Genomic DNA, 57,671 nt, shown 5'->3' on the forward strand with positions numbered 1-57,671 from the left:
GGGATGCGTATTCAAGATCACATTATATCACCTACGCCATCGGCAGCCTTGTTGGACTTAAAGGTGCTGGCTCAGCTGCGAAAGTAACAAGCAAAATTGCGAAAACTGGTGCTGTCAAAGTGGATAAGGTCTTGGAAGCCGGAGAAAAAGCCGCTGCAAAACATGTAAAAACCGGTATCCAGAAAACAAAAGACTTCACCAGTTCTTTATCAAAAGGAAATCAACCAGCTTTTGCAGGAATTGCCCAGAATATTGAGAATACGCATAATGTGAAGAATACGCCGCTTTTGAAGAAAGAGATTGAAGTACAGAAGTCGAAAGCTTTACAAAAAACTGAGATAATAAAAACACAGAATGTAAAGAAACCTAGAAAAACAATAGTTCCTACAGTAAAAAGTGGTGAATTTAATAATTGGTTCAACTCATTAACAACAAAACAACTTGATGAACTTTGGGCAGATAAAAAAGTTAGAAGAGCAATTGAAAGACAACTAAGAGCACCTGGCGGCATGCACGAATGGCATTTAGTTTCCCGAGCTCCTACTTTTAAACATTGGGATGTTACAGCGGAACAAATAAGAGATTTAAGAACTGCCATAAACGAAGTTGAGTTCGTAAATCCTGCTGGTAAACACGGAGGATTGGGCTCTACAGCTGCCCATAATGAATTGCTAGGAATTATTGATTCATCTTTAAACTATAATATATTTGTCCGCAGATTGAATAATTGGGCAAACTATAGACTTAAAGGTGGAGTGGAAGCCCTGCCAAAAGAATTGAGGATTAAATAATAGGAGGTTTATATGGAACGTCAAAATTACGTATCATTGTGGATCGGAAGTATAAAGGATAATGAATCATTAAGTAAATATGTTGAATTAGCTTACAATGAAGATGAAGGTGATTTTCTTCCTTCCCAATTTTTAATTGACTTTGATATAGATATCGATGATTTAGATGAAGATTTTATAGAAAAAGTGGCACATAAAAAAGAATGTAATGATTTAAAAACATTAATCGAAGGCTGTTCATACGATAGTGTCATTTTACCTCGATTCGAGAAGATATCAGGTACCACAATCCCCAATCATATTAATGCTGCTATTATTTTATATAATTTTGAATATGATGGCAGAAAGAAAGAAATAAATACAAACAATTATATTTTTAAATTTATTGGTGCAGTGTCCTATGTTTGAATTAAAAAGTAATTCATAAAACATTTAAAAAAGGATATAAACAAATCGTATTTAATTACACCGGTAAATTATTTTTATTTTTCAAAAAATTAATCATCCATTGAAATATCAATCGTCAATGGCGAAAAATATTATAAAATTGATCGTAAAGATCCCCATGATCAAAACAGGCAGCATCCAATTTACGGATGCTGCCTTTTACTTTCTATAAAATTTTATGTATAGAATCTAAAAGCTGTTATTTATTTTGCTTTTTAAATATAAAAATAGATATGATGGTAAATAGAATGGCTGTGATGACAATTACCCACAAACTTGAAGCCGTACTGATAAAATGGCCGTTTAACTTGTAGACAATGCCATAATGTTTTTCATATTCCTGTATTTGGTCTGCAGAGGCATTTTTAAACACCTTATCAATCGAGTCTGTCATAAACGCTTTTCTGAACAGAACAGCGGTATGACTGATAGGGAAGTACATGATAATCTTTTGTACAAACGTCGGTACGCCTCCGATTGGCACATATACTCCGCATAAGAAGCCGATGGCTGTTCCGACAATCGTACTTAGTGTTGAAAAGGCATTTTGTGTGTGAATAAAAAGAGTTAAGAATAAATTAATTGAACTCGAAAGAGCAACCGAAAGAATAATGATGCCTAATACTTCAAGCATGCCCGCACCGCTCAAAAGCTTGCTGCCTGTTGAAACGAGAAAAATTTCACACCCCAAAAAGGCAATGAAAGAAAAGATCAAGCCGATGACAAACGAATGAATGACGTAGCTTAACTGAATTGTCGCTCTCGATAAAGGAGCTGTTAAAAAATCATAAGTTCTCTTACTTTCTTTATCTTTCACCATGATCCCAAAGGCACCTAGTGTCGTTGTCACAGCTGTAATAGATAATAATCCGGCCACCATCCATTCGTTCACCATTGCTTTGGAATCATCTGTCGAACCGACCAATACTTTTATGGCATCTAACTGTGTTTGCTGTAAAAATACAGCATATAACAGAATGACGATAAAGACTGACAATAGAGAAAGAAGTAAAAGAGTTCGGTCACGGAAGTAGATTTTAATATTTCTGCTGATTAAACTGGATAAAGACTTCATTTACGCGATACTCCCCTTCTGATCTGACAAAGTGCTCCCTTTTTCTTCGATAATATTGATAAAGACATCATCCATATTCCCTTTTATGACCTCAAAGGATTCTACTTGTCCTTCCAGACTTTTTAAAATCTTAAATGCATCGAGAGTGGACTCTAAACGAAGGGAATAAATCGAGTTTTTTACTGTGTAGGCCAATTGTTTATTTTTAAACCATGCTCTCGGATCAAAGTCCGGTTTAAAAATGATATGCAGACTGTCAAACGCATATTGATCCTTCAGCTGACTCGGTGTGCCTTCTGCGATCAAGCGGCCTTCTTTAATGACCACAACCTGATCAGCTACAGCTGCTTCCTCCATGTAATGCGTGGTTAAAAAGATAGTCATGTTTGTTTCTTCCTGCAGCCTTTTAATCGCACTCCAAACAAATACCCTTGTTTGAGGATCAAGACCTGTGGTAGGCTCATCTAAAAATAAAATGGCCGGTTTATGGATAATAGCGCGGGCAATATCAGCTCGTCTTCTTTGTCCGCCTGATAAATCGCTGTATTTTTTATCCTTAATATCATCTAATTTTAAATAATCTGAAACAAACTGATAGTTTTCCTGAACTTGCGTTTTACTTAAATGATAATATTGTCCGCGATTCATAATATTTTCGTATACAGTTAATCGCTCGTCTAATATGCTTTCTTGAAAGACAACCCCGATTTTCTTGCGAATTTGATTATTCTCTTTTCCCTCACCAAGCGTAAAACCGTCAATCACAACATTCCCGGAAGTTTTTTTGATTAGCGTACAGAGGATATCAATCGTTGTTGATTTCCCTGCACCGTTCGTTCCCAGGAAAGCAAACAGCTCACCTCTTTTTACAGAAAAGGATATCCCTTTAACCGCTTCAAATGATCCATATTTTTTTCGCAGATCTGTTACTGTAATGATTTCTTGTTCTTCTCCCATTCTGTTCACCTCAAAAGTAAGATTACTAAATTATGCTAGATTGATAAGCCTCCGTCAACTGTAATCATTTGTCCAGTAATGTATTTGGATCCATTTTCCGAAAGAAAAAGAGCTAATTCACTTACATCATCTGGGCTGCCTAAATGCTGCATGGGAATCATGTTCACCAATCTGTTTTCATCTAAATTACTAGTCATATCTGATTCTATAAAACCTGGGCATATGGCATTGACTCTTACATTATACTTAGCCATCTCTTTCGCCAGAGTTTTTGTTAGTCCATTAATTCCGGCTTTTGCTGCACTATAATTGGCCTGCCCTTCAATACCTTTCATACCTGATACAGAAGACATATTAATAATTGAGCCATTACCTTGATTAATCATATATTTTGAGACAAATTTACAACAGTTAAAGGTTCCATTCAAGTTGGTATTAATTACATCTTGCCAAGATCTTTGATTCATAAATGTAATTGTTTTATCTTTATTAATTCCTGCATTATTAATCAAACAGTCTATTCGGCCATGGGTATCATAAATTTGTTCAATAAATTCTTTTACTTGATTATAATCTCTAACATCGACGTTCACAGCTGTTGTTGTAGGAAATTTTTCTTCAATCATTCTAGCCTTTTCAACATTTCCTAAATATGTGAAGTAAACCATATAATCATTGTGGTGAAATTTCTCAATAATGGATCGTCCTAAATCTCCCGTACCACCCGTTATAATGACTAATTTTTTCATAATTTAACCCTCAATTATTCTAGAATTTATTTTTATTATACTATCATTTCCAACTTCATTCGTTTCAATTATTAATGTTTCACCTTTTAACTCTAAAGAGACCATTAATTTTAAGAAACCCGATAACGCATTTGAAGTCCCAATACTTCTAGAAATATTTAAATTATTTAAGTCATTAGAGAGCTCTTTTCTTTTTAAATAATCAAAAATGATTTTGTCATTACGATTATTTGACCCATAAATAAGATTTTTTGTTTGTCCCACTTTTAATTCTTTTTCTAAATTGAAAATGATTTTGTCTCTATTATCTTCAGTATGTTGGAAACTGTTAATTTTATGAATATTAGAATAAGAATCTTCACTTTTTTCTATAATAAACGAAATAGCACCTGTAACTGCGTTAACCTGTTCTTGAAGATTACCTAGATGGTAGATAGAGCCTTCTTCATTTCCCTCAACTGCTGTCACAATGGCAACATCAATAACATTATTATTTATATAAAAAGCTGCCATTTTTAATGCGTCTATTCCAGATAAGTTTCCTGAAATCACAGTAGAATTCAAGCCGGTTATACCATAAACAATCGAAGCCCATCCAGAGATATTATTTAACACAGAACTAGAAAATTTCACCGGACTCACAAAATCAGGAGAAGCTTCATAGACATCTGTCATAAAGTGATACGCAGCATCCATAGGATTTAGGGTACTTCCCACAAAAACACCTATTCTTTCTGAGGAATGCTCACTGTACATACTCCCTGCATCAGCTATTGCCTCACTTATTGAGGCAATAGCTAGATTAGTTGCTTTTGTTAACGAACGAAGACCTTTATATTTAACGTATTTTTTTATATCAAAATTCTCCGGCTCCAGAATGCCGTTAATTTCCATTTTATTTTTTATGCTTTCAACGCTTATTTTTTCAGAAAGGACTTTACCTCTTCCAATAATATTCATTTTAATACTCATCTCCATTTTTAACAATCGTCTCTGAATTTCTTAAAAATGATGCTGGAATTGGCGCCGCCAAAAGCATAGGAATTGTTCATTGCATATTCAATAGGAAATGATCTTTTTTTATTTGGTATGCAATCAACATCACAATTTTCATCCTTCAATTCAAAGTTTATGGTCGGAGGTGCAATATTTTCTTTTACGGCATTGCAACATACAATAGCTTCAAGTAAACTTGCAGCTCCCATAGAATGACCGATCATAGACTTAATTGAACTCATCGGAACTTTTTTATTAAATAATTGATTAACTGCATACGATTCAGCCTTATCATTTGCTTGAGTACCTGTACCATGCGCACTAATGTAATTCACATCATCCGTTGTAATATTAGCTTTTTCTATGGCTTTTTCCATGGCATGTATAATTCCTGTTGAATTAGGGTGAGGTGCAGTAATATGATAGGCATCACATGAAACGCCATACCCTTTAATTTCTGCCAAAATATTAGCTCCTCTATTTTTGGCATGCTCTAATTCTTCTAACACTAAACATCCTGATCCTTCGGCAACAAGCATACCATCTCTGTGAGCATCAAATGGTTTACATTCTTTTGAGGCAATAGCCTTCAATCGATTAAACCCATAATAAGCTATGGTTGAGAAAGGATCTTCTCCTGCTGTAAAACAAATGGATTGTTCCCCGCTCCTTATTTTTTCATAACCTTGAATAATTGCATAATTACCGGCAGAACAAGCATTTGCAATAAGCATTGTTTCTCCCTGTAAACTAAATTCTCTACAAGCGTTTGCTAATAATGTATGTAAAAAATCCTGATCTAAAAGATTTTGTGGGCTTGGTTCTTCCAAATACCGTTTGTAGTCTGTTGTTTCAATAGCAATCTCACCCATCGTGGTCCCTACGTATAAATCTGCCTTTTTGTATGTATCAGGATTCAAGTTAGCATTGCTGATAGCATCATACATACTTGCTATTAGTAAATGAGAACCTCTGCCTATAGAATTATAATCATTCACTTTGACATATTTAGAGGGGTCAAAATCATGGATTTGTCCTCCATATTTCGGCTCTAATAACTGTAATCCTTCTTTTTGAATGAGGGTGACACCTGACTCGCCATTCAAGCAAGATTGCCAAAAGTCTCTGGAATTAAGCCCTATTGAAGTAATTGCTCCAGTACCTGTTACTACAACTCTTTTCAAATTATTCATCTCCCGCAATCGTAAAGGTCAATTCTCCGAATGCACATTTCACATCATCAACTTTCACTTCAGCTTTAACAATAGCAGCCTTACTTATTTTCTTTATTATATTTAAAGTAATAATCATCTGATCTCCAGGTACGATAGGCTTCTTAAATTTCACATTGGTGTGATAAAGAAGGGGAAGAGTTTCATCTGCTTCGGCTGAATGATTATTATGTGAAAACAAAAGAATAGCAGTTTGTGCAATAGCTTCTGTTATATATACACCGGGGAAAATCTTTTTATTAGGAAAATGCCCTTGAAAACATGGCTCATTTCCAGTAACATTTTTGATACATGCTATGTTAGAATCACTAATCTCTAGTACTCTATCTACCATCACAAAAGGATATCTTTGCGGTAATATCTCTAAAACCTCATCATGCGACAAAAAAGTCATTTTATTTTCCCTTCATTCTTTCTTCAATAATTGAAATAATATTATTTACAGTTGTAAACCTCTGTAATTCTTCTTCAGGTATCTTTACTTGAAACTCCTTTTCAACGCTAGCTAAAATCTCCAAAGCCATCATAGAATCAGCGTCTAGTTCTTCTACTAGATCAGTATTATCTTTTATTTCATCTGGTTCAACCTCAAGAATGTCAGCAATCATTTCAATTAATTTTTCTTTTTTCTCAATGCTAATTACTGTTTCTAGACTCATGAGAATTCATCCCTTTCATTATATATACTCTGAAACATTTACTACTTTTTGACTTACTTTCATGACATCAAGTTTCATAGGACATTGATAGGATTTACCCTTATATAGTTTGAAATCGCCAATTTGGGTAAAACCTATTTTCTCGTACATTTTTTTTGATTTTTCCCTGCTCTGTAAAAGGAGATGAGTTATTTTTTCAGAGATAATGATATCTTTCACCTTATCAAACAAGAGGTTCATTACTTTGCCCTTCATAGAGATTGTACTAGTAAGGGGAGTTTCTAAAACGACTAATCTCATAACCTCTGCACAGTTTTCGCCATTTTTAGGGACTAAGTTGTGAGTTTGTTCAACCTCTAATAATTCATCCTCTTGCTTTACAATTAAAGTCATAAATCCTACTAATAAATGACCATCGTAACATCCAATTTGGTATGCATGCTCATCAGATTGATCCTTTAGTAAACCGTCTTTATAGTTTTCAGCAGGTACTGATTTTTCTTGGTCTACAAAAATTTTATATCTCACTGAGTACAGTTCATTTTTTTCTTCTTCTGTTTCTAAAATTTTAACTTCTAGCATGATTTCCCCTCCCTCTTATTTGTTAAATAAATAAAACTATTTCATAAGACATAAGGAATTAAAATGGAAAAGCTGAATAAATCCTAAGTTTTTAATTGACTGACATGCAGTTTTGGCTTTATCTCTATACACTAAAGCCTAAGAAAGCGATAATTTTCCCACCGACATTACTTCATTCAGCAGATTTACGATTCATATAATCTAATCAGCTTTTTAGGGACAGATGTAAACGATCTCAGAAAGTTATATAGTTCTACTGCACTGTTTATTTTTAATTGCAGTAATACGTACAGGACAATAGCCTCATCTTAACCCTTTGAATACAGATTACGGGAATGTGATATTCCTCTTCATGTTCACCTCTTCTGTAATTATTTGGCGACTTCTTACTACAAAAAGAAGGTCCTTTTCAGTCTTTTTCTGTGTTTTTTAATTCACGCTCTATTAGGACAAATTACCTTCATATAACCAATATTTTCTTCTCTATATAAAAATAACAAAATATAGGCTTAAGTAAATCCGTATATACCGCCAACAAAATGACGGAATCACGCCTAATATTAGCAGAAAATCATATAAATTTAATTTTCACACAAAAAAAATCATCAAGTACAGATACCATAGTCTCATTACAAGCAAGGAGCAAGTATAATTTAGATTAATATTTAAAGACAAAAAGAACAAATGGAAAAGAAAATTAAAAAAATGCTTGATTTAAAGAGTAGAAAAAATTGATGAGTGAATTTACCACTTTTTCTTCGAGGGTATCTAGATTCAAATCAAGAAAAACGATATAATATCCTAGTGAGTGTCAATAAAGGTATGATTTTCAATGTAATAGTCTCTATTTTGTATAGAAGGAGTTTTTATTGTTTTGCACCCTGAAAAGCACTATAGAGTACGATTTACAAAAAACTACAGGTGAATTAGCGTATAATGATTACTCTTCTTCCGCTTTTCATTAATGATCATTATAGCTAGCCCATATGATCTAGGATGATAAAGAACACTTCCAAGCAGTATTGAACATTCTGTCTCCCTTCTATGCTTAAACAGGATAATATTAGAACTCATCAATAAAAGTGGAAGATAGTGAAAAAAGAAAGATTCACTCTTACCGTATGCATTTCAATCAAGTCAATTACATGATAATCATTGAAATTAATATAAACACAATTGCTATCATTACTTTGCCCATGGAATGGAGTAAATCAATTGAAAATCAAAGTATTGCTGTTAGATGATCATATAATGGTATTACAGGGTATTACACAATTATTAGAGCAGGACAAAGATATTGAAGTAGTTGGTGCTTTATCAGATCCAGCTGATCTTCATAAAGAAATAATCTGTACCAGCCCAAATGTACTGATTATTGATATTAGAATGAAATCTTTTAACGGCATTTCCCTAACAAGAATAATTAAGGAAACTTTTCCGGAGCTTAAAGTAGTTGTTTTGTCTGGATATGATTATGATGAATATATAACAGCAGCCTATAAGGCAGGGGCAAATGCTTATGTAAGGAAGGAAAGTTCAATTAATGAGTTGGTCGCTGCTGTAAAACAATCTTATGCAGACAACCGAATATTCCCTAAACTCATTTTAAACCTTGCAGGCGAGAGTCTTACTCAGAAAGAGCGAGAAGTGTTGAAGCTAATAGCAGAGGATAAAACGAATATGGAGATCAGTGCTGAATTAACAATTAGTAAAAGAACCGTAGAACGTCACATCTCTTCCATTATTCAGAAGCTGGAAGCCAATTCAAGAGTCGGCGCAGTTGTAAACGGAATGAAACAGGGTCTGTTGAATGTCTGAAAGAGTTATTAATCATAACAGACAATTAAAAGACAATCTTTTAATAAATAGAAGCAGGTCATCCCTCATCGGGATCCTGCTTCTTCTTTTAAAATCAACTGCGCCACACACTCCACATGATTCGTATGCGGAAACATATCCACAGGCTGCACTTCGAGCGTAGCATACCCGCCATCCTCAAGCACCCGCAAATCCCTCGCAAGCGTGCCTGGATTACAGGACACATACACCACCCGCTTCGGCTTCATCTCTATAATCGTCCGCAGGAGGGCTTCGTCGCAGCCTTTTCTTGGCGGGTCGACGACTAGCGTGTCGGCCGTGATGCCTTCTTCATACCACTTTGGAATCACGGTTTCCGCTTCTCCGACTGCGAATTCCGCGTTTGTGATGCCGTTTAGCTCAGCATTTCGTTTGGCGTCTTCAATTGCTTCCGGCACAATCTCTACACCGTACACTTTTTTCGCCTGCTTCGCCAAGAATAGAGAAATCGTTCCGATGCCGCAGTAGGCGTCGATGACGGTTTCTTCTCCTTGCAGCTCCGCGTACTCAAGCGCTTTGTCGTAGAGCACTTTTGTCTGTTCCGGGTTGACCTGATAGAACGATCTGGCGGAGATGGCGAATTTGACGTCTCCGATGAGGTCGTAGATGTATTCTTCGCCCCAGATGACGTTTGTTTCGTTCCCAAAGATCACGTTTGTTTTGTTTGGGTTGATGTTTTGCACGATTGATTTGACGTGCGGGAATTTGACCGTGATGTCTTCAATGATCTTCGCTTTGTGCGGGAAGTCGTTTGTTCTTGTGATGAAGACGATCATCATTTCGCCTGTAACCACGCCGTATCTGACCATGATGTGGCGGAGCCAGCCTTTGTGGCGTTCTTCGTTGTAAGCTTTGACACCGTATGATGCGCAAATGTCTTTAACGGCTTGGACGGCTTCGTCGTTTTTGGATTGCTGGATGAGGCAGGCGCTCATGTCGATGATGTCATGGCTTCTTTGCTGATAGAATCCTGCGACGAGTCCGCCTTCCCTTTCTCCGACCGGGACTTGGGCTTTGTTTCTGTAGTTCCACGGGTCTTCCATGCCGAGGGTCGGGTGGACGGTGACATTTGAGAGGTCGAGTTTTCCGATTCTCTCGAGTACATCTTTTACTTGTTTTTGTTTAAACAGCAGCTGGCCTTCGTAAGTCATATGCTGAAGCTGGCAGCCGCCGCATTGCTTGTAGATCGGGCACGGGGCGTCCGTTCTGTGCGGGCTTTCTTCTTTCAGCTCCATGAGGCGTCCGAAAGCGAAGCCTTTTTTGACGCGTGTCACTTTGATTTGGGCCTTTTCTTCCGGGAGGGCGTTCGGGACGAAGATCGGGAATCCTTCGACTTTGGCGACGCCTGCTCCTTCGTGTGTCAAGTCTTCGAAGACGACATCATAGTATTCGTTTTTTTCCACTGGCGGTTTGATTTTCATGTTTGTTCACCTCTTCTGTTAAGCAAGAAAAACTTGGCCGTGCAGGGCCAAGTTTTTTTAATCATCCAGCTGTTCCGCTTTTTCCTTCGGCATGACGACGTGAATGTGGCGGTACAGATTCACGAATTCGCCCGGCAGCATGCCGCCGTACTCGCCGTCCAGGTTCAGCTGCATCTTTTCTGATACATTGACTTTCACGCGGTTCGCTTTTGTGTAAATAATGTGCTGATCGTTAATATGATCGCCTCTGAGCGCCATGCTCGCGACTCTGATAAATTCGGCGAGATTGGCTTTCTTCAAAATAATCAAATCAAACATGCCGTCATTCAGGCTGGAATCAGGGGCAAGCTTCTCAAATCCGCCGACCGAGTTGGTCAGCGTCACTAAAAACAGCATGATTTCGCCTTGGAACAGCTTGCCGTCATATTCAATCTCGACCTCTGTCGGACGGAGGGAAGGCAGCATTTCCATTCCTTTTAAATAATAAGCAAGCTGGCCGAGCATTGTCTTCAGTTTGCTTGGCACATCATATGTCAGCTCCGTTAAGCGGCCCCCGCCGGCAATATTAATAAAATATTGTCCGTTGACCTGGCCAATGTCAATCGGGCGGGCGACGCCGTTAATGACGGTGTCAGTTGCGTTCAATATGTTCTCTCTCGGGATGCCGAGCGCTCTTGCGAAGTCATTTGTCGTGCCGACCGGGATGATGCCGAGTGTCGGGCGGCTGTCTAAAGGCGCGAGTCCGTTGACGACTTCATTAATCGTTCCGTCTCCGCCGGCGGCGATAATCAGGTCAAAATCCCGCAATGCGGCTTCTTTTGCGGCATGAGTCGCGTCTCCGGCGCATGTGGTGGCATGGGTGGAGGTTTCATAACCCGCTTGTTCAAATTTTTGCAGGACCTGGGCAAGATTTTTCTTAAAAAGCTCCCGTCCAGAAGTTGGATTATATATTATGCGTGCACGTTTCATTATCTCATCATCCTACTTAAGAGTATCCGATCCATTATTAACACTAACAACCTTTAATTATACTATGAGTTGAGAAAATCGCAACAATATGTACAGGATTTGGCAGAAGAAAAAAAGGCCCCGGCTCCGTTTAAGGAGCCAAGGCCCGCTGTTTTACTCTTCTTCAGTTCCAGGTTTTTTCTTACGGAATTTCGCCAATACTTCATATACGATCGGCACAATCAGAAGGGTAAGCAAGGTCGAACTGATTAAACCGCCGATAACGGTGACACCGAGTCCTTTGGAGATGACCTGGCTTCCGCCTTCAAAGCCCAATGCCAATGGAAGCAGGGCGCCGATTGTCGCAATCGCCGTCATCAGAATCGGACGCAATCTCGTAGAGCCGGCTTCAAGGAGCGCTTCTCTCGTCGATAAGCCTTCCGCTTCTTTATGGATGACGCGGTCAATTAAGACAATCGCATTTGTGACGACGATTCCGATCAGCATGAGCATACCGATCATGGCGTTCAGACTGACCGTCTCTCCCGATACATACAGTCCGACTAATGCGCCGATGACCGTAAACGGAAGCGAGAACAGAATCGCAAACGGCGCTAATGCTCCGCCGAATGTAATCACAAGAACAAGATATACGATCGCAACTGCGGCAAGCATCGCTAAACCGAGCTTCGTAAAGGAATCCGCGATATCTGCGGATACACCGCCGGTATCGATCGATACATTATCCGGCAGATCCAATTTATCAACTTTCTTTTGTACGGCCGCTGACACTTTCGTTACATTGTCAGATGTGACTTCTGCTGTTATGTCAGCATATAACTTTCCATCGCGTCTGGACACTGTATCTGATGTCGAGCCGTTTTTCACTTTCGCCACGTCGCCGATTTTTACTTCTTGGCCTGCAGGCGATGTGATGGTTTTGTCCTCTAATTCTTTCACACTCTTATACTGGTCTTTTTCAGTCTGAATGTTGACGTCAAGCTCTTTGCCGTCTTTCTTCACCGTTGTTAAAGGCGACTGTGACGTTTGTGACATGAGAGCTTGGGAGATTTGCGAAGCCGTTAAGCCGAGCTTGCTGAGTTTCTCCTGGTCAGCGACGAATGTGTACTCATCATATGTGCTGGAAAGGCCTGAATTTACGCCTTTCAGATCCTTCTGCTTTTTCATGATGTCTTCGATGTCTTTGACCGTGCCTTTAATATCAGACTCTGAATCTCCGTAAACGTAATACGTCAATTCATTGTTGTTGCCAGACGAACTGAAATTTTGTGTTTTCCATTCGCCGCGGCTGGATGTTTTTTTGATTTCATTTAAGATATTGTCTTTTTCTTTGTCAAAATCAGGCGTGTCTTCCTCGTATTTCACGTAGAACAATGCGCCGTTTGAGCTGCCGCCGAGCGGGCTTTGCGAACCTAATGAATATTGAACCGTGTCGACATGTTTACGTTTCAGCAGCAAGTCTTCAGCTTTTTGCGCAGCTTTTTCCGCTTCGCTTTTCGTTTCGCCCGGTTCAGGCGTATATGTGAGCTGTATCGTTTTGTCTGCTCCTGACGGCAGATAGCTCGCGCCGATCAGCGGTACGAGGAACAAACTTCCGACAAGCATCAGAACCGCGACAATGGATGTAATCCATTTATGGCTTAAAGACCAATTCAGCACTTTTTTATAGAAATTGGCCAATCTGCCCGGCTTATGCTCTTTTGCTTTAACAGACGCGCCTGAGAGCGATTTTTTGAATAAGCTGTGCGCCAGCATCGGCACCAATGTGATCGAAATCAAAAGTGATGCGGCAAGCGCAAAGACGATGGTTAATGCAAACGGCATAAACAATTGCCCGATCTGTCCGCCGACCATGGCGAGCGGCAGGAATACGGCAATGGTTACGATCGTTGATGACATGATCGGTTTAAACATTTCCTTCGTCGCTTCACGAACCAATTGCTTCCCGCGTAAAGGTTCATCTTTCAGCCTCATGCGGCGGTAAATATTTTCAATGACGACAATGGAATCATCGACCACCCGTCCGATGGCGACCGTCATCGCACCGAGCGTCATAATGTTTAAGGTGACATCAAGCTGATTCAGCACGAGAAGCGCAATCAGCAGTGACAGCGGGATGGAAACGATAGAAATCATCGTTGATTTAATATCTCTTAAGAATAAGAGAATGATCACGACCGCAAAGATCGCGCCGAAAATCGCTTTGCTTAACATCGTATCCACTGACTCTGTAATCGGCTCTGCCATATCAAGAGTCGAGCTGTACTTGAACCCTTTATGGTCTTTTTTGTATTGCTTCAGTTCATCTTTAATCGCATCGGCCACTTCTACCGTGTTGGCATCATTTGCTTTTACGATGTTGATGCCGATGCTGTCTTTTCCGTTTGTCCGGGAAATGGATTCTGCTTTTTTCACGTCTTTAATATCCGCAATGTCAGAAAGCTTAACTGTCGGCACCTCTGTGCCCGCGCTTTGCTGCGGCTGCTGTGCTGCCTGCGCGCCTGCTGCTGACGATGCGCTTGCGCCTGATGCCGCACTGCTTGCTGAGCCGGCTGCTGACGTAACCGGAATTCTCATATCTTTTAAATCTTTAATTGACGTAATATTGCCGTTGACGACAACTGATTTTTCTTTGTTGCCGAACGTGTACAGCCCAAGCGGCGTGTTGACGTCAGAGCCTTGGATTACTTTCTTGACGGTATCTTCATCAAGTCCGTACTCTTTCATTTTTTTGTCTTTGAAAGAGAATTCCACTTGCTCTTCCTGCTGTCCTGAAACTTGTACAGAGGCAACGCCTTGGATTCCTTCGAGTTTAGGGACAAGAGTATTTTCCACGTTTTTGGTCAGATCTTCAAGCGAGCTCTTATCACTTGTCACACTGAGCGTCAAAATCGGGAAGGAATTCACGCTGAAGCGGGAAATATCAGGTTTCTTTGCGTCATCAGGAAGGCTGACATTATCCAATGCTTCAGAGACCTCGGTTTTTGCCTTGTCCATATCTTTCTCATAATCATATTCAATCATGACCGATGATACGTTTTCAGAGGAAGTGGACGATACTACGCTCACGCCTTCTAAATTTTGCACGGCCTGTTCAATCGGTTTCGTCACTTCATCCGCAACTTGACTCGGAGCGGCTCCGGGATAAGTCGTATTTACTGAGAGGTAGGGCATGTTTACGTCCGGTATGGATTCCTGCTTCATATTCAGACCGGCATACAGCCCAGCTATAGTAACGATAATCGTCATCAGCCAAACCGCGAATTTGTTCTTCAGTACAAAGTTAATAATGTGGTTCATCGTATCCTCCGTTATTTGTTATTGACTGACTGGTCATTCTATATAATACTAAACGGTATAACTCAACATCGTCAACCAAAAAGCCAGTAAATTTTTCTAAATTTTTGAAGGATTAAGGGGAAGCACGTCATGAACGAAAAAAAAGAGAAAATCATAAAAACCGGCATCCGTTTATTTGCCAAAAAAGGATTTTCTTCCACAACCATTCAGGAAATCGCTGTTGAATGCGGAATATCAAAAGGAGCTTTTTATCTCCATTTTAAATCGAAAGAAGACCTTCTTTTGTCAGCATGTGAATATTACATCGGCATGTCTATGGAAGAAGTAAAGAAAATTAAAGCAGAAAATCAGACTAAACCGCCTAAGGAGGTTTTCAAAAAACAGATTGCCTACCAATTCCAAGAATTCTTGGAGCATAAGGACTTTATCATTCTTTTACTGAGTGAGAAGATCATTCCTGAAAACCAAAAAGTAAAACAATCCTTTCATGAGGCAAACATTCAATTTAACAGGCTCTACCGGGAGGCTTTGCTGTCGTCTTACGGAGAAAGCATCACACCGTTTTTAGCGGACGCATCCGTTATGGCGCAAGGGATTGTGAGCTCCTATATTCATTTCTTGATTTTTAATGAGAACATGGCGTTTCAGACGGAACAGGTGGCGGAATTTCTGATCAAAAGGATTGATGATCTTGTGACGGGCCTGATTGAGGAGAATCCCGATCCGCTGCTGCCCGAGGACATTTTCACCCAGCCTCCGCCGCATATAGAAGAGCTGTTAAAGGAAATACGAAAGGTAAAAGGACAGCATGGATTGCCTGAGGATGTCATCGTGTCGCTTGAGGTGATTGAAGAAGAATGCGCTAAGGAGGAGCCCCGCAAACCGATTATTAAAGGAATGCTTTCCAATTTAGCCGGCAGCGGCAATGATCAAATTGAGACATTGCGTTCCTCTATTGAAGCGTATTTCAGCTAGAGGTCATATAAAAAGAGACCGGAACTTTTCCGGTCTCAATGTCAGCAGCGCCTTCGGACAGGCGGCTGCTTTTTTATCGTTTCTTGATTTCTTCAAGTAAAATCTTGTTCACCATCGGCGGGTTGGCTTGTCCTTTTGAGGCTTTCATAATCTGCCCGACAAGGAAGCCGATCGCGCGGTCTTTCCCATTTTTGAAGTCCTCGATGGACTGAGGATTGCCGTCAAGCGCTTCTGTGACCAGCTTGAGAAGCACGCTTTCGTCAGAAATCTGCACGAGGCCTTTTTCTTTGACGATTTTTTCAGCGTCGCCGCCTTTTTCAATTAATTCTTTGAAGACCTTCTTCGCGATTTTAGAAGAAATGGTTCCTTTTTCAATCAATTGAATCATGCCGGCAAGGCCTTCCGGCGTCAGCGCCACATCAGAAAGCTCCTTTTGCTCAGCGTTCAGATAAGCTGACACTTCACCCATGAGCCAGTTTGATGCCTGCTTTGCTTCGGCGCCTTTTTTGACTGTTTCTTCGAAGAAATCAGCCATTTCTTTTGTAAGCGTCAATACCATGGCATCATATGCAGGCAGTCCGAGCTCTTCGATATAACGCTTGCGGCGTTCATCCGGAAGCTCAGGAATGCTGGCCTTTACGCGCTCTTTCCATTCGTCATCGATGTAAAGCTCGACAAGATCCGGTTCTGGGAAGTAGCGGTAGTCGTCTGACCCTTCTTTAATACGCATAAGAATGGTTTTTTTCGTTGCTTCGTCATAGCGGCGTGTTTCCTGCTGGATGATTCCGCCGGAAAGAAGAACCTGCTCCTGGCGTTTTTCTTCGTGCTCAAGGCCTTTTTGAACGAACGCGAAGGAGTTCAGGTTTTTCAGCTCTGTTTTTGTGCCGAATTTCTCTTGGCCGATCGGGCGGAGGGAAATGTTGGCGTCACAGCGCAGCGATCCTTCTTCCATTTTACAGTCAGAAACGCCTGTGTACTGAATAATTGATTTCAGTTTTTCAAGGTATGCGTATGCTTCCTCCGGTGTGCGGATGTCCGGCTCAGACACGATTTCAACCAGCGGCGTGCCTTGGCGGTTGAAGTCAACGAGGGAATAGCCGTCGCCTGTATGCGTCAGTTTTCCCGCATCTTCCTCAAGGTGAAGACGGGTGATCCCGATTTTTTTCGTTTTTCCGCCGACTTCAATTTCAATCCAGCCGTTTTCGCCGATCGGCTTGTCGAATTGAGAAATTTGATACGCCTTCGGGTTATCCGGATAGAAATAGTTTTTACGGTCAAACTTCGTATCCGTCGCGATTTCGCAGTTTAGGGCCATAGCGGCTTTCATTGCGAATTCGACTGCCTCTTTGTTTAACACGGGCAATACGCCCGGGTAGCCGAGGTCGATAACGCTCGTTTGGGTATTTGCATCCGCACCGAATGGCGTCGGAGAGCTTGAGAAAATTTTAGATTTCGTTTTTAACTCCACATGGACTTCTAGTCCGATTACCGTTTCAAAGTTCACTTCATTTCACCCCTTACAGTTCAGGTTTTGCTTTATGATGGTCTGTTGCCTGTTCAAACGCATGAGCGACACGGTACACAGTGCCTTCATCGAAGTGTTTTCCGATGATTTGCAGCCCGAGCGGCAGTCCGTCCGTAAATCCGCACGGCACGCTGATTCCCGGTACGCCCGCAAGGTTGACAGGGATCGTTAAAATATCGTTGGCGTACATTGTCAGCGGATCGCTTGTTTTCTCGCCGATTTTAAATGCCGGTGTCGGCGTTGTCGGTCCGACGATGACGTCATATTTCTCAAATACGTCTTCAAAGTCTTTTTTAATGAGTGTGCGCACTTTTTGCGCTTTTTTGTAGTACGCGTCATAGTAGCCTGAGCTGAGAGCGAATGTGCCGAGCATAATACGGCGTTTCACTTCGTTGCCGAAGCCTTCTGAGCGTGTTTGTTTATACAGGTCGATCAGGTTGTCCGCATTGTCTGTGCGGTATCCGTAGCGGATGCCGTCAAAGCGTGCAAGGTTCGCAGACGCTTCTGAAGAGGACAGCAGGTAATACGTCGCAAGGGCGTATTTACTGTGCGGAAGAGATACTTCTTCCCATGTTGCGCCGAGACCCTCAAGCACCTTCAAAGCGGCAAGAACGGATTCCTTCGCTTCTTTGCCGACGCCTTCGCCGAGATATTCTTTCGGAACGGCAATTTTTAAGCCTTTAATATCGCCCGTTAATGAAGAAAGAAAGTCAGGCACATCCACATTGGCGCTAGTCGCATCCATTTTGTCAGCGCCTGCAATCGCTTGAAGCAAAAATGCGTTGTCTTCTACCGTTCTTGTGATCGGGCCGATTTGGTCTAATGAAGAGGCAAAGGCAACTAAACCGTAACGTGACACGCGTCCGTATGTAGGCTTTAATCCGACAACGCCGCAGAATGAAGCCGGCTGGCGGATGGAGCCGCCTGTGTCAGATCCGAGTGAAAACGGCACTTCTCCCGCTGCAACCGCAGCCGCAGAGCCGCCGCTTGAACCGCCGGGAACCGTATCCAGATTCCAAGGGTTTTTCGTGGCTTTGTACGCGGAGTTTTCGGTTGAAGACCCCATCGCGAATTCGTCCATGTTCAGCTTTCCGATTGTGACAGCTTCAGCAGCCTGAAGGCGCTCGACAACCGTCGCATCGTAAATAGGATCAAAGTTTTCAAGAATTTTGCTTGAACATGTCGTGCGAAGCCCTTTTGTCACGATGTTGTCTTTGACGCCGATCGGCATTCCGAACAGAAGTCCGTGTTCAGAACGGCCGTCCACCGCTTCATCGAGCTCTTTTGCGTAAGCGCGCGCTTTTTCTTCATCAAGCTGCAAAAACGCCTGCACCTTATCATCCACGGATGCGATCCGTTTGTAAGATTCATCAACAAGATCAGAAATTTTGATCTCTTTTTTATGTATCATTTGTTTCAGTTCTGTGATTTTGTGATCAAATAATGACATACTGTCTCCCTCCTTTAATCCAGAATTGATGGCACACGAACATAGCCGTCTTTATGATCGGGAGCATTTTTCATAACATCCTCGATCGGAAGGCCTTTACCCGCTTCATCTTCTCTCATTACGTTTTTCATTTTCAGCACGTGAGTCGTCGGCTCCACGTTATCCGTATCCACTTCATTCAGCTCCTCGGCAAACGAGATGATGCTGTCAAGCTGTTCTGTGAACATTTCAGCTTCTTCATCCGTAATGGCAAGTCTCGCCAAATGAGCGACATGCTTTACTTCTTCTATAGAAATTCGTGACATAAGATCCACCTCCGCATAATTCTCCGTTTCGTCATATAATACTGATCATATCAAAAACAAGCCCTCTAAAGCAACAAAACGCCGCCTTCTGAGCCATGATGAAACCTTCTCTATTTTATCCTAAAATGAGGAGAAAGAGAAACGAAATATATGTCAGAAAATTTTTACTTTTATAAATTATTGACAGCGCTTTCATCTTTAAGCTGTTCTAGGTTGACGGCGGATTTCTCCCTGAATAGGCAAGGTTTCAGCAGTTGATTGATCGGGGATACTTTGTTAGGTTTAGTAACCATAGCCTGCACGAAATCGTGCGAGCCGCATGTAATAATGGCAAAAGGCTTACCGCCGGCGCTTGTTCCGGCACTATCAAAATGCAGAGGTGATGTCAAAATTAACAGGAAAGAAGAGAGGGTCCAGAAACGTGAGTATTGAATTAATGATATCTTTAGGAATTTACTTTGCTGCCATGCTGTTAATCGGCTGGTACGCTTTTAGAAAAACAACGAATATCAATGACTATATGCTGGGCGGAAGAGGACTCGGGCCGTTCGTAACGGCGCTGTCCGCAGGGGCCGCTGATATGAGTGCATGGATGCTGATGGGGGTTCCCGGCGCAATGTTCGCAACGGGATTATCTACCTTATGGCTGGCGCTCGGATTGACAATCGGCGCATATTCAAACTATCTGCTGCTTGCTCCGAGGCTGCGCGCTTATACGGAAGTGGCGGACGATGCGATTACGATTCCTGACTTCTTTGATAAACGGTTCCGCCATTCGTCATCATTGCTGAAAATTGTTTCCGCCGTGATTATTATGATCTTTTTCACACTGTACACATCGTCCGGAATGGTATCCGGAGGCAGATTGTTTGAATCGGCATTTGGCGCCGACTACAAATTCGGTCTGTTCTTAACGGCCGGTGTTGTTGTGCTTTACACGCTGTTTGGCGGTTTTCTCGCTGTCAGTCTGACTGACTTTGTACAGGGAGCGATCATGTTTGCGGCATTAGTGCTTGTGCCGATCGTTGCTTTTACCCAGCTCGGGAGCGTGTCAACGACGATTGATTCGATCAACGCCGTAGACCCGAAGCTATTGGATATCTTTAAAGGCGCGAGCGTCATTAGCATTATTTCTTATTTGGCATGGGGACTCGGCTACTACGGCCAGCCTCATATCATCGTGCGATTTATGGCAATTAAAGAAGTGAAGGATTTAAAACCGGCCCGCAGAATCGGCATGAGCTGGATGGTTATTTCCGTTCTCGGTTCATTGCTGACGGGGATCATAGGTGTTGCGTATTCTCATCACTTCGGAATTGCCGTAAAAGATCCGGAAACGATTTTCATTATATTTTCTAAAATACTGTTCCATCCGCTGATTACGGGCTTCTTATTGTCCGCGATTTTAGCGGCGATTATGAGTTCCATCTCCTCGCAGCTTTTAGTAACGGCAAGCGCCATTACGGAAGATTTATACCGCGCCTTTTTCAGACGGGAAGCGAGCGATAAAGAATTGGTCATGACCGGCCGCATGTCGGTATTGATCGTGGCCATCATTGCTATCTTTCTTTCCCTGAATCCGAACAGCACGATTCTTGACCTGGTCGGATATGCATGGGCAGGCTTCGGTTCGGCCATCGGGCCCGCGCTTCTGCTCAGTCTGTACTGGAAACGGATGAATGAATGGGGAGCGCTTGCGGCGATGATTACCGGAGCCGCGGCCGTTTTAATCTGGATTACGACGGGCCTCGCCGTTTCAACCGGCGTATATGAAATCATCCCGGGGTTCTTCCTCAGTTTGATTGCAGGTATCACTGTCAGTCTTTTAACCAAAAAACCGGCCGATGCTTCTTATCAGCTGTTCAGCCGGATGGAAACACTTTTAAAAAGCAAAAAATAAGCAAAAGCCGTCAGAATTTATCCCTGACGGCTTTTTTCTTCAGCTCTTGTCCTGCTATAAATACTGTGAGAAAATCATATCAATTTACTATAAGTAAAATGTGGAGGTGCTGTGGAATTGAGCTGGCCTATCGATCCAGACATTTTATTAAAGCTGGGCATTGCCACGCTGATCGGCATGATTATCGGTCTTGAGCGCGAATTAAAGAATAAACCGCTCGGACTGAAAACATGCATCGTCATCGCCGTCAGCTCTTGTATGCTGACGATTGTCAGCATTAATGCGGCATATCATTTCCCAAAATATTATCGTATCATGATGGACCCGCTCCGCCTTCCCGCCCAAATCATTTCCGGTGTCGGTTTTATCGGCGCAGGCGTAATTCTGCGCAAAAGCAATGATGTCATTTCCGGGCTGACGACATCCGCCATAATCTGGGGCGCGGCCGGGCTTGGTCTGGCAACGGGAGCCGGCTTTTATAAAGAAGCATTCGTGAGCCTCTTGTTCATCCTGATCAGCGTTGAATTTCTTCCGTGGCTCATCAGAAAAATCGGCCCCGACCGCTTGCAGGAAAAAGATATCCGCGTGAGGATGTCTCTTTCTGACAAAGATAAAATGACCGAGATTTTAAAGGAAATGAAAAGCAAACAGATCCGTATCCACTCCGTCCGGATTGATGATCTGCATGAAAAGGAATTTCCGATTATGGAAGTGAAAATCAGAGTCCATAAAAACCGCTATACCACAGACGTCTATTATGATATAAAAGCAATCCAAGGTGTCGTCGGGGTGAAGTGCGATACGTTATAAACGTCTTCAGGATGTTATATCCTGGAGACGTTTGTTTTATCATGTAAAAATGTGTTGAAGCGGCTGTGATTTTGAAATAAAATTCATATATAGAATATAATAACAATTAAGGAGTGTTTAATCCATTGATTGCCCGAATCACTGTACCGTGCTTCTTACTCTTAACCATCTTTTTAACCTTTGTATTCGTAACGGATTACATGCCTCAATCTTCTTCCGCAGCAAAAACCGCCCGAAATACTGACAAAGGCAGCACACCCAAAAACATTATATTCATCGTGGGTGACGGCATGGGCATGCCTATTATGAACGGCTACCGCACATTAAAAAGCGAAAAACGAAACAGCTTTACAAAGACTTCCTGGGATCAGTACTTAACCGCCATGCAAATGACACACCCTAACGATAAGAGAGACAATATCACAGATTCATCAGCGGCCGCAACAGCCATGGCAACCGGAGTCAAAACGTACAATGATGCAATTGGCGTTGATCCGCACCAGCAGTCGGTAAAAAACGTCACCGAGCGGGCGAAGGAAAAAGGAATGTCCGTCGGCCTCGTCGTTACGTCTGATTTAACCGACGCCACTCCGGCCGCATTTAGTGTACATAACAGCTCCCGGAAAAACTATACCGAGATCGCCGACCAATTATATGATGAAAGAGTCCGCGGCTTACATAAAGCTGATGTTATGCTTGGAGGCGGATCGGCTTATTTTATCCGTAATGATCGTAATATCGCCAAAGAATTTCAGGATGACGGCTACCAGCTTGTCGCGACGAAAGAAGAGCTGGCACAAAACAACCATGACAAGCTTCTCGGACTGTTTCAGAAAGTGGAGATGGACTTAGCTATTGATAAAGACAGCAGCACCCCTTCTTTAAAAGAAATGACCAATGCCGCCATCCGGCAGTTAAATAAAAATGAAAACGGATTTTTCATGCTCTTGGAAGGCAGCAATATTGACAATGCCGCTCACGAAAATGATGTCGTCGGCGTCATGAGTGAAATGGAGGATTTCGAGAATGCCGTCACTTCCGCTCTTGAATTCGCCAAAAAGGATAAAGAGACACTGGTGATTATTACAGCCGATCACTCTACAGGCGGTTTTTCATACGGAGCGGACGGCATGACACGCGAGACCGGCTATAAATGGGATCCTAAACCGATTCTGGCTGCTAAAAAATCGCCGGGGTATATGGCGGCAGAAATCGCGGCAGGCAAGGATGCCGTTCAGGTTCTTGATGCCTATGTCGATATAAAGCTTACAGAAAAAGAAATTGAACAGGTTAATCAAGCCGCCGCAGCCAAAGACAAGGCCGCCATCAAAAAGAGCATCCAGGCGATCTTTGACAATCGGTCATTTACCGGGTGGACGACATTCGCCCATACGGGAGATGACGTTCCTGTTTATGCATACGGTCCGGGGAAAGAGATGTGGCACGGATTGATGGATAACACACAGCAGGCGAAAAACATATTCAGCATATTGGATAAAAAATAAGAAACTCTTAGACTTCGGCCCGGCCGGAGTCTTTTTTATTCAGGAAAAACGCCGGACTGGATTCAGCCGGCGTTTTTCCTCTTATACTAAGGCAGTAAAATTATATTCGGTAATTGGTATTTCGTTTTCGATATCACGCCTGAAGCCTTTCAGCATCTCAAGCTCTTCATCCCCAAGTGAGTCAAGGTCAAACGCCTGATGCAATAAACCGTAGATCAGCATATGGCGCAGACGGAGAAAATCCGGTATTTTTTCAAGCCACACGGGATCAAGATCGTTTTCTTCCCTGTAACCTTTCATAAAGTGTGTCATAAACTCCTCCGTAAATGCAGCCTTGTCTTCATACGGGATGACCGGATACCATAAAATGTTGTAAAGCAGAATACTGATATCATTCACAAACCAATTGTAGCCGATATCATCAAAATCGAATGTAGTGATTTTCCCATTGTCCCAGTTGAAATTGCCGTGGTGCAAATCGGCGTGCACAAGGCCGTAGTTCTCCGGGTTCTTCGGCAATTGGCGCAGTTCCTCCATTAAAGCATCCGCCCGCTCAAATACGAGATGCTGATCATCCGGCACATATTTTCTCAGCTTCAGCTGTTCTTCTTCATCCCACTCCTGCCTTTTATATTTCGGGTCGCTCAGACGGTAGCTTTTTGTCAGCCGGTGCATTTTCCCCGTATATTTCCCAAGCTCATAAAACAGAGTTCCGTTCCAGTCTGATTCCTCTACTTTATGGCCGGGCGCTTTTTCATAGACTCTTAATAAAAACGCCCCGCCTTTTCCATCCGGCACTTCTTCGACATCTCTGCCATTTAATGAAGGAATCGGTTTTGCTACTGAAAGCCCTCCCTTTTCCAGATGATGAAGCCATTCCATTTCTCCGAGAATATATTCCGGTGTTCTGCGGATTGTATGCGTAATTTTTAAGATATAAGATTCGTTATCTTTTACAACTTCGTATACGTAGTTTTCTGCGTCCGCGATAAATTGAGCCTTTGTAAAGCCATATATTTCGCCGGCCTTTGCCAGCACCTTATCCTCATCAAAAATCGCTTTGATATCTTTATGCATGCTGATTCACCCTCTTCATATATTTCGCCAGTTCCCTGATAGTGTGTTTTTTAGCAAAATTCAAATCATCAACATACCAGCCCTTCTTTTCGATCTCCACTTCCATTTTGACAGCAAGGAGCGAATTTCCTCCTAATTCAAAGAAATCACTGTCAATTCCTACTTTTTTCATATGGAGGATTTCTTTCCATATGTTTACGAGCACTTTTTCTTGTTCTGTCTCCGGAGCACATTCTTCTTCGTTCTCCTGCTGCTCTCTTAGTAATAGATCCCGCAGCTGTTCCGGCCTGTTCACATCAAGCGCTTTTAAATATGGCGTATGAAGAGACTCGGTATGGAGAACATCCCATCTGCAGCCTGAAGTGCTTGCCTGCTCAGGCTGTATCGTATGATTTTGCTTTTCGGTTTTCCCCTGTATGAGAGAGATTTCTGTAAGCAGATCGATATGTGCACTTCGATCTTTGATATCATCAGCTGATATTCGGTACAGCTGCTTTGTCTTGTACATCGTTTTCTCAGCACCGGCAGCAGTGAGAAAATCATAAAACGCTTGATTTCTTCCTGATGCTTCATAATCAAAATACAGCTGCCCGATCTGTTCAGATTTTGCAAAAGCCGCAATCCCTGCAAGCACTTTATGCTCTATGCCTTTTCCTAAAGCTCGGCAGCTGATCATAAAGGTATCGATAATGAAAGAATTTTCTTCTCTGACTCCGAATATGGCGCCGACGATGCCTTCATGACTGAATCTGTCGGCAGCTTCAACAATCCATCCCATCTGTCCGGTAGATCGAAGGCGCTTTTTCCATTCAAGCTCATGGCAGACGGCGGGCTTCATATTGAATTGATTTACTCTGGCGCTCATTTGAGCCGCACGGGATGCATGATCCTCAGTCATTTTATTCAAACTGACACGCAGCTTAAGCCCTTTCAGAAATTCTTCAAGAGATCCCGCTGTCTTTTGATCGCGTTTTCGATCATGGTCAGCCAAATAGCGCTCTGTCCGTTTACGATCTGCCTCTGTCACTCTGAATCTGTCAAAAGCCCATACATGCTCTAAAAACAATGGCACGGATTCCGTTTCTGCAGGGAGCAGGAGCGTCAGCACATCAGGCATACGGTCATTCATTTCAAGGCATTGGGCCGGGTCATCATCTAAAAATATAAACCGGTCCGGCGAAATATTCAGCTCCGCCGCCATCTCTTCGATGTTTTTCGCTTTTGGTTCCCAGTTAATACGGGACGAAACAAAATCCTCCCTTTTTAAAATCATATCCGGATGGTGGTCAAATGCCTGCCATACATCTTCTTCATTGTTTCTGCTGCATAATGTCAAAAGCAATCCCTCTTCTTTTTTCCGCTTTAAAAACCGCTGCAGCGCCTGATGGCCGGAAGTGACTCGAATGCCTTCCGCTCCGTCCTCGGAGACGATGCCGCTCCATAGCGTTCCGTCACAATCAATGGCCGCCGCTTTAAACGGAGGCTTGAGCCATGCAGCAAGTTCGCGGGCAATCCTTGTCCCCAGCGCAGCATAGAACTCTTCTGTGTACGGCATGTTCGCCGCCTGTTTGCCTGCCGAATCATATATATCTTTCAGCCGGTATGTCTCATGCAGCCTGCGGACATCAATGAGATGGATCTCCTTCTCGCAGGACAGCTGATTAAGCCAATGCTGCTGGACATCTGCCAATGCTTCCGTCAGCTTTTTACTTTGCCCGTATTCCAGAGGAAGAATTACGAGAAAGTACGGAGCATTCTTTTCTTTATGTTTCATGATTGCCAGCAGTTCGTCTGAATTAAATCGTAAATTTTCAATTTTTTCTTCATCTGAAAGCCCTGCATCTCCGGTTAAGTCTTCCAGACGGATCAGCAGCAGATTCGCTCCGCTTTTTTGCTTGGATAACAAACTGTCATCATTCAGCAGCTCTTGAAATACCTGTCCGTAAGGAGACATCTTTACATCAAGGTTCAGGTCAAATTGCCCGCCCCACCATGAAACGTATGGAACAATCGGATCGGCCGTAAAAGTTGAGCAGATGGTGATCGGCACAGCAGGCGCCGGTATCCTTTTGCGCTCACGTTTCATTTTGGCTTCTATTTGTTCCTGTTCGCTCAATATCTGATAATCTTTTAAGCGGAGATCCGGTTGATTTGCAGCTTTTTCTGCCAGTGAAATAAAGCGGGAGACAAAAGCCTGCATAGATTCCTGTGAGAAAAGTGAACGGTTGTATTGAAGCACGCATTTCAGCTCTCCGGTCACTTCTTTGACGACATCCATTTTCATATCAAGCTTGGAAATGCCTTTAGCAAATTCATAGGTTTCAAAAGTTAAGCCTTTGGCCTCAATTTTAATATTCGGATCATATTCATTATGATAAATCAGCATCGTGTCAAACAAAGGATTTCGATTTGGTCTTGCATGGTGAAGGAGCTCCTCCGCCATTTGGTCAAATGGGTAATCCTGATTGTCATATGCTTCAAGCAGCGTTTGCTTTGTGATTTGCAGGTTTTTAATGAAAGACTGCTCCGGGTTCACTTTCATTTTAATCGGCAGAAAGTTTGTGAACATGCCGATTGTATGTTCAATATCCGCATGACGGCGGCCTGCCACCAGGGAACCGATCATAAGCTCCTCTTGGTCGGCATAGCGGGACAGCAGCATAGCGTATAATTGAAAGAGCAGGGCATTGTTGGTCAGCTGATGGGCTTCCCCTATTTTCTCAAGCTTCTTAAGCGTCTTCGGAGAGATCGTAAATTTAATCGCCCTGCCTAAAAAGCTTTGCTCTTTCCGTTCAAAGTCCAGCGGCATTTCCAAAACCGGAACTTCATCTTTCAAATGATTCAGCCAATATTTTTTCTGGCGGAGATAGAACTCACTTTCAAAATAAACTCTCTGCCATTCCGCATAATCCTTGTACTGAATTCTCGCTTCCGGCAGCTCTTCCCCTTTATAAAGCTGAGTAAATTCTTTAATAAAAATATTCATGGAAGCGCCGTCCGCCACAATATTATGCATATCCACCAATAATGCATGTTTTTGTTCTTCAATTTTAACAAAGGTCACACGGATTAACGGGGATACCTTCAGATCAAAAGGACGGATAAAGGATTTGATCAGCCCGTCCAGCTCTTCCATCGCGGCTTCTTTATATTCGATTGAAAACGTAAAATCAGAATGCACTCTTTGGACCGGTACGCCGTCCTTTAATTCAAATGTCGTCCTCAGTGTTTCATGCCGTTCAATCAAACGCCGGAAGGCCGCTTCAAATTTTCGCGTGTCGATTTTTCCGTAACAGAGCAGCGCCATCGGCATATTATACGTGGTGACTTGCCCGATTCTTTGATGAATTAAAAACGTTCTTCTCTGTGCCGCTGATAAATTGTACACGTCTTTTTTCTCAGCTGGCGGAATGGACGAATAATCGTTTCGCTCCGTCCGCTCAATAAGAGCCGCAAGGGTGCGGATCGTCGGATTCTGAAACATATCGCTCAAAGTCAGTTCCGCACCGAATTCTTTGTGTATTCTAGAAATAAGGCCTGTCGCGTTCAGGGAATGACCGCCTGATTCAAAGAAATGATCATCTAAACTGACGCTGTTGATGCCGAGGATATCCCTCCACATATCGGCCAATGCCGCCTCTGTTTCATTGAAATGCGGCTCAGAATTTCCCCCGTCCGGTTTACGTTCCTGCCGCGGCTCAGGCGTAATGATGCAGAGGCCTTCCGTTTGCTCAGACTGCTGCTTTATCGGAGCAATCCAATACCGCTCCCCTTCGAATGGATACGATGGAAGAGGGACAATATACCGATCTTCATTACCGTAAAATGCTTTCCAATCAATCGGTACGCCTTGAAGCCACATCTCACCGAGTCTTTTCAGCAGGCAGCTGTAATCTGATGTTTGCTCTTTCGGATGCCTTAAGAGCTGAACTAAAGCGGCCTGTTCTTCTGTCTCACGATACAGCTTTCCGATAAATGAGGTCAGTGCGTTTCCAGGACCGACTTCTATGAATATCGGATTCCATTCCTCTTTCATTCGTTTGGCGCAATCCATAAACCTGACGGTGCCTCGCAGATGACTTGTCCAATAAGACGGATCGCCCGCTTCCTGATCTGTAATCAAGTTTCCCGTCACATTTGATACAAATGGAAAAGAAGGGCTGTTAAATTGATAGGATTCGAGTTTTGTTCTAAAGTCTTCCAGCACCGGATCCATCATATGAGAATGAAACGCATGTGAGGTATAAAGCCGCCTGCAGCCGATGCCTTCAGCGTTCAGCTTGTTCTCTAAGGCGTCAACTGCTTCTGTCTCCCCTGATACGACGGATACGTCAAAAGCGTTAACCGCCGCGATCGAAAGTGAGCCTGCTAAATAATTTTCCGTCTCAGCTTCACTCAGCGATACGCTGAGCATGGAGCCTTCCGGCAGGCTTTGGAGCACGGCGCCCCGATAGGCAACAATGGCAATCGCATCTTCAAGAGACATGACGCCTGATAAAGCTGCCGCCGTGTATTCTCCGATACTGTGGCCAGCTGCGGCCTGCGGTCTGATTCCCCATTTCATCAGCATTTTTGCCAGCGAGTATTCCAAACAGAACAGAAGCGGCTGTGTATATTCCGTTTGATGAATCAGGCCGTCTTTAAACCCAAGCTCAGCAGAAAATAATATTTGCTTCGGGTCTTCCTTCATATACCTCTTTAAGATCTCAAAACAAGCATCCATCTGAGATCTGAAGAAAGGCACATTGTCATATAAACCTTTTCCCATATCGGCATACTGCGAGCCCTGCCCTGGAAACAGAAATACAACAGGGCGAGCGGCTGTCTGTGAACTTCCCGATTTTATGTTTTCATTTTGATCATGTAACGTTTGAAGTATGTCGGAGATATCCTTGCCGACAATCATTTTTTTATATGGAAACGAATGGCGGCCGGTTTTCAAAGTGTATGAGACGTCAGCAAGATTGAGCTGCTGATGTTTCACTAGATAATCTGCAAAGCGGCTTGTCATTTTCTCTAATGCCTGCGGTGTTTTTGCAGACAGCAGAAGCAGTTCACTTTCATGTCCGGCTGTTGACGGCTTTCTGACCGGCGCTTCTTCTAAAATGACATGTGCGTTAGTGCCGCCGATCCCGAATGAGCTGACACCCGCCCGGCGCGGAAATTCAAATTCTTCCCATGGGGTCAAGGACGTATTTACAATAAACGGTGATTGTTCAAAGTCTATTTTTTTATTAGGTTTTTCGAAGTGGAGAGTCGGCGGTATCACTTTATGCTGCAGGCTCAGCACCGTTTTGATAAAACCGGCGACACCTGATGCATCATTCAGGTGTCCGATGTTTGATTTGACAGAACCGATTCGGCAGTACCCCCGCCGTTCGGTTTGAAAAGCTTGTTTCAGCGCTTCAATCTCAATCGGATCGCCAAGTGTTGTCCCCGTACCGTGAGCCTCCACATACGTAATTGTTTCCGGGTCAACTTCTGCAATATTCAATGCGGTCTTAATGGCTGTCACCTGCCCCTTTGTGCTTGGCGCCGTATACCCGACTTTTCGGCTGCCGTCATTATTGACGGCTGTCCCTTTAATGACCGCGTAGATATGATCTCCGTCTTCTTCCGCATCCTCAAGTGTTTTTAAAATCACTGCACCGGCTCCGTCTCCGAATACCGTACCTGCGGCTGCATCATCAAATACACGGCAGTGTCCGTCAGGCGAGTGAATCATCCCCTCCTGATAGATGTAGCCTGATTTTTGCGGAAGGCGGATGGATACGCCTCCCGCTACCGCCATATGACAATCTCCGTTTAACAGGGCCTGTACAGCAAGATGAATGGAAACCATGGAGGTGGAGCACGCCGTCTGCACCATCATGCTCGGGCCTTTTAAATTAAGTTTGTAAGAAATGAGAGTGGCCAAGTAATCGCGCATATTCAATACGGCCGTTTCCAGCGTTTTTGAATCTTCACCTGATTTCGCCCCTTGCAACGCTCTCATCATCCATTCGGCATTGACGCCCGCTCCAGTATACAGCCCGATCTGCCCTTTATACGTAAAAGGATCATAGCCGGCATCCTCAAGCGCCGTCCACACACACTCATGAAAAATCCGAAATTGAGGGTCCATCATGGCCGCTTCCTTAGGTGTATAGTCAAAAAATCCGGCATCAAATAAGTCTGCGTCCTCCACAATTCCTTTTGCCTTTACAAATCGGGGATCATGAAGCAGAGATTCCTCAATTCCTTCTTCTTTCAGCTCATCTTCGGTGAAAAAAGAAATGGATTCTTTTGCGTTTGTGATGTTTTGCCAAAATTCTTGAATATTTTTCGCTCCCGGAAATCTGCCTGCCATCCCTATGACAGCTATTTCAGCTCCATGATTCGGATATTGTGAGTTACTCATTTTATTCGCCGCCTCTCAATCTTTTGTCTCGCTGATTGCGAATCCGTGCTTTTCTTCGCCCGCCCGAAGCGAACGCCATCTCTTCCTCGTTTTCATCTTCACCGTTTCCGCTGTCAGGCTGAATATACTGAGCCAGCGCTGATACAGATGGGTAAGTGAACAATGTCACGACGGCCTCATTTGTTCCCAGCTCCTGATTCAGACGGTTTGTCACTTGGACGATATCTAAAGAGCTGGCCCCGAGGTCAAAGAAGTTATCATGAATCCCAACCTGCTCAAGCCCCATAAAGTCTTGCCAGACCCGGCAAATCACTTGTTCCGTCTGATTCCTTGGCGCCACATACGGATTTTTCAATTCCGGCCTTGTATGGATGGATGTTTTTTTCGTTTCTGCTTCTTTCGTTTCCATGGAAATCCACTGTCTGATCCGATGGTTTAAGCTTCCTGTTGACACCAATAAATGCCGGCAACTGTCAGCGGACAGCACATATTGAAATAATTCCGCGCCTTCATCCGGTATAATGGCCAGCTCGGCAATGGATTGGCCTATCGCGGAATCCAGATCTCCCCAGAAGTTCCAGGCATCCCAGTTGACGCATATCCAAGGCGCTTTGCTTTTCTGATTCATTCTCTGCGCAAAAGCATCCATATATATATTGGCTGCCGAATATGCTGAGAAGCCGAGGCCCCCGAGCGCAGCACTGATGGATGAAAATAAGAAGCAAAAATCGATTTCTTCCCCTTCCAACAGGGTTTCAAGCACTTTCAAACCCTTCACTTTCGACTGAAATTGCTCTTCTCCGTTTCGAGCTTCGTCAGGAATATCTTTTATCGCCCGGAATGAAGAACTTCCGGGAAGTCCGGCCGCGTGGAACACCCCGTTAAGCCTGCCGTATGCTGAATAAATGTCTTTCACGACTTTTTGCATATCCTGCAGGTTTCCTGCGTCTGCGCTTACCGCTGTTACTTCAGCGCCAAGCCGTTCTAATTCTTTCACCTTCATTATTTTTGAGACAATGGCTTCGTTTTCTCCGCTTCCGCTGCATAGCGCCGCCCATTGATCGCGCGGCGGGAGACCGCTTCTTCCGGTCAAAATCAGTTTGACCTGCCCTTCTTTTGCAAGAAGCTTTGACAATACGAATCCTATTCCGCCAAGCCCTCCGGTTATCAAGTACACGCCGCCCGAACGTATCATATGAGGCAGTCCCGGTTTCTTGTTCAGCGTAACCGGCTGATACATCTGCACCCATCTCTTACGGTGGCGGTAAGCAATGATTTGATCTTTTCCGGGAGTCTCAGTCTCACTTATGATTTGGTCAATCAGTTCTTCTTCTTTCCATGTGAGCGACTCCGGCACGGGCGGAATGTCAATATTCCAGCATTTGATATGGTTGTATTCCTGCGGTATGACTTTGATCGGCCCGAGAACAGCCGACTTCTCGGCATTGATGAATTCTCCGCCCGTTACTTCATGCAATCCGCTTGTTAAAATAAATAGTTCACAATTATTGATTTGCTTTTGTCTTGCTGCTGCCTGTGCTGTAAAAATCAAACTGTAATAGCCGCTTTCGCTGCTGATAGCGAAAGATTGCTCTTGTTCTTCCAGGCCTTCAGAAACATTCCATGTATGAATCACCCGCTGTGGCAGAAGCTGATCTTCTTGAAGCGAAGCAAACAGCTTTTCATAGTCGCTGCCGCTGGCCGGATGAATGGTATAAGACCCGGGGCCGTTTTTCTCAAAGCGGGCTCCTTTTTTGACGATGACCGTTTTCATCCCGTTTTGCTCAAGCTTTTGCACAAGAGAAAAGCTGAACTTCGTTTCCTCATGAAACACCAATGTCGTCCGCTTTTCATCAGCAAGTTTCTTTACGCCTTCGGGTTTGACCTGTCTTTTCCATGACGGGAGGTAGAACCACTTCTCCATCGGGAGCTTTTGGTTCGGTTCTGCTGAGCTCGTAAAAACCTCTTCCTGTTTTGCCGCATCCAGCCAATACCGTTTTTTCTCAAACGGATAATGAGGCAGCGGGATGAGATGTTTTTGCTCATCGCCATAGTAGCGGCGCCAATTTATTTCACAGCCGTTCAGCCAAAGTTCACCTAATTTTTTCAAGAAATACGCATGGTCATGGTCTGTTTCGTGAACGTGCCTGACCATATTGGCAATACCGTGGTCTTTCGTCCGCTTCGGATGCCGTTTACAAAGCGCGCTTAGCGTGTTTCCCGGTCCGGCTTCAATGCACAGAACATTTTCATCGGTTAACAGCTCTGACAGACCTTCGTGAAAGCGTACGGCTCCGCGCAAATGTTTGACCCAATAGGCCGGGTCCGCCGCCTGTTCAGGCTTAATCCATGTACCTGTCACATTTGAGAGAAAAGGAATGCGCGGACTGTTCAAATCAGACTGTTTGAGAACCTGCTCAAAATCAGCCAGAACCGGATCCATCATATAAGAATGGAACGCATGAGACGTGTTCAATTTGCGGAACAGGATTTCTTTCTCTTCTAAAAGATGTGAAAACCTGTCAATATCCACCTCTTCTCCGGATACGACGCAGGCATTTTCGGCGTTGACAGCCGCCAGCGACAAACATTCCGGAAGCATCCGCATAAGCTCTTCTTCTGGCAGCAGGACACTCATCATCGTCCCCGGCTTCAGCCCCTGCATTAATCTCCCTCGCTCGGCCACCAGCTGTATGGCCGTTTCCAGAGAAAATACGCCGGACAGACAAGCTGCCGTATATTCGCCGATACTGTGCCCGATCATATAATCCGGTGTGACGCCCGCACTTTCCAAAAGCTTTGCCAGCGCATATTCAAAAATGAATAGAAGCGGCTGAACCAATGCGGTTTCTGTTAACACAGCGCTCTCGGCATTTTCAGGAAAGACGGCCTGTCTCAATTGGAGGTGACGGGTTTGTTCCGCAATGTCAAAACACCGGTCTATTTCTCTCTTAAAAACGGGCTCCGCTTCATACAGTTCTTTCATCATATTGATATATTGAGAGCCTTGGCCTGAAAACATAAGGGCCACTGTCCGTCTGCCGCCGCTGTAACTGGCTGTAAGTTCGGATTCTTCCGTCCAGTCATCAGCGTTTGTTAAGACAACAGCTTTCCGGTGAACAAACTGTTTTCTTCCGACCTGTAATGTATACGCGGCATCTTCTAAAGCCGCGGCAGGCGTGTTTTTCAAAAACTTTTTCATGTTCGCCGTCATCTGATCCAGTGCGGTTTCTGTCTTAGCGGACAGAAGGAATAAATGATGGGCTCTCTCGGAAGCCTCTCTTCCGGTTTTTGTTTCCTCCTCAATGACAAGGTGGGCGTTCGTTCCGCCGATCCCAAAGGAGCTGACTCCCGCTCTTCTTGGTTCAGCGTTTTCTTTCCAGTACGCCGGTTCTGTATTGACATAAAAAGGCGTTTTGTCAAAGTTGATATTCGGATTCGGATTTTTGAAATGCAGGCTTGGCAGAATGGTTTTATGTTTCAGTGATAGAATCGCTTTAAAAAGCCCGGCAATCCCGGCAGCGCTGTTCAAATGCCCGACATTGCTTTTTACGGAGCCGATCGGAATAGAACGGGGAGCCGCATGTTGAAAGACTTGGCTTAACGCCTCTACTTCAATCGGATCGCCCATTTTCGTTCCCGTTCCGTGTGCTTCAATATAGCCGACGGACGCCGGCTGAATACCGGCAGCCTGGTACGCCTGCTTCAGCACCTCCGCCTGCCCTTCTACGCTTGGTGCCGTAAACCCGGCTTTTCTGCCGCCATCATTATTGATGCCGATGCCTTTTATGACGGCATGAATCGTATGGCCTTCTTTTACGGCATCCTCATACCGTTTCAGTACGACGATTCCCGCACCGTCGCCAAAAACTGTACCTCCCGCATCACGGTCAAACGGACGGCAATGGCCGTCTCTCGATTGAATCATTCCGTCTTGGTGCACATATCCCGTCTTGAGAGGCGTACTGACAGTCACTCCCCCGGCAATCGCAGTGCTGCACGCCCCGTTTTGCAGTGCCTGGCATGCGGCTCCGATATTCACTAATGAAGTGGAGCATGCCGTCTGCATCGTAATACTCGGTCCATGCAAGTTTAATTTGTACGCCAGCTGTGTACTGAAAAACTCTCTGTCATTTAACAGCATCGCACTGAACTGTTCAGCACCGCCAAGTTTTCCTGCAAATCGTGATATCCAATCCAAATTTGGGCTTGTCCCCGTATATACACCTATGCTTCCTTCTGTTCTATCCGGGTCGCACCCTGCGTCTTCCAGCGCTTCCCATGCACATTCATGCAAGAGCCGAAGCTGCGGATCCATCAGTTCAGCTTCTCTTGCAGAATATTGAAAGAAATCTGCGTCAAACTTGTCACAATTGTCAATGATTCCTTTTGCCTTTACGAAATCAGGGTGCTTCAGAAGCTGTTCGTCCGTGCCCGCCTTCTTTAATTCATCATCGGTGAAGTGACGAATGGTCTCCTCCCCGTTGATCAGCATGTTCCAAAACTCATCTAACGCGGCAGCGCCCGGAAAGCGTCCGGCCATTCCGATAATCGCAATATCTGACGGACGCCCCGCTTCGTGTCGGGCGGGTGCTTCGTCACTAAAGACATCAGCATTCGCGCCCTCCTGACGGTCAGCATTTTGATACTGCTCATGAAGATGGCTTGCAAGGCTGCGTATTGCGGCAAATTGATACAAGAGGACAGGTTCAATTTTCCAGTTCAAATGCTCTGTCAGCTTTGCCGCCAATTGGGACATATCGAGCGAAGTAGCCCCCAGCTCAAAAAACGGCACTTGCTCGTCCACACTTTCAAAACCGAAATGCTGTTTGACAACTTCACTGATTTTCTTTTCAATTTCTGTCACAGTCAGCATATGTAATGAAGGATTTACGGCGTCCCGATGATCGGATGCTGCTGTCTCTTTTCTCTTTCTGTCTTCTTCCGGTAAAGGAAAATGCCGTTTCGTAAATGGATACGTTGGTAAAGCTGTCCGCCGTATGCTTTTCGGGTGATGCAAAATACTGAAATCAATTTCCGCGCCCAATCTCCACAAGGCGCCATATATATGAAGCTTCAGCACACCGTCTTCAGTAATTTCTTCTGCTATTTCGGCCGTTTGATCTGGCGTAAAGACAGCCGCCCCAAATATTAGCCGCACATCCACACAGACTGCCGGTTCGCGTTTTACATAAGAAGCTATCTTTTCCGCAAACCTGATCGGCCGGCATAGCTGATCCGCCCAGTATTGAGGATCTTTTGATTCCTTACCTGTCATTACTTCCCCTGTATATGAAGAAATGATTGGCATATTCGGTGTTTTCAGCGGCAGCGTATGAAGAAAACTCTTAAATTCGCGGGCTGCTTCCTGATGCAGATAAGACTGAAACGCCGTATTTGTGGCAAACAGCTCAGAGGCAACTCCGCCTTTACGGAGATCTTCCTGTAATTGTCCTACGTCCCCGGACAATCCCGACACAATGCAGTACTGTTCATCAGCAAGTGCAAGAGATAAAGTGTCTTTTAAGTACGGCTCGATTTCTTCTTCGCTGAGGCTGACCCCAAGCATTTTTCCGGCTGGCGCTGCTGCAATCAATTCTCCCCGCTTACACGCTGCCCGGACAGCTTCTGCAAACGTAAAGACACCTGCCGCACAAGCCGCGGTTAATTCACCGAACCCCCGGCCCATGAAGACATCCGGCTGTAATCCGATGTGCTGTAAATATTGAGCTGATGCATATTCCATCACAAACAGCAAAACAAGAGATAGCTCCGGCTGATCATCGGCATGATCGTCTGCTTTGCCTGAAACAATCGCTTCAAAACAGGAAATCAAATCTCTTCCAAGTTCCGCTTGAGCCGATGAAAGATAACGATCGGCTTCATTTCTGAATAATGTCTCTGCTTGGTACAGCCGTATAAAAGCACTCAGGCCATCTTGATGAGCACCCGGAAAAACGAACATTGTACGCGAAGGAAGAGCGGACGCTTCTGTCACATTTTGTTCGGCAAATCCGCGAGAAAGCTGTCTTATCACCTCATCCGTTCGCGAAGCAGCAAAGGTCATCCTATGTCCGAACGGCCTTCTCCCCAGCTGAAGCGTACGGGCGGCGGCCGACACCGGTGTTTCGGGATGCCGCTTTAGAAATTCAGAAAGGTTTTCGGCTGATCTGGCCAGTTCCCGTTCCGTTCTGGCCGAAAGCACAATCAGCTCCGTTTCTTTTTTATGTTCTCCCAGGCTGTCCTTTTGCGGTGATTCCTCAAGAACGATATGGGCATTGGCGCCGCCGATTCCAAATGAGCTGACTCCCGCTCTCCTCGGATAGACGGCTGATTCCCACTCCGTCAGCTCCGTATTAACAAGGAACGGTGTATTTTCAAATTGGATTCGCGGATTCGGCTTTTTAAAGTAAGGAGCAGGCGGGAGCATTTTATGACGGAGCATCATGACTGTTTTTATAAATCCCGCGACGCCTGATGCCGCATCTAAATGCCCGATGTTGGCTTTGACCGAGCCTAAACGGCAGAATGATTTTTTATCAGTCTGGAAAGCGCGGGTCAGCGCTTCCACTTCGATCGGATCTCCGACAGGCGTGCCCGTCCCGTGCGCCTCTATATAACCGATGGTTTCAGGCTCTGTTTCCGCCATTTCCATGGCAGTCTGGATGACATCGGCTTGTCCTTTTGCACTCGGAGCCGTATACCCCGCCTTATTATTTCCGTCATTATTGATCGCTGAGCCTTTAATTACGGCATATATCTCATCTCCGTCAGCTTTCGCATCCGCCAGCCGTTTTAACGCGACCACTCCAACTCCTTCTCCGAAAATCGTCCCATTGGCGCTTTCATCAAACGGACGGCAGTGTCCGTCCGAAGAATAAATCATGCCTTCCTGGTAAAGATATCCTGTAACGTGGGGCAGATTGAGAGTAACGCCTCCCGCCAATGCAAGATCGCACTCGCCCCCCAAAAGTCCCTGACACGCCATATGAATCGCAACTAAAGAAGTCGAACACGCCGTCTGGACAGATACACTTGGCCCTTTTAAATTCAGCTTATATGCGATTCGCGAGGCAAAAGAAGAATCATTTAAGTGCATGATCTGGAATACATCTTCTTTCTTTCGCAGTGAAGAGCTATGCTGTTCCATCCATGACAAATTACTTGAAGCCCCCGCATAAAGGCCGATCAGCCCTTTAAAACGCTCAGCATCACAGCCTGCGTGCTCTAATGCTTCCCATGTGCATTCATGCATGAGCCGGATTTGAGGATCCATTAAAGCCGCCTCCCTCGGGGTATATCCGAAGAAGTCGGCATCAAAGTCAGATACTTGATCGATAATCGGTTTCGCCTTCACATAATCAGGCTGATTCAGCAATGATTCCTCTATCCCTGCCGCGCGCAGCTCTTTATCTGTAAAACGGGTAACCGATTCCGTTCCGTTTGCAATGTTTTCCCAATACTTTTCAATGGTTGCCGCGCCGGGAAACCTGCCTGCCATCCCGACGACAGCTATTTCCATTCCGGTTTCAACCCATTGTTTCTCCTCTGTCATGGAAATCAGCCTCCCCATTATTTTCGTCTCATGCGCTGTTTACGACGAATTTTTCCTTCGTCTAAAGCTTTTTTTCTGCTGGACTCCGTCTCTTTCCGGCTTGTTTCTTCACCGTTTTGTTTGGCTTTTACCGCTTGGACCAATGCTGCAACTGTCGGATGGCTGTACATCATCACCACAGGTATCTCAAGACCCAGCGTTGTTTTAATTTTTCCGCTGATCTGCAGTAAATCGAGCGAGGAAGCGCCCAGTTCGAAGAAATTTTCATTTGCGTCCGTTTGCTGTGAATGAAAATATTCTTTGAAAATGTCCATTAATTTTTCTTCCATATTCTCTAGTTGCTCTTCTGTCAGATTTTCCTCATTTTGCTGTTCATCAGCGGCAGAAATGCTGTTTTTGATCCGCTTATTGACGTCCGTTACGGAGATCAGCACTTGCGGATAATCCAATTGCAGCGCCTGTGCAAATACCTTTGCGCCTTGTTCCGGCGTGATGCCTTCATAGAGTTCACTTTCTTTTGCTAGATGTGAAATGGCGTTTGCCGTCTCTGACTGATGGGACATGCCGACCTGATCCCAGCGATCCCAGTTGACGGCGATCATATTGTCACCTTCATTTCTGCACGCATAACTGAAGCTGTCCATAAAGGCGTTTGCCGCTGCATAACCGACCTGACCGCCCGCACCTAAAAATGAGACCAGTGAGGAACAAAGCAGAAAGAAATCCGGCTTTTGATGCTGTAAAACTTTTCTCAGTACGATGCTGCCCGTTATTTTGGCTCTTGCCACCCGCATCTCATCTTCCAGGGTTCTTGCCTGAATGACTTTACCATCAGGGATGCCGGCAGCGTGAATGACACCGTGAATTTCAGGTCCGAATTGAGCTTCAGCCCGCTTTATCGCCTGCCGCAGCTCTGTTTCATCAGCGGCATCGGCTGTTTGGACTGATATTTGGGCGCCAAGATCTTCAAGTTTTAACAATGCTTTTATCTTTTTGCCATAAAGTGTTTCTTTTTCTGCTTTCTCAGGCCATTCGCTTCTGTCGGGAATGTCAGAACGGGTTATCAGGATAAGTTTCGCCTTCACTGTTTCGGCCAAATATGCAGCCAAGGAGAGGCCGATACCGCCAAGACCGCCCGTAATGACATACACGCCCTGATTCCTCAGTTTCTCCGATTCGTTATATCCTTTTGGCACAGCCGCAGGTTTTACTTTGCGCACCCATCTGCTTTTTCCGCGGTATGCGACGATAGGCTCGTGTTCCCCGCACTCTAACTCATATGAAATAAAGGCTGGCCATTCGGGCTGATCCTCATTCGGACTGAGACAGAGATCGATGACTTTACATGTTATTTGTTTATACTCTTGCGGGATGGTCAGACATACGCCGGCAACAGCTGCCTGATGGGGCCGCAATTTCTCCATGCCGGTTACATCATGGCCCTGATCTGTTACGGCCGTTAATTTTACCGGCCGGCCGCCGATGCGGTGAAGCTGTCTGACCAGCTCAAGAAGCGGCATGTAAGCGGCTGTTGCGGGTTCACCTTCACCGTCACAAGTATCTGTGCACATATAAATGACTTCATCCGGAACGAATCCCCGCTGTTCAACTTCATCAAGCAGCATCCCAAGATGACCTGCTTCATATCGATTTAAGGTAAATTTGTTTGGTTCAGGCTCTGAAAATGTTTCACCCGGTATTACTGAGATAACGTCTGCATGCTGCTGTTTAATGAAGCGGCTGAGATGTCCCGATTGCTCAAATACCAGTATGTTTTTTCCGTGGTGACGTCTTTGTTTAACGGCCGGTTCAGTCCTTTCCCACGAAGGAATGGAAAACCAATTATGGAAAGGGAGCTGTTTATCTTCTTCTGTACCGCTCATCCCCAATTCCATCTTCACCTTTTCTTCCATGTCAAAAGAAGGACGCGGGTCAGGAAATATTTGATGCTCAAACGGGTATGTCGGCAGCGGTACTTTTTTGCATTCTTCATTACCGCGGTACTCGTCCCAGTTTACTTTGACGCCATGCGACCACATCCGGCCCAGCCGGTGTAAAAAATACACCCGGTCAGATGAAACTTCCTTCGGGTGCCTGATGGTATTAACCGAGGCGTGCCGGCGGAGCGTAAATTTCTCATGCTTTCTTATAAACTGAGAAAGTGTATGGCCGGGACCGATTTCAATGAATACCGCCTGCCCCATATTCAACAGTGTATCGAGGCCCGAACGGAAATCGACTTTATGCGTAATTTGTGATGCCCAATATTGCGGATCGGACGCCTCATCATTTGTTATCCAATTGCCTGATACATTTGAGATAAAAGGGATCACGGGGTTCTTGAATTTGAATGTACCGAGACTCTCGGCAAAACGGGCGGCCGCTTCCTCCATCATGCTTGAATGAAACGCATGGGATGTTTTGAGTGTCTGTGCAGCAATGCCTTTCGATTGAAGCTCCGCCGCAAACGCATCGACCAATTCTGTTTTTCCGGATACGACCGATAGTTCGGAACTGTTCACCGCGGAGAGCTCGATTCCCGGCGGCATGAGCCGCACCGCTTCTTCGGCTGATACGGCGGCGCTAAGCATTTTCCCTTCAGGCATCTCCTGCATATAGCGGCCTCTCATTGCCGCAATATGCAGCGCATCTTCCAGCTCGAACACACCTGCTAAACAGGCGGCTGTCAGTTCACCGATACTGTGCCCGATCATATATTGGGGCTTGATCCCCTTTTTCATTAAAAAGACGGCAAGCGCATACCCGAGGCTGAATAAGATCGGCTGTGTATATGATGTTTGATTGATGTACCGTTCTGATGCCGCAAGCTCCGTTTCATTGTTCGGATACATGATATTTTTTATTTGTATCCCCGCTGTTTTTTGCAGCAAAGCGAAGCAGCGGTCCAATTCGTTTCGGAATGCAGGTTCGGTGTCATACAGCTCTCGGCCCATATTGACGTATTGGGAGCCTTGGCCGGAAAACATAAAAACCGCAGCGGGGTGCTCCAGCGCAATGACAGGTTTAGAATCGGCACTTGTTATTCCTAACGGCCCGGCGACAAAAGTCTGGCGGTACGAGAAGGCTTTGCGTCCCGTTTCCAATGTGTGGGACATATCCTTGAGGGAGACCCACGGACTGCTGTGAATAAACTGTTTGAGTTGTTCAGCCGCAGCTGTACAGGCAGCCTCCGATCTTGCAGAGACAATCATTAAAGAATCATCTTCACTTTTGTTATCAGTCTGCTTTTGAGGCGGCTCCTCCATGACAACGTGGACATTTGTGCCGCCGATTCCGAATGAGCTGACTCCTGCCCTCATCACTTCATTGCAGGACCATTTTTCTGCAGAAGTACAGACATAGAAAGGGCTGTCTTCAAAATTGATTTTCGGATTCGGATTTTGAAAATGAAGGCTCGGCGGCAGCATTTTAGCATGCAGACTGAGCGCTGTTTTAATAAACCCGGCAATGCCCGCGGCTGAGTCCAGATGGCCGATATTCGTTTTTACTGAACCGATGCCGCAAAATTGCCTCTTTTCTGTCTGAAAAGCTTGCATGAGCGCCTCAATTTCAACAGGGTCCCCAAGTGCCGTTCCCGTTCCGTGCGCTTCAATGTAAGAAATGCTTTCCGGCTCTGTACGGCCGATTTTCAGCGCTTTTCTGATCACTTCTGCCTGCCCTTCGATGCTCGGTGCGGTATAGCCGATTTTCCGGCTGCCGTCATTGTTGTAAGCAGAGCCTTTAATGACCGCGTAAATGTGATCATTATCTTTCAGCGCTTGCTTCAAAGTTTTCAGGACGACGACACCGCAGCCTTCACCGCCTACTGTCCCATTCGCCTCCGCATCAAAAGCGCGGCAGTGTCCGTCAGGCGACATTATCATGCCTTCTTGATACATATAGCCCTTTTTGTGCGGGCATGTGATTGTCACGCCGCCGGCTAATGCCATTTTGCAGTCTCCGGTGAGCAGCGAACGCGAGGCAAGGTGCACAGCCGCGAGAGATGACGAGCAAGCCGTATCAACCGCGACACTCGGCCCTCTTAAATTTAATTTGTAGGAGATTTGTGTATTCATAAAGTCTTTATCCGTTAATTGAATGGCTGCGAATTGTTCAGAGGAGCTGTTGTTGCGGCGGAGCATTGAGTCCGCCTGCCAGTACAGATTGGCGGATGCAGCGCCGAACAATCCGATCGAATCCGGGTAGTCTTCCGGGTTGCAGCCAGCATTTTCGAGAGATTCCCAGGCCACTTCATGAAACATCCGCATCTGCGGGTCCATCACTTCCGCTTCCCGCTGTGTATACCCGAAAAATGCAGCATCAAAGCGGTCGTGTTGATCCACTTTCCCTTTGGCCCGGACGTAATCTTTGTGCTTCAGAAGCTCCTTTCGGACACCGGCTTCAGCCAGCTCTTCTTCCGTAAAAAACGTTATGGATTCTTTTCCGGATTTGATATTTTCCCAGAATTCATTAATATTGCCTGCACCCGGGAAACGGCATGCCATGCCGATAACGGCTATTTCAAGGCCCGTTTGTTTAGTCATTCATCATCCCGCCTAACAGTTGAGCGATATTTTCTAAATCTTCAGCTTCCTCTCCAGAATCTTCTGCAGGCTGCTGAGGCTTTAAGCCCTCGTCGAGCCGGGCAGCGATTGCAGCCGCCGTGGTGTATTGGAACAGCTGGACAACCGAGAGCTCTTGATCAAATACATCTTTGATTTTGTTTGAGATTTCAACGATATGAAACGAGCTTCCGCCGATATCAAAAAAGTTATCCTTGGGGCTGATGCCGGATTCCGGAATATTCAGCACTTCGGCAAAAATAGAGATTATTTTTCTCTCGGTTTCATTATGCGCTTTAACGCCCGGTGGTCCGGTTTCCGGTTTGTCCGACGGATCGGGCAGTGATTGATAATCGAGTTTTCCTGATACATTTAACGGAAACGCGTCTATCTTTATAAACCTTCTCGGAATCATATAATTTGGCAGCTTAACCGCTAAAAACTCCCGTATGTTTTTCGGGTCAGGCTCCTGGTCAGATATCAGATAGGCGCATAAGTATTCGTCATTTCCTTTTTTAACAGGCACAATCACCGCATCACGGATGGTTTCCTCATAGGTCAGCAGCGCTTTCTTAATTTCTTCAAGCTCAATTCGAAAGCCTCTGATTTTGACTTGCTGATCATCCCTGCCTAAAAACTCAATGAACCCGTCCGCGCGCCATCTTGCTAAATCTCCTGTGTGGTAAAGCCGCTTATCAGAAACACCGGCTGACACTCTGAATTTTTGCGAAGTCAGCTCAGGCTGGTGAATATACCCTCTCGCTACCCCGTCACCGCCAATGCATAATTCTCCGTATACTCCAATCGGCACCGGATGCCCGGTCGGATCGAGAATAAAGATTTGTTCGTTCGGCATCGGTCTTCCGATTGGAATAACCGGTTCACTCCAGTCATCCGGAACGGTAAAAGCAGCAGATTGCACGGCACATTCTGTCGGCCCGTAATTATTGGTCAGCACCGGCTTGTTTTCACTAAATGTCTCTAAAAACTGCCGGACAAGCTGCGGCGTCAGCACCTCTCCGCCCGCTAACACCAATTTCAGATCTTTTACACGATGCGGTTGCCCCCCAGAAACCGCTTTTACCATAAGGCGCAAATGAGATGGGGTCGCGTCTGAGATATGAATGCTGTTTTCTTCAAAGAAAGACCATATCCGGCTTCCATCCATTCGGACAAGATCCGGAGCGATAAATAGCGTGTGCCCCAACAGCAGTGCCGGGAACATGGTCTGCACCGACGCATCAAAGATATGGGAAGCAAGCATCGCAACATGAAGATTGTCGTGAGAAATCCCGCCGAAATGTCTGCTGCCGATACCATAAACTAAATTTACCACTTGACGGTGTTCCACCATCACACCCTTAGGTTTGCCAGTCGTTCCCGACGTGTACAGCACATATGCGAGATCACCTGCCGAAGGGAAATGGCCAGATGTTTGCTCCGCATCTGCCGGTTCACGTAACAGCTGTTCCAGAAAGACAACGTGCTGATTTTCCGTTTGTACGCCGCTTCCTTGATTGGCAATAACGAAGCGGGAGCCGCTGTTCTCAAGCATATAGCGGACCCTGTCAGGCGGAAGATGGACGTCAATCGGCAAATAAGGGCATCCGGCTTTCAGGATGCCGAGAATGGCAATGACCATGTCTGCAGACCTCTGAATCATCAGCCCGATAGGCTCCTCTTTATTTACGCCTTTTTTCCTCAATGCTTCGCCAATCCGGTCTGACAGCTCATCCAGTTCCCGATACGTATAGCATTTATTTTCATACACCGCTGCCTTCCGGTCAGGATGAACTGCGGCCTTCTGCTGAAAAAGGTCAATGATTGACTTTTCTTTCGGGTAAGGCATTTCCGTTTCGTTAAAAACGGCTGTAATCTGTTTACGTTCTTCATTTGACAGAAGCACTAAATCAGAAATGGGCTTTTCCGGATCGGCTAACGCCTGTTCAGCAAGCATACAGAAATGTCTTGCCAGTTGTTCAGCAGCTTCAAAGTTGTAATATTCTTCATTCCAGATTAGCTTTCCGCTCAATTTACCTTCTTCATGATGAAACGAAAAGAACAGATCGCTCATCATCTCCCCATATGCAGGCGGGCCGTGGAGATTTTCCAGCGCTGCGCCCAAACCGAACGGCTGATTGGCAGCTTTCTGCGGGTAACATTCATTGATCACAAGCTTTACTGGATAATTTTGATGAGCATGAGCTTCCTGAAAAGCCGTTTTGACAAACTGAAGGCAGTCCCGAAAATGTACAGAAGATTTCAGCTCCAGCTTCAAAGGAAGCAGATCATTGATCGCCGTCTGTTTGTTAGCCTGCTTTAAAACGGGAGCTGCAGCCAAAAGCCCGTTTTTCCCGCTGTAGCGGTGCAGTAAAGCAAAAGCCGCAGCCATTAAAATGATAAACATGCGTAAATCTGATTCTCCGGATGCCTTTAAAACGGCCTTGTTCAACTCAGGCGTAAATGAAAATGCCAATGAAGCCTCTTCTTTCTTCCCCTCAGCATGCCGAAAGAAAGAGGGGAAGCGGCAATCGGTCTCTATATCTGACAGCATGCCCGTCCAATATTGCCGCTCCTTTTCCTTTTCAGAAGCGGCTGTTTTCAAATGAAAGACATCGGTTTGATTCATGTTCAGTCACCTATTTCTGCTAGATTTTCAAGTCATCTAATTCCAGCAATGACACCTCTTCTAGATCCTCAGCGCCGGAAGAAAGTGTTATATCTTTCAGAGCGGTGTGCTTATCTGCTATTACCGAGGCAAACACCTCTTTCACACCAGTGACAATGCTTTCTACAGTCTCCCTTGAGAACAGTTCGGTACTGTATTCAATGACTGAAGAAAGTCCGTTCTCCGTTTCATAAGCAATCCACAGCAGATCAAAGCGGGAGACGGCAGTTTCATACTCATAGTCCGTCAATTTAATTCCGCCCACCTCTAACGACGGCTGCTGGAGATTCTGCAAAGCAAACACCGTGTCAAAAAGCAGATTTCTGCTCAGGCTCCGTTCCAGCTTGAGATCCTGCACCATATGTTCATATTGATAATCCTGATGGGCAAAATCTTCAATCACAAGCTGTTTGACATGGTTCAGAAATTGATTGAACGACATGTCTTTCTCCGGATAGAAACGCAGCGGGAGCATATTAACGAAAATCCCGATGATCCGCTGCAGCTCCTCTTGTCTTCGGCCCGCAACGGGAACGCCGACAACAATATCTGATTGTCCGCTAAGCTTGTGAAGCAGAATCTGATAGACGGACAATAACCCCATAAATAACGTCGCGTCTTCTTCTGCTATGATTTTTTTAAAGGCCGCAAGCTCCTCAGCGCCGATGCGAAAGTGATAATGTGCGCCGGCAAAGCTCTTGATATCCGGCCTGTCATAATCTGAGGGCAGATTCAGCTCTTTCATGCCGTTCAGCCGTTTCAGCCAATATTCTTTGACTTCCTGTAATTGAGCTGATTGCAGCAAGTCATTCTGCCACTCAGAGAAGTCCTTAAATTGCAGCTCTAACGGAGCCAATTGCTTTCCGTCATACAACTCCATAAATTCGCTGACGAGAATATCCTGTGACAATCCGTCTGAAATGATATGGTGCATATCAAGCATCAAGACGTATTCCTTTTCTTTAAGCTTCATGACACCGACTCTCATTAAAGGGGCCTTGTCCAGCTCAAACGGTTTTAAAAAACTGCGAATGACTTCTTTTTGTTCATCCGCATCCGGTTCTTCAAGATGCGACAGGTCATAAAAGTCAGCCTGAAAATCCGCATGCTCAGCAATGAATTGAACAGGCGTGCCGTCTTTGACGGCGAAAAAGGTCCTTAAACTTTCATGGCGCGAAATCAGTTTGCGGAACGTCTCTTCAACCTGTTTCATGTTCAGATTGCCGGAAATTCTCCCTGCGGTGAATTCGTTATACCCCGTACTGCTTTTATCAAATTGCTGAACGAGATAAAGTCTCTTTTGAGCTGAGGAAAGCGGGTAGTACGGACGCTTTTCTGCTTTTTTTATTTTTTGGTATACTTTCTTATCCGCCCCGCTGATATATTCACTCATTTGCCTGATGGTCGGAATATTAAAGAAATCCGGAAGCGCTATTTCGACATCGAAGGCTTGATGGATGACAGAAATAAAGGAAATCGCTTTTAACGAATCTCCGCCCATTTCAAAGAAATCGTCATCTATGCCGATTTGGTCAATTTTGAAAAACGCCTGCCAATGAGCCAGCAATTCTTTTTCCATTTCTGTCTGAGGCTCTGCATATTCCGCCGACAGCTCGGGTCGGCCGTACAGCTGAATATCTTCTGTTTGCACGGTGTCATCATTAGAAGTTTGCAGCCGGTTGACGTATTTCTCTATGCGCGCATTCAGGTCAGTAGCCGAAACGATGATTTGATCAGTGTGTGAAAACGTGAAGATTCGTTCAAATACGTCTCTTCCTTCGCCGGCACGGATTAAGGTGTGTTCCAGGTTCCCGCCGACCGGAATATTCGGTTTGCTGCCGCCCGCAAATTCCCAACCGTCCAAATTCAGTGCCGTCCATGATACCGGATGGCGCGAATTGTGTTTGGAGACGAACCCATCAACAAATTGATTGACAGCAGTATAGGCTGTAAAGCCCAATCCGCCCAGGATCGGTGATAGGGATGACAGCAGGAAGCAAAAATCAAGCGGACGATCTCCCAATACTTTCTCCAGCATGACAACGCCATCCATTTTTGAACGAAAATGCTGTTCAGAGAAGGTTTGATCCGTCTTATCCATCATGCTGAATGAGTGTTCTCCCGTGATTCCGGCGGCATAGATGACACCGTTGATTTTCCCGTATCCGGATTCCGTCTTCTCAATTAATTCCGCCATGTCTTCTTCGCTTGCCGCGTCACAAGCGGCAGTCATCACTTCTGCTCCCGCAGCTTCCATTTCCATGATCGCGGCTATTTTTCTTGATATGTGATGATCTTCCGAATGGTCTTGAAGCCATGCTTTCCATTCACTTCTTGCAGGCAGGTCTGACCGGCTTGTTAAAACCAGCTTCCCTTTCGTCTTTTCCGCAAGGGATTTGGCCGCGTTTAACCCGATAAATCCGAGACCGCCGACAATCACGTACACCCCGTTTTGCCGAATGAGTTCCTGCGGTGATTCATGAGGAATGTCAGTCCGTGAATAATGACGGATAAATCTCTTTTGATCTCTGTAAACCGTCAGCACGCTGCCTGTTTCTCTATAAAGCTCTGATAATATCACCCGGATCTGCTTATCTTCTTTCCATGAATCCGGGTTCTGGCGGTCTATATCAATAATTCTGTAGCGGAGAAAAGGCGTTTCCTGTGATATGACCATAGCCGGTCCCATATGAACGGCCTTTTCAGGGTAAAGCGCTTCTTCCGCGCCTGTTTGGTACGCAAGGGAGGACAATACAAAAATAGCAGTCTCTCTGCCTGCGGCTTTCTTTTTTAAAGCCTGGCCTAAATAAAGCAATGAATAATAGCAATCATTTTTTATCTGCCGGATCCGCTCTGACAGATCAACTGTTGTTTCCGCCAATCCCCACAGATGCACAATCCGACTGATATGAATCTGCTCTTTTTCAAGAGAGTCCAACAGCATATCATAATGCTCCGCCGCGGCCGAACAGATGGTGTACTCCCCTTTTTTCCCGTGGTGAAAATACCCGCCTTTTTGCACGATCGTGCAGGAAGCATGGGATGCCCTCAATTCATCCGCAAGTTTATGAGAGAAATGCGTGTCTTCCATAAAAATGAGCACTCCCTCATCAGACACATCATGCTTCCCGCTGAACGGAAGAATCTCTTGTTTCCATTGCGGCATATAAAACCATTCCTTGAGCGGAAGCTTGCCGCCCTCAGGCTGCTCTTTTCTCCCGGCAGCGCCCGGTTTGTTTGAATGCCAAAATGATTCTTTCTCAAAAGGATAGTGCGGCAGCGATACTTTTCCAGGGCTTCTGCCCTCATGGAAGCTGTTCCAATCGACAGCCGCTCCGTACATCCACAGCGTGCCGATTTTGCCGAGCAGAAACTGCACATCCGACATCTGCTGGCGGCTGTGTCTCAATACATTGCACGCATGCTGACCCATTTCAGCCTTAATCGACCTTTTGACCAGCACACTCAAATCCTGGCCGGGACCGATTTCAATAAATATCGCACTCTCCTGCTTAGATAACGTTTCGATTCCTTGGGCAAAACGGACGGTTTCAGTCATGTGCCGCATCCAATAGCGGTAATCAGCGGCATCTTCCTCTGTCATCCACTCTCCTGTCAGGTTGGAGAAAAACGGAATGCCCGGTTTATGATAGGAAAGGTGCTGAGCCGTCTCCCCGAACATTACAGCAGCTTGAGCCATGATATGAGAGTGGGCCGCGGTTGTTCCTTTCACTCTCATGGTGAGCATTTTTTGTGATTTTAATTGCTGTTCAAAAGCGGCAATATCCGGCTCAAGTCCCGATACGATACACGATGCGTCATTGACCACCGCAAGAGATAAGTTTTCCGGCAGTATTTCGTTCAGCCGCTCTTCCGGTACAGGCACGCTCAGCATGACTCCCGGCGGCGCTTCATGCATGGCTTTTCCCCGTAAACTAATCAATTTGATCGCGTCTTGCAGGGAGAAAACCCCAGACACAGCCGCTGACGTTACCTCTCCGAAGCTGTAGCCGATCATCGCCCACGGACGCAGGCCCCACTTGATCAGGAGCAATGACAGCGCGTATTCAATCGTAAAAATCGCCGGCTGCGAATATTTGTTTTCCTGGAGCTTTTTGGCGGCTTGCTCTTCATGCTCCTGGTCAGGATAAAGAATGTCTTCGAGCTTCTCGCCGGTTAAATCAAAGAATGCTTGGAAACAGCGATCCATCGTTTCCTTGAAATAAGGTTCTTCTCGATATAAATCCAGTCCCATATTCACGTACTGGCTGCCCTGTCCCGTAAACATAAAAATCAGTTTTTTCGCCTGCTTCTCCCGGACGTGTGAAATCCGGCTGATCCCCCTCCCCTGCGGTTGCGACAGGAGACGCACTGCATCATTCCGATCGCTTGCGACAAACATTTGTCTGTAATCAAAATGCTGTCTGCCTGTCTGCAGGGTATACGCAGTATCAGCTGCACAAAGATCTGATTGGACGCTCAGCTTTTGCAGTAAACGCTGTCTGGTCTTTTCCAGTCCGTTCATTGTTTTCGCTGATAGAGGAAATAATTGATATGTGCGGGGTCGTTCTTCCTTCCGATTGTCCGGCGCTTCCTCTAAAATGACATGGGCATTTGTGCCGCCCATCCCAAAAGAGCTGACTCCCGCGCGCCTCGGTGTGCTGGCTTTTTCCCATTCACACGATTCATCACTGACAAAGAAAGGGCTGTTTTCAAAATCAATGTTCGGATTCGCCTCTTTATAGTGGAGACTTGGCACATATTGCTTATGCTTAAGGGAAAGAACGGTTTTAATGAGACCGGCCGCTCCGGCTGCCGCATCGAGATGCCCAATATTGGTTTTAACTGATCCGATTCGGCAAAATCCCGTTTTTTCTGTTTGAAATGCTTTAGTCAGCGCTTCAATCTCAATCGGATCTCCAAGTGACGTTCCTGAGCCGTGGGCTTCCACATAACTGATTGTTTCCGGGTCAACCCCTGCATTCCGGATCGCATCTTTCACAACCTCTGTCTGGCCTTCGACACTCGGTGCGTTAAATCCGACTTTTTGGCTGCCGTCATTGTTAATCGCTGATCCTTTCACGACGGCATAAATTTGGTCGCCGTCAGCCAATGCGTGGCTTAACGACTTAACTGCAACAAATCCCACTCCGTCTCCCCCGACAGTTCCCTTCGCGTCTTTATCAAAAGCGCGGCAATGGCCGTCAGGCGATTTCACCATATTTTCCTGATAGACGTAACCGGATTTCACCGGATGAAGAATGGAGGCTCCTCCCGCCAGCGCAATATCGGATTCCCCGTTTAATACAGATTTACACGCCAGATGAAGAGCCACTAATGAAGTTGAACACGCCGTCTGTAATGTAATCGCCGGTCCTTTTAAATTTAATTTGTGGGCAACTCTGGTGCTGACGGTATAAATATCATTGAGAGAACCGACTTCAAATAGTTCGGACATCCTGCCGTCTAACGAATCAGTGAAATGCTGTATCCACTGAAAATTGGATGTTGTACCCGTAAACAAGCCGATTTTTCCTTCATAGTGGGCAGCGGCGCACCCTGCATCCTCCAACGCTTTCCATGCATATTCATGAAGCAGGCGAATTTGCGGATCCATCATCTCAGCCTGCCCAGGAGAATATCCGAAAAATGAGGCATCAAACAGATCAGGGCCGTCTATGACTCCTTTGGCCCGCACATAATCCGGCCTTTTGAATGTTTGTTCTTGAATCCCCGCTTCTAACAGTTCCTCATCAGAGAAAAACGAAATTGACTCCCTGCCGTTTTTAAGGTTGCTCCAAAACTCCTCGATATTTTCCGCACCGGGGAATTTCCCGGCCATGCCGATAATTGCTATCCGGTCATCCGCTTCCGCATTTTGCTTAGGCGGCACCTTCGGCTTCTCTTCTTCTTTTGGGGCTCCCATTTCTGCAGTTAAGAAAGCAGCCATCGAGTGAACCGTCGGACGGCGGAACATTTCGACCATCGGTATGTCTTTTCCCGTTTTCTTAGATAACTGCTGGCTGACCTGAATCAAATGCAGGGAGCTTCCGCCGATTTCGAAAAACTTATCATCTGCGGAGATGTTCTCTTTGCCAAGTACATGTTTCCACACATCAAGCACGAGCGTTTCGGCCTCTGACATCGGCAGCCTCATGTCCCGCTTGACTTCAGATTGAGCCGTGAGATCAGGCAGGGCGCTTTTATTAAGCTTACCGTTGGCAGTCAGCGGCATCTCAGAAACAGTTACGAAATGAGATGGGATCATATACTCAGGCAGATGGCGGCGTAAAAATTCCCTAAGCTGCTTTTCCTCAACATCCCGTTCTGTTTTAAGATAAGCAGCCAGACACGGCATTTGTGAGGCGTCTTTTTTTACGGCAACCGCCGCGGACGTAATGTCCTGATGCTTGCAGAGCCAATGCTCAATTTCCCCCGTTTCGATCCGGTAGCCCCTCAGCTTGACCTGGTCGTCATTTCGGCCTAAAAACTGAATCGTGCCTTCTGGCAGAAAGCGCGCAGCATCACCCGTTTTGTACATTTTTTCTCCCGGCTTAAAAGGGTGATCAACAAAGCGCTCTTTCGTAAGGGACTCTCTCCCTAAGTAGCCTTTTGCCACTCCTTTTCCCGCAATGTATAATTCCCCCGCCGAACCTTGAGGCATCAGGTTCATGTTCGAGTCAAGCACATAAATATCCGTATGAGCTGCAGGCCGGCCGATCGGGACATACACGCCATGATCCTGCGCTGAGGAATACTTGTGAATCATGCAGCCTACGACCGTTTCTGTCGGGCCGTATTCATTGAAAATTTCAATATCACCGCCGAAATTATCTTCGATTTTCTTAGCAAGCGAGGCTTCCAATTGTTCTCCGCCTAAAATCAAACACTTGACCGAGCTTTGTTTGCATTCCAGGTGGGAAATCAGCTGGAGATGAGACGGCGTTAATTTAATGACATGCGCGCGATTGTCTTTCACAATCTGTTCAGCAAGAAGCTGCTTATTCCGATTTTGATATATGATGATTTTATTCCCCGTGATGAGCGGAGTGAAAATAGAGGTTACCGTCAAATCAAATGAGAGAGACGTATAAAGGGCAAAGTCTCTCTTTTCTCCCCTCACATATTGATCTGCGGCCCATGTAATGTAATTCTCAAGCCCGATATGTTTCACAAGCACCCCTTTTGGCTTTCCCGTCGTTCCTGATGTATACATGCAATAAGCGATATGTCCGGGATCAGTTTGTTTTCGGGGATTGCTGTCCTTTCCTTGATACAGCGCATCATCTGTAATATCCAATTTCATGCCGCCGTATGAGTATGTAAGCCCCTCAATGTTATGAGTCAGCAGCATGTTGACGCCGCTGTCGCTCAGCAGGTATTCAATTCTTTCCGGAGGATAATCAGGGTCAATCGGCACATAGACGCTGCCGGATTTTAAGACCGCCAGACATGCAATGACCATTTCCGCAGAATGCTCTGCCAGGATGCCGATTCTTTGCTGCGGTTTAATTCCGCGCTTCTCCAGAGAATAGACAAGCTGGTTCACTTTTCGATTAAGTTCTTGGTAAGTAAGCTGTTCTGACCGAAATTCTGCCGCGATGGCATGAGGCGTTTTTTCTGCCTGTTCTTCAAATAGATCAATGACAGTCCGCTGGTCATCGCCGGAGATGCCCGTATACCGGCAAAATCCTTGCAGCTGATACGCCTTTTCCTCTTCAGTCAGCATGTCGAGTTTTGCTGCCGGCTTCTGCACCGGCCTGACTGATTCCGCCACCAGGGTGCAAAAATGCTCTGCCAACTTGTCGACTTGATCAGCCTGCATGACATCAGGATTATAAATGAAAGAAAAATGAAGGTTTTGATCAAACGCCTGTACACTTAATGTCAGATCAAATTCCGTCTGTTCAAACATGTCACAACCTTTGATTCCAAGCGGCAGGCTTCCGGACTTCAATTCTTGATCAAGCGGGTAATTTTCAATTACGACGATTGTGTCAAATAAAGCCTGCTCGGCAGTCAGTCCGGCATACGTTTTCAGCTCAGAAAGCGGCGTCTGCTCAAATCCGCTTCTTTGGGCCGTCTGTTCATTTACGCGCCGGATGATATCAAGCGGCGTTTCATCAGAAGTGACGTGAAGACGAAGCGGCAGGGTGTTGATAAATAAACCAGTCATATTCTCAATACCATTGATTTCGGCATTTCTGCCTGAGACCGTCGTTCCGAACGTAATATCTTCCTGATCTGAATATCGTTTCAAAAGAATCCCCCACACACCGTATATGACAGAAGCTGTCGTCACTTCATTGTGTAAAGCGAATGTATGTAACGCTTCGGCGTCGGACGCAGGCAAAGATCTTTCTATTCTGGAAAAGACATTATTCGGCTTCAGTGCTTTTTCGCTGTAAGGAAGCAGCCGGGCCGGCTCCCAATCTTTCAGCAGCCGCTTCCAATAAGCAGCCTGGGCCGCTTTCGTTTTTTTCTGATGATGCTGCTGCCATTTCACAAACGTTTGGTAGGCTGGTTTGTTCGGGAAAACGGCCGTTTCCCCTTTCGTTAAGGATTGATACGCCTCGAACCAATCTTTAAGCACAATGCCCATGCTCCAGCCATCCATTAAAATATGATGAAAGCTGATCAGCATCCAGCTTGATTGCTGTCCCGTCTTATAAAGAGTCACCCGGAAAGGCACTTCCTGCAGATCAAACGGCATTTGTCTGTCACGATGAATCAAGTTCTCTTTCAGCTTTTCCAATGATAGGTCACAGTTCTCGGACAGGTCTTCATATGCGGCCTGTGTATGATGCCGTTTCAAAATAATTTGAATCGGCTTGGCTACTTCTTTCCACCTGAATAAAGTCCGAAGCATTTCGTGATGCTGAACAGTCTGATTCCAAGCCTCTTCAAACATCTGCCGATCCGGAATTCCGTCGATTTGCAGCAGCATTTGTTCAAAATAGGTGCTTCCGTCAGGCTCCATCAGATGATGGAACAGCATGCCTTCCTGTATGGTGGTTAATCCTAATATATTATCGATATCCGCCTTATCAATTTTTTTCGTTTGACCGCCCACAGAATCATCTCCATCCTGCCTATTGTTTGACAAAATATTTCCTTAATCCGTAATTCGCAATGACCTGCTGCTGAATTTGAGATGTTCCCTCAATAATCTCCAATACTTTAGCTTCTCTGTACAGGCGGGCCGCTGAATGATCCTTGCTGAAACCGCTCCCCCCGTGAATCTGCACATTTATGTTTGTCACTTCGACGGCTGTTTTGGATGTAAAGTATTTGGCGACAGACGTCTCCGTCACGGCATCCGGATCCTGATTCATCCGCATTTCACCGGCCTTCATGCAAAGGGCCCGGGCTGCGTGAAGCTGCGTCACGGCATCGCCGATCATCCCTTTCACCATTTGGTGCTTGTACAGTTTTTCACCGAATTGGCTTCTCTTTCTGGAATAGGTGACAAGCGAATCTACGGCTTCCTGGGCAATCGCCAGGCCGGCCCATGCAACACTGTATCTCCCGTGATCTAACGCCAAATTGACAATATAATTGAAGCCGCCTCCTACAGGGCCGAGAACCTGTTCTTCCCGCACTTCCGTATTATTAAATTCAATTTCGGCTAGATATGAAGCCCGATTTGCCATCATGCCGCTCATTTTTTTCACAGACACTCCGGGCTGGCTGCTGTTTACGAGAAAAGCGGTAACCGCGTCTTCCCTGCGTGCGATAACAATGAAAAAATCAGCAATGGCGCCAAATGAAATCCACTTTTTCTTCCCATTGATGACGTAGCCATTTTCTTTCTTCTCATAAGACGTTTCTACATGATTAGCATCTGAACCGATATTAGGCTCTGATAAAGCAAACGCCCCGATTTTTTCGCCTTCCCCTATCGGAATAAGCCACTCCGCTTTCTGCGCTTCTGTGCCATACCGAAGGAGAGCTTCACCGACTAATGAATTGACCGTCAGCAAAGTGCGGAAATTACAGCAAGCCTTTCCCGCCTGTTCAGTAAATAATCCATACTCAATTGGATTAAGACCTAATCCGGCATATTCTTCGGGAATGCCGGCGGCAAAATAGCCTTTGCTGCCGGCGTCCTTAATCAGCGGCCCGGGAATGCATTCCGTTTCGTCAAATTCTCCTGCTAAAGGTCTGATGTGTTCATTGCAGTATTTCAGAAACCCTTGTATGATATCAGCTTTCTTTTCAGCTGTTTTCATTGGCAAAAGCCCCCGTCTGTTTTTTCTCTATTAAATTGACAATCTGGTTCACCGTGCTGAAATTCGCTATATCTAAATCGTCATTATCGAGCTGCAGCTGGAACTCCTGCTCTAGAAACGTCACCAGTTTCATCGCAAACAATGAATTCACAAACCCCATTTCAAAGATGTGATCATCATTGGATAATTCAATTTCATCATCAAACACGACAAGATTATTTTCGATATACGCTCTAATTTGTTCATGCAGGTTCATTGGGTCATTCTCCTCACTATTTAAAATGGTTTATTTACCGGCAGGTGCAGGCGTGATCTGGACATTTACATCCACATATTCGGGATACGGCTGAATGCGGGTGAGGTCATTTTCAAATAAGATACTGCCATCCGCCTCTTTTTTGACTTCTTTAAAGTTTGCAAACTTGTACGTGACATACATGACCCTGTTTCGGTCGGTCTGCTTAAAATCTGCGTACAGTTTTTTATTTTGCTTTTTCGCTTCGTTTAAAATCGCTCCGAGCAAAATCGTGCCGACTCCGCGCGACATGACTCGGCAGGACATTAACAGAAGCTTGATGTGCCATTCATTGCCCTTTTTTTCTATTAAAGAAAGGCCGATTTTGCCGTACGATCCGTATTTATCCTCTAACTCACATACGAGCAGCAAATGAGAATCAGATGTCCGGAAAAAATCTAACTCCTGATAATCGTATGTTTTACCGCTCGCATTCAGCTGGTTGGTTCTGACCGTCAGTTCTTCTGCGCGCTGCAAATCGCGTTCTTCCGCGTGTGTGATCGAAAATTTCATATTCAGCGAGGCGAGAAACTGCTCTGACGGCCCTTCAAACCGCTCTTCATCCTCTTTTCTTCGATCATCTTCCAAATACATCTGCCTCCGCCTCTTGGCATCCTCTGTAATGAAGGCCGGCTTCAGCCGCTCGTGTGAAAGCAGTTCTTTATAACGGGACGCATCCCAGCAGGCAATGTCGGGATGTACAGCTTGGACTTCTTCCCTTTCAAATACCTGATCATCTATAAAAAGCAATGTGTCCTTATGGATGTTTAAATTTTTGCTGATCTTTTCTAATGACACTGATTTTGCATTCCAGCTGATTTCAGGGTATAAAAAGAAATGGTCGATCTGAAATTCCTTTAATTTAGCCATGGCGGCTTTCTCGTCATTTCTGCTTGCGATTGACAGCAGGATGCCCCGCTCATCAAGTTCCGTCAGTATTTCCTTCACTGAATCTTTCAGCCTGACATGATCAGATTCAAGCAGCACACCGTCCCACATCGTATGGTCTAAATCCCAGACAACACACTTCACATTCTTTTTCAACTTGTTTCCTCCTTAGCTGTATTGAAAAAACCCTTGACCGGACTTTCTGCCGAGTTTTCCGGCGTCTACCATTTTCACCAGCAGCGGACAAGGCCGGAATTTAGAATCCATGTAGCTTTCATACAAAACGAGCAGCGATTTTAATATCGTATCCAGGCCGATTAAATCGGCGGTGGCGAGAGGACCCATTTTATGCCCGAAGCCTCCGCGGAAAATTTTATCCACATCGGACGGAGCGGCTACTTGATCTTGAACTGTCCAAATGCTTTCATTGATCGTCAGCATCAAAACCCGGTTGGAAACGAATCCGGAAAAGTCATTCACGACGACAGG

30 protein-coding genes and 1 pseudogene (1 of these 31 running past the window's edge) are annotated in these 57,671 nt (G+C 45.2%); 7 read left to right on the forward strand and 24 right to left on the reverse strand.

The features are described from left to right. Positions 1-791 (forward strand): annotated as a pseudogene (locus tag KY305_RS15290) (hypothetical protein); the annotation flags it as partial. Positions 792-803: 12 nt separating this feature from the next. Continuing rightward, positions 804-1,199 carry an immunity 22 family protein gene (locus KY305_RS15295; protein ID WP_223063271.1) on the forward strand — a complete coding sequence of 132 codons (396 nt, stop codon included), beginning with the start codon at positions 804-806 and terminating at the stop codon, positions 1,197-1,199. Positions 1,200-1,437: 238 nt separating this feature from the next. On the opposite strand, the gene KY305_RS15300 is transcribed toward KY305_RS15295, so the two are convergent. From KY305_RS15300 to KY305_RS15335, 8 genes are read right to left on the reverse strand one after another with little or no spacing between them, the layout of a single operon-like run. Beyond that, complete coding sequence (locus tag KY305_RS15300) at positions 1,438-2,313, reverse strand: ABC transporter permease (RefSeq protein WP_223063272.1); 876 nt, start codon at positions 2,311-2,313, stop codon at positions 1,438-1,440. Then, complete coding sequence (locus KY305_RS15305; protein ID WP_223063273.1) at positions 2,314-3,270, reverse strand: ABC transporter ATP-binding protein; 957 nt, start codon at positions 3,268-3,270, stop codon at positions 2,314-2,316. Positions 3,271-3,305: 35 nt separating this feature from the next. Continuing rightward, positions 3,306-4,019 carry a 3-oxoacyl-ACP reductase FabG gene (fabG, locus tag KY305_RS15310; RefSeq protein ID WP_223063274.1) on the reverse strand — a complete coding sequence of 238 codons (714 nt, stop codon included), beginning with the start codon at positions 4,017-4,019 and terminating at the stop codon, positions 3,306-3,308. A gap of 3 nt (positions 4,020-4,022) precedes the next feature. Then, a complete protein-coding gene (locus KY305_RS15315) occupies positions 4,023-4,979 on the reverse strand; it encodes a beta-ketoacyl synthase N-terminal-like domain-containing protein (protein WP_223063275.1) in 957 nt (318 codons plus the stop codon). Between the two features lie 20 nt (positions 4,980-4,999). Further along, positions 5,000-6,199: a beta-ketoacyl-[acyl-carrier-protein] synthase family protein gene (locus KY305_RS15320; protein WP_223063276.1), complete on the reverse strand. Its 1,200-nt coding sequence runs from the start codon at positions 6,197-6,199 to the stop codon at positions 5,000-5,002. A gap of 1 nt (position 6,200) precedes the next feature. Then, positions 6,201-6,641: a 3-hydroxyacyl-ACP dehydratase FabZ gene (gene fabZ / locus KY305_RS15325; protein WP_223063277.1), complete on the reverse strand. Its 441-nt coding sequence runs from the start codon at positions 6,639-6,641 to the stop codon at positions 6,201-6,203. Between the two features lies 1 nt (position 6,642). Next, a complete protein-coding gene (locus KY305_RS15330) occupies positions 6,643-6,906 on the reverse strand; it encodes an acyl carrier protein (protein ID WP_223063278.1) in 264 nt (87 codons plus the stop codon). A gap of 18 nt (positions 6,907-6,924) precedes the next feature. Next, the gene (locus tag KY305_RS15335; protein WP_223063279.1) at positions 6,925-7,488 is read right to left on the reverse strand and encodes an N-acyl amino acid synthase FeeM domain-containing protein; all 564 of its coding nucleotides are present in this window, start codon (positions 7,486-7,488) and stop codon (positions 6,925-6,927) included. Positions 7,489-8,703: 1,215 nt separating this feature from the next. Between KY305_RS15335 and KY305_RS15340 the strand changes: the two genes are divergently transcribed. Then, the gene (locus KY305_RS15340; protein WP_223063280.1) at positions 8,704-9,306 is read left to right on the forward strand and encodes a response regulator; all 603 of its coding nucleotides are present in this window, start codon (positions 8,704-8,706) and stop codon (positions 9,304-9,306) included. A gap of 65 nt (positions 9,307-9,371) precedes the next feature. On the opposite strand, the gene rlmD is transcribed toward KY305_RS15340, so the two are convergent. The 3 genes from rlmD to KY305_RS15355 all read right to left on the reverse strand — a co-directional run bounded on the left by rlmD (position 9,372) and on the right by KY305_RS15355 (position 15,035). Then, positions 9,372-10,766: a 23S rRNA (uracil(1939)-C(5))-methyltransferase RlmD gene (rlmD, locus tag KY305_RS15345; RefSeq protein WP_223063281.1), complete on the reverse strand. Its 1,395-nt coding sequence runs from the start codon at positions 10,764-10,766 to the stop codon at positions 9,372-9,374. 57 nt (positions 10,767-10,823) lie between these two features. Beyond that, a complete protein-coding gene (locus KY305_RS15350; protein ID WP_223063282.1) occupies positions 10,824-11,735 on the reverse strand; it encodes a diacylglycerol kinase in 912 nt (303 codons plus the stop codon). Positions 11,736-11,888: 153 nt separating this feature from the next. After that, positions 11,889-15,035, reverse strand: a complete 3,147-nt coding sequence (locus tag KY305_RS15355) for an efflux RND transporter permease subunit (protein ID WP_223063283.1) — start codon at positions 15,033-15,035, stop codon at positions 11,889-11,891. Positions 15,036-15,164: 129 nt separating this feature from the next. On the opposite strand from KY305_RS15355, the gene KY305_RS15360 reads away from it, so the two are divergent. Beyond that, positions 15,165-16,010, forward strand: a complete 846-nt coding sequence (locus KY305_RS15360; protein WP_223063284.1) for a TetR/AcrR family transcriptional regulator — start codon at positions 15,165-15,167, stop codon at positions 16,008-16,010. Between the two features lie 73 nt (positions 16,011-16,083). Here the strand turns inward: KY305_RS15360 and gatB are convergent, their stop codons facing one another. Genes gatB through gatC form a run of 3 tightly spaced genes read right to left on the reverse strand, consistent with a single transcriptional unit; the run spans position 16,084 to position 19,290 of the window. Further along, complete coding sequence (gene gatB / locus KY305_RS15365; RefSeq protein ID WP_214800491.1) at positions 16,084-17,514, reverse strand: Asp-tRNA(Asn)/Glu-tRNA(Gln) amidotransferase subunit GatB; 1,431 nt, start codon at positions 17,512-17,514, stop codon at positions 16,084-16,086. 13 nt (positions 17,515-17,527) lie between these two features. Then, positions 17,528-18,985 carry an Asp-tRNA(Asn)/Glu-tRNA(Gln) amidotransferase subunit GatA gene (gene gatA, locus KY305_RS15370; protein ID WP_214800492.1) on the reverse strand — a complete coding sequence of 486 codons (1,458 nt, stop codon included), beginning with the start codon at positions 18,983-18,985 and terminating at the stop codon, positions 17,528-17,530. Positions 18,986-18,999: 14 nt separating this feature from the next. After that, positions 19,000-19,290 carry an Asp-tRNA(Asn)/Glu-tRNA(Gln) amidotransferase subunit GatC gene (gene gatC, locus KY305_RS15375; RefSeq protein WP_039062737.1) on the reverse strand — a complete coding sequence of 97 codons (291 nt, stop codon included), beginning with the start codon at positions 19,288-19,290 and terminating at the stop codon, positions 19,000-19,002. A gap of 421 nt (positions 19,291-19,711) precedes the next feature. Here gatC and putP point away from each other — a divergent pair, with 421 nt between their 5' ends. The 3 genes from putP to KY305_RS15390 all read left to right on the forward strand — a co-directional run bounded on the left by putP (position 19,712) and on the right by KY305_RS15390 (position 23,505). After that, positions 19,712-21,190 carry a sodium/proline symporter PutP gene (gene putP, locus KY305_RS15380; RefSeq protein WP_223063285.1) on the forward strand — a complete coding sequence of 493 codons (1,479 nt, stop codon included), beginning with the start codon at positions 19,712-19,714 and terminating at the stop codon, positions 21,188-21,190. Positions 21,191-21,301: 111 nt separating this feature from the next. Then, positions 21,302-22,000, forward strand: a complete 699-nt coding sequence (locus KY305_RS15385) for an MgtC/SapB family protein (RefSeq protein WP_223063286.1) — start codon at positions 21,302-21,304, stop codon at positions 21,998-22,000. Between the two features lie 125 nt (positions 22,001-22,125). After that, entirely contained in the window at positions 22,126-23,505 is a 1,380-nt protein-coding gene (locus tag KY305_RS15390; RefSeq protein WP_262417814.1) for an alkaline phosphatase, read from the forward strand. A gap of 81 nt (positions 23,506-23,586) precedes the next feature. Here KY305_RS15390 and KY305_RS15395 read toward each other — a convergent pair whose 3' ends face one another. The 10 genes in view from KY305_RS15395 to KY305_RS15440 are tightly spaced (at most 30 nt apart) and all read right to left on the reverse strand, a layout consistent with a single transcriptional unit that may run on beyond the window. After that, positions 23,587-24,582: a phosphotransferase enzyme family protein gene (locus KY305_RS15395; protein WP_223063287.1), complete on the reverse strand. Its 996-nt coding sequence runs from the start codon at positions 24,580-24,582 to the stop codon at positions 23,587-23,589. Further along, on the reverse strand, positions 24,575-30,982 hold the full coding sequence (locus tag KY305_RS15400; RefSeq protein ID WP_223063288.1) for a type I polyketide synthase: 6,408 nt from the start codon (positions 30,980-30,982) through the stop codon (positions 24,575-24,577). The genes KY305_RS15395 and KY305_RS15400 overlap by 8 nt, the downstream gene beginning before the upstream one ends. A gap of 1 nt (position 30,983) precedes the next feature. Continuing rightward, positions 30,984-38,537 carry a type I polyketide synthase gene (locus KY305_RS15405; RefSeq protein WP_223063289.1) on the reverse strand — a complete coding sequence of 2,518 codons (7,554 nt, stop codon included), beginning with the start codon at positions 38,535-38,537 and terminating at the stop codon, positions 30,984-30,986. Positions 38,538-38,554: 17 nt separating this feature from the next. Further along, the gene (locus KY305_RS15410; protein ID WP_223063290.1) at positions 38,555-43,081 is read right to left on the reverse strand and encodes a type I polyketide synthase; all 4,527 of its coding nucleotides are present in this window, start codon (positions 43,079-43,081) and stop codon (positions 38,555-38,557) included. Continuing rightward, positions 43,074-45,728: a non-ribosomal peptide synthetase gene (locus tag KY305_RS15415; protein ID WP_223063291.1), complete on the reverse strand. Its 2,655-nt coding sequence runs from the start codon at positions 45,726-45,728 to the stop codon at positions 43,074-43,076. Before KY305_RS15415 ends, KY305_RS15410 begins: the two co-directional genes overlap by 8 nt. A gap of 19 nt (positions 45,729-45,747) precedes the next feature. Next, the gene (locus tag KY305_RS15420) at positions 45,748-54,840 is read right to left on the reverse strand and encodes a non-ribosomal peptide synthetase/type I polyketide synthase (protein ID WP_223063292.1); all 9,093 of its coding nucleotides are present in this window, start codon (positions 54,838-54,840) and stop codon (positions 45,748-45,750) included. A gap of 19 nt (positions 54,841-54,859) precedes the next feature. Next, positions 54,860-55,999, reverse strand: coding sequence for an acyl-CoA dehydrogenase family protein (locus KY305_RS15425; protein ID WP_223063293.1), 1,140 nt, complete (start codon positions 55,997-55,999; stop codon positions 54,860-54,862). Beyond that, a complete protein-coding gene (locus KY305_RS15430; protein WP_223063294.1) occupies positions 55,986-56,255 on the reverse strand; it encodes an acyl carrier protein in 270 nt (89 codons plus the stop codon). The genes KY305_RS15425 and KY305_RS15430 overlap by 14 nt, the downstream gene beginning before the upstream one ends. 30 nt (positions 56,256-56,285) lie before the next feature. Next, positions 56,286-57,338, reverse strand: a complete 1,053-nt coding sequence (locus KY305_RS15435) for an HAD-IIIC family phosphatase (RefSeq protein WP_223063295.1) — start codon at positions 57,336-57,338, stop codon at positions 56,286-56,288. A gap of 12 nt (positions 57,339-57,350) precedes the next feature. Continuing rightward, a protein-coding gene (locus KY305_RS15440) for a 3-hydroxyacyl-CoA dehydrogenase family protein (protein ID WP_223063296.1) crosses the window boundary here: on the reverse strand, positions 57,351-57,671 show its end. The gene runs 534 nt beyond the window's last position; only the last 321 of its 855 coding nucleotides appear in the window; its start codon lies off the right edge, out of view — the gene reads right to left on this strand; it ends in the stop codon at positions 57,351-57,353.

It is taken from the genome of Bacillus sp. YC2 (assembly GCF_019891195.1).
GTDB lineage: Bacteria > Bacillota > Bacilli > Bacillales > Bacillaceae > Bacillus.

Coding starts and splice junctions, on each gene's coding strand:
- KY305_RS15430 (WP_223063294.1), bottom strand. CDS start 56,255: ATGAACCTGCATGAACAAATTAGAGCGTATATCGAAAATAATCTTGTC.
- KY305_RS15330 (WP_223063278.1), bottom strand. CDS start 6,906: ATGAGTCTAGAAACAGTAATTAGCATTGAGAAAAAAGAAAAATTAATT.
- KY305_RS15350 (WP_223063282.1), bottom strand. CDS start 11,735: ATGAAACGTGCACGCATAATATATAATCCAACTTCTGGACGGGAGCTT.
- KY305_RS15410 (WP_223063290.1), bottom strand. CDS start 43,081: ATGACTAAACAAACGGGCCTTGAAATAGCCGTTATCGGCATGGCATGC.
- KY305_RS15355 (WP_223063283.1), bottom strand. CDS start 15,035: ATGAACCACATTATTAACTTTGTACTGAAGAACAAATTCGCGGTTTGG.
- KY305_RS15415 (WP_223063291.1), bottom strand. CDS start 45,728: ATGAATCAAACCGATGTCTTTCATTTGAAAACAGCCGCTTCTGAAAAG.
- KY305_RS15295 (WP_223063271.1), top strand. CDS start 804: ATGGAACGTCAAAATTACGTATCATTGTGGATCGGAAGTATAAAGGAT.
- KY305_RS15360 (WP_223063284.1), top strand. CDS start 15,165: ATGAACGAAAAAAAAGAGAAAATCATAAAAACCGGCATCCGTTTATTT.
- gatA (WP_214800492.1), bottom strand. CDS start 18,985: ATGTCATTATTTGATCACAAAATCACAGAACTGAAACAAATGATACAT.
- fabG (WP_223063274.1), bottom strand. CDS start 4,019: ATGAAAAAATTAGTCATTATAACGGGTGGTACGGGAGATTTAGGACGA.
- KY305_RS15395 (WP_223063287.1), bottom strand. CDS start 24,582: ATGCATAAAGATATCAAAGCGATTTTTGATGAGGATAAGGTGCTGGCA.
- KY305_RS15300 (WP_223063272.1), bottom strand. CDS start 2,313: ATGAAGTCTTTATCCAGTTTAATCAGCAGAAATATTAAAATCTACTTC.
- KY305_RS15335 (WP_223063279.1), bottom strand. CDS start 7,488: ATGCTAGAAGTTAAAATTTTAGAAACAGAAGAAGAAAAAAATGAACTG.
- KY305_RS15305 (WP_223063273.1), bottom strand. CDS start 3,270: ATGGGAGAAGAACAAGAAATCATTACAGTAACAGATCTGCGAAAAAAA.
- KY305_RS15315 (WP_223063275.1), bottom strand. CDS start 4,979: ATGAATATTATTGGAAGAGGTAAAGTCCTTTCTGAAAAAATAAGCGTT.
- gatC (WP_039062737.1), bottom strand. CDS start 19,290: ATGTCACGAATTTCTATAGAAGAAGTAAAGCATGTCGCTCATTTGGCG.
- KY305_RS15400 (WP_223063288.1), bottom strand. CDS start 30,982: ATGAGTAACTCACAATATCCGAATCATGGAGCTGAAATAGCTGTCATA.
- fabZ (WP_223063277.1), bottom strand. CDS start 6,641: ATGACTTTTTTGTCGCATGATGAGGTTTTAGAGATATTACCGCAAAGA.
- rlmD (WP_223063281.1), bottom strand. CDS start 10,766: ATGAAAATCAAACCGCCAGTGGAAAAAAACGAATACTATGATGTCGTC.
- KY305_RS15425 (WP_223063293.1), bottom strand. CDS start 55,999: ATGAAAACAGCTGAAAAGAAAGCTGATATCATACAAGGGTTTCTGAAA.
- KY305_RS15405 (WP_223063289.1), bottom strand. CDS start 38,537: ATGACAGAGGAGAAACAATGGGTTGAAACCGGAATGGAAATAGCTGTC.